We start from the raw sequence: 57,671 nt of genomic DNA on the forward strand, positions 1-57,671 counted from the left end.
GGCGCCGTCGTGTCGCGCAATGAACTGCTCGGTGCACTTCCGGGCAACGGCAGCGACACCCATGCGGTCGAGACCGCAGTCTTGCGTTTGCGAACGGCGTTGGGCGACAAGAACATCGTGTCAACCGTCGTGAAGCGGGGATACCGGTTGGCCGTAGACGAGGAACGCGCTCCGTGAGTTTCGTTCTCGTCGCGCACGGCACCAGGAAGGGCAGTGGTGTGGGGATGGTCGGCGATCTGGCGCGACGCGTGTCGGATCGGCTGGGCAAGCCGGTCCGCGTGGCGTTCGTCGACGTGCTCGGGCCCACCCCCAGCGAGGTGCTTCGCGAGCTGGCTGAGCCTGCCGTCGTCGTGCCCGCCTTCCTTGCCAGCGGCTACCACGTCCGCGTCGACCTGCCGGCTCACATTGCGGCGAGCGGTCATCCCGCGGTGACCGTGACCGCACCCCTCGGCCCGTGTCCGCAGACGGTCCGCGTGGTCGCTGCGCGGCTCATCGAATGCGGCTGGCGGCACGGCGACGCGGTGGTGCTGGCCGCGGCGGGGACGTCTGATCCGCAGGCGCAGTCGGATCTGCGCCAGACCGCGGCGCTGCTGTCCGCGGTCGTCGGCGACCGGGTCGAGCTGGCGTACGCGGCCACCGGCGAGCCGCGCGTACCCGAGGCCGTCGACGCGTTGCGCCGCGCAGGTGCCGACCGGGTAGTGGTCGCGTCATACCTGTTGGCGGACGGACTCTTTCAAGATCGTCTGCGCGACAGCGGAGCCGACGCGGTCGCGGATCCACTGGGCACGCATCCCTCGATGGTGCGGCTGATCGCGAACCGCTTCCGGCGCGTCGGGGTGCCGCTCGCCGCCTGAGTCATTCCGCGAGGTCGCCGATCTCTACCTGCCCGTCGGGGGTGACGCGGGTGCGGTAGACCGGCAGCGCGATGCCGGGATCGTCGAGGCAGACGCCGTCGTCGAGGGCGAACGCCTGCTTCTTGATCGGTGACTGCACTGTCGGCCTGCCGCCGCGGTCGCCGACGATGCCGCGCGACATCACCGCGGCTCCGGAGAACGGGTCGATGTTGCCGACCGCACACAGCGATCCGTCGTCGAGCTTGAACAGCGCGACCTGGGTCCCGTCTGCCAGCAGTACTCCCACCCCGCGGTTGGGGATCAGAAAGTCGTACGCGCACGCGGCGGTCCACACCGCAATGTCGTTGATCAGACTCATCGTTGCGGCACCTTCGGCATCTCGAGCGGGACCTTGCGCCCCGCCCTCTCGGTGAACTCGACGGTGGGGTCGGCGACATCTGGTGCGTTGACGAACGATACGAACCGCGACAGCTTCTCCGGGTCGTCCAGTACGCCCTTCCACTCGCAGGCGTAGCCGGCAACGTGACGTTCGACGGCCGCCTCGAACTCAGCGGCCAGGCCCAGCGAGTCGTCGCACACCACCTCTCGCAGGTGATCGAGACCGCCGTCCATCGCCTCCAGCCACGGCGCAGTGCGTTGCAGGCGGTCGGCGGTGCGGATGTAGAACATCAGAAACCGGTCGATGTAGCGGATCAGCGTCTCGTCGTCGAGGTCGCCGGCCAGCAGTTGCGCGTGTCGCGGGGACATCCCGCCGTTGCCGCACACGTAGAGGTTCCAGCCCTGCTCGGTGGCGATGACGCCCACGTCCTTGCTCTGCGCTTCGGCGCACTCGCGGGCGCATCCGGAGACGGCCATCTTGATCTTGTGCGGTGCGCGCAGGCCCCGGTAGCGGTTCTCGATGGACACCGCCATGTCGACCGAGTCCTGCTGGCCGTACCGGCACCACGTGCTGCCGACGCAACTCTTCACAGTCCGAAGCGCCTTGCCGTAGGCGTGGCCGGACTCCATGCCGCCCTCGACCAGTCGGCGCCAGATTTCTGGCAACTGGTCGACCCGAGCGCCGAACATGTCGATGCGTTGGCCGCCGGTGATCTTGGTGTAGAGATCGAAGTCCCTGGCGATCTCGCCGATCAGGATCAACTGCTCGGGGGTGATCTCGCCGCCGGGTGACCGCGGCACGATCGAGTAGCTGCCGTTCTTCTGGATGTTGGCGAGGAAGTGGTCGTTGGAGTCCTGCAACGAGGCCTGCTCCCCGTCGAGGATGTGCTCGGAGCTGGTCGAGGCGAGGATCGATGCGACCACGGGTTTGCAGATGTCGCAACCCTTTCCGGTCCCGAAGCGCTCGATCAGTGCGGTGAAGGTGCGGACCGATTCCGAGGGGCCTGCGGAGACGATCTCGAACAACTCGGCGCGCGACTGGCTGAAGTGCTCACACAACGCCTTCGACTGTTCGACGCCCTCGGCTTCGAGAAGCTGCTTGAGCAACGGCACACACGAACCGCACGAGGTCCCCGCCAGTGTGCACTTCTTCAGGCTCGCCACGTCGCAGCAGCCACCGGCGATCGCGTCGGTGAGATCACCCTTGGTGACGTTGTTGCACGAGCAGATCTGGGCTGCCGTGGGCAGTGCGCCGACGCCGAGACCCGTTGCTCCGCTTTCGGATCCGGCGGGTGCGATCAGCGCCATCGGGTCGCCCGGCAGCGCCTCACCGACCATCGGCCGAAGGATCCCGTAGGCCGAGGCGTCGCCCACCAGGATGCCGCCGAGCAGCGTCTTGGCGTCGTCGGAGAGCACCAACTTGGCGTAGGTCTGATTGACGGCGTCGTTGACCACCACCTCGAGGCACTTCGGGGTGGAACCCATTGCGTCGCCGAAGCTGGCCACGTCGACACCGAGCAGTTTGAGCTTGGTCGACATGTCGGCCTCACCGAACTCCGCAGCCCCGCCCAGCAGACGGTCGGCCACTACCTCCGCGCTGGTGTAACCCGGACCCACGAGCCCGTAGCAGCGGCCTTCGATCGCGGCCACTTCGCCGATCGCGAAGATGCTTGAATCGCTTGTGGCACAGGCTCGGTCTGTCAGTACGCCCCCGCGTTCGGCAACCTCCAGCTCGCAGGCGCGAGCCAACTCGTCGCGGGGCCGCACACCGGCGGCGAACACCACGAGACCGGCCTCGATGAACGTCCCGTCGCTCAGTGTCACTCGCAACGCATCGTTGTCCGCCGACCGCCGGACGGGCCGATTGCGTTGCGCCGGCCGAATCGATTGGGTGCCGACGCCGGTGTGGATGTCGATCCCGAGATCGCCGATCATCCGGCCGAGCAGCGCTCCACCGGCCTCGTCGAGCTGCTGGGCCATCAGTCGCGGCGCCATCTCCACAACGTGGGCGTGCAAGCCGAATGCCCGCAACGCGTTTGCGGCTTCCAGCCCGAGCAGGCCACCGCCGATCACGACACCCGCCGGCACCTCGCCCTCGGCGATCGCCCGTTCGGCGGCGACGCGGATCGCATCGAGGTCGTCGAGCGTGCGGTAGACGTGGCACGACGGCAGGTCGTGGCCGGGCACCGGTGGCACGAACGCGTAGGAACCGGTGGCCAGCACCAGCGCGTCGTAGTCGACGCGTCGTCCGTCGGCCGTCAGCACCGACTTGGCCGCCCTGTCGATCTCGGTGACCTTGCTGCCCAGTCGCAGTTCGACGAGGTCGTCGCCCACATAGTCGTTGCCCGGCAGGGCGAGCAGGCCGCGATCCCAGTGCTCGGTGTACCCGGTGAGCCCGACGCGGTCATAGGCGGCATCGGCCTCTTCGGCGAGCACCGTCACCCGCCAGGCGCCGTCGGAGTCCCGCGACCTCAGCGCCTCGACGAACCGGTGACCGACCATGCCGTGGCCGACGACCACGACGTTCTTGATTGACCGCATGGCGCCGAGGTTAGGTAGCCGATATTGCCGCAATGTGCCCTTGTGTGAAGCGCCCATCACGGTGTGCTCACCGTCGCTGAAACCCCGCTGTGAGAGGCGGCGCCTACGCGGCTAGGACCAGCGCTGGAGCAGTTCCTTGGCCCGCGCGGACAGCGCCCACTGCAGGAATGGGCCGAAGCTGACGCGGCCCACCCCCAGTGGACCGAACGAGGAGGGATCGGAAGTATCGGGTTGCGCTATCGCATTGATGGGCAGCGGTAGCTCAGATGCCAAGCGCCGCAGGGTGTCCGAGTCATGAAAACCCACGGGGTACAGCACGTCGGCACCGGCGGCGGCGGCTTCGTTCATGCGCGCAATGGCCCGGTCGACACGGTCGGATGCATCGCCGTCTTCGCGGAAGATGACGTCGGTGCGGGCGTTGACCACTACGTGCACGCCCGATTCGTCGGCCGCCTTTCGCAGTGCGCCGACCAGTTCGGCGTGCTCGGCGCCCGAACGCAGCCGTCCCCCCTCCTTGTGCACCGTGTCCTCGATGTTCAGCCCGACGGCGCCGGCATCCAACAGGCCGGTGATGAGCCGCGAGGGTGCCTCGCCGTACCCCGACTCGATGTCGACCGACACCGGCACATCGACCGCGTCGGTGATCTGCTGGACGCGAGTCAGCAGTTCGGCGAACGTCATGCCCTCTCCGTCGGACCGACCAACGGAGTCGGCGACGGGATGACTGCCCACGGTCAATGCGGCAAACCCCGACTCGACCGCCAGCTTGGCCGACCACGCGTCCCATACCGTCGGCAGGATCACGGGGTTGCCCGGCTGGTGCAACGCCAGTAGGGCATCGGCCCGCTGCCGCAGTGTGTCGTCGTACATCTGCCTACCTCCGCTGGTTCGACGTGAGCTGTCTCACTCCGTACTCCATGATGTGGCTAGCATCGGGTGTCGTACTGTGATTCGTGACACCCTTCAGCCCAAGGAGGTCGATTTGTCCAGCACTACCGAGCTCGCCGAGTTGCACGAGCTAATCGGGAGCCTGCGGCGGTGCGTGACGTCTCTGGCGTCGCGATACGGGGACACCCCGGCCACCCGCCGTATCGTCAACGACGCCGAGCGCATCCTCAACGACATCGATCGGCTCGACATCGACGCCGAGGAACTCGAGCTGGCGCGTGGCGTCTCCCGTCACCACCATTCCGGCGAGCGCATCGCCATTCCGGACACTGCGTACGACACCGACTTCTGGCGCGATGTCGACGACGAGGGCCTCGGCGGTACGCGGTAACCGCACCCCACCGACCGCCAAGGGACACATCGACATCGAAAGGCAACAGTGAGCGCACCCACCGCCGACCGTCCAGGTCCCGGCGTCTTCTCCAAGGGCCGTGCCCAGATATCCGAGCGCACCCTGCGGACCGACCGCTGGTGGCAGTCGCCGCTGGTCGTCGATCTCGGCTTCGCGGCGTTCGTCATCTACGCGACGGTGCGCGCCTTCCTGCAAAACAACTACTACGTCGCCGAATACCACTACCTGACGCCGTTCTACTCTCCGTGCATCAGCACGGGATGCGTCCCCGAGGCCAGCCACTTCGGACAGTTCATCCCCGACGTGTGGTGGCTTCCCTACGCGGCGGCATCCCTGCCGTTCCTGTTGTTGTTCCGGCTGACTTGTTACTACTACCGCGGCGCCTACTACCGCTCTGTGTGGCAGTCGCCGACCGCCTGCGGGGTGGCCGAGCCCCGCGCGAATTACACTGGCGAGACGCGCTTTCCGCTGGTCATCCAGAACACCCACCGCTACTTCTTCTACATCGCGATGATCATCTCGTTGATCAACACCTACGACGCGATCATCGCCTTCCATTCGCCGTCCGGCTTCGGATTCGGCTTGGGCAACGTGATTCTCGTCGTCAACGTGGTGATGCTTTGGGTGTACACGGTGTCGTGCCACTCCTGCCGCCACATCGTCGGCGGCCGCCTCAAGCACTTCTCCAAGCACCCCGTCCGTTACTGGTTCTGGACGCAGGTGAGTGCGCTGAACACACGGCACAAGACGTATGCGTGGGTCACTCTCGGAACGTTGATGCTGACCGACTTCTACATCATGCTGGTGGCCAGCGGCACCATTTCCGACCTGAGATTCATTGGCTGACAAGTCTTTTGAGAAAGTAGTGAGGTTCATTCATGGCTGTTGAGGTCGAACGGCATCAGTACGACGTGGTCGTCATCGGTGCCGGCGGCGCGGGTCTGCGTGCGGTCATCGAGGCGCGCGAACGCGGCTTGAAGGTCGCTGTCATCACCAAATCGTTGTTCGGCAAGGCCCACACCGTCATGGCCGAAGGTGGATGCGCGGCGGCGATGGGCAACGCCAACTCGAAAGACAACTGGCAGGTGCACTTCAAGGACACCATGCGCGGCGGCAAGTTCCTCAACAACTGGCGGATGGCCGAGCTGCACGCCAAAGAGGCGCCCGACCGCGTATGGGAGCTCGAGAGCTACGGCGCCCTGTTCGACCGCACCAAGGACGGACGCATCAGCCAGCGCAACTTCGGCGGTCACACCTATCCGCGGTTGGCCCACGTCGGCGACCGCACCGGTCTGGAGATCATCCGCACCCTGCAGCAGAAGATCGTCTCGCTGCAGCAGGAGGACAAGGAAGAACTCGGCGACTACGACGCACGCATCAGGGTGTTCCACGAATGCACGATCACCGACCTGCTCAAGGACGGCGACCGCATCTCCGGGGCGTTCGGGTACTTCCGCGAGACCGGCAAATTCATCGTGTTCGAGACCCCCGCGGTGGTGCTTGCCACCGGCGGAATCGGGAAGTCCTACAAGGTGACGTCGAACTCCTGGGAGTACACCGGCGACGGGCACGCGCTGGCGCTGCGGGCGGGGGCCACCCTGATCAACATGGAGTTCGTCCAGTTCCACCCGACGGGCATGGTCTGGCCGCCCAGCGTCAAGGGCATCCTCGTGACCGAGGGTGTGCGCGGCGACGGCGGAGTGCTGAAGAACTCCGAGGGCAACCGCTTCATGTTCGACTACATCCCGGCGGTGTTCAAAGGCCAGTACGCCGAGAGCGTCGAGGAAGCCGACCAGTGGCTCAAGGACAACGACTCCGCGCGGCGCACCCCTGACCTGCTGCCCCGCGACGAGGTGGCCCGCGCCATCAACTCCGAGGTCAAGGCCGAACGCGGCACCCCACACGGCGGCGTCTACCTCGACATCGCCTCCCGGCTACCCGCCGAGGAGATCAAGCGCCGGCTGCCCTCGATGTATCACCAGTTCATGGAGCTGGCCGAGGTCGACATCACCAAGGAGCCCATGGAGGTCGGGCCGACGTGTCATTACGTGATGGGTGGCATCGAGGTCGACCCGGATACGGCGGCCGCCAAGACACCTGGGTTGTTCGCGGCGGGCGAGTGCGCCGGCGGGATGCACGGGTCAAACCGGCTGGGTGGTAACTCCCTGTCCGACCTGCTGGTGTTCGGCAGGCGCGCGGGGATGGGCGCGGCCGACTACGTTCGCGCGCTGTCGGAGCGGCCCGCCGTCTCCGAGGACGCAGTGTCCGACGCCACCAAGCTGGCGCTGGCGCCACTGGAACGCGCCACCAACGGTGACCGCCCGGAGAACCCGTACACCTTGCAGCTCGATCTGCAGGACACGATGAACGCCCTGGTGGGCATCATCCGCAAGGCCGAAGAAGTGCAGGAGGCGCTGGACAAACTCACCGAGCTGCGCGAGCGCTACAAGCACGTGCAGATCGAGGGTGGCCGGGAGTTCAACCCCGGCTGGCACCTGGCGATCGACCTGCGCAACATGATCCTGGTCAGCGAGTGTGTGGCCAAGGCGGCACTGGAGCGCACCGAGAGCCGCGGCGGGCACACCCGCGACGACTACCCGTCGATGGAGTCGGACTGGCGGAAGACCCTGCTGGTCTGCCGTGCCGAGGGCGACCCAATCGTCCCCGAGATCGCGATCACCAAGCAGGACCAGGTGCCGATGCGCGATGACCTGCTCGAGCTGATCGACATCGAAGAGCTGGAGAAGTACTTCACGCCTGATGAACTCGCCAACCACTCGTCGAGGAGAGACGCATGAGCTACGAGGCAAAGATGCGGGTGTGGCGCGGTGACGACGAGGGCGGCGCGCTGCAGGACTTCTCCGTCGAGGTCAATGAGGGTGAGGTCGTGCTCGACATCATCCACCGGCTGCAGCAGACCCAGGCCGGCGATCTCGCGGTCAGGTGGAACTGCAAGGCCGGCAAGTGCGGCTCCTGCTCGGCGGAGATCAACGGCAGGCCGCGGCTGCTGTGCATGACGCGGATGTCGACGTTCGAAGAGACCGAGACCATCACCGTCACCCCGCTGCGGGCGTTCCCGGTGATCCGCGACCTCGTCACCGACGTGTCGTTCAACTACGAGAAGGCCAGGGAGATCCCCGCTTTCACGCCGCCCAAGGATCTGCAGCCCGGCGAGTACCGGATGGCGCAGGAGGACGTGAACCGGTCCCAGGAGTTCCGCAAGTGCATCGAGTGTTTCCTGTGCCAGAACGTCTGCCACGTGGTGCGCGACCACGAGGAGAACAAGAAGGCGTTCGCCGGTCCGCGCTACCTGATGCGGCAGGCCGAACTCGACATGCATCCGCTCGACGTGCACCAACGGCGCGCCGAGGACGCCCAAGAGGTGCACGGTCTCGGCTACTGCAACATCACCAAGTGCTGCACCGAGGTCTGCCCCGAACACATCAAGATCACTGACAACGCCTTGATTCCGATGAAGGAGCGGGCCGCCGACCGCAAGTACGACCCGGTGGTGTGGCTCGGCGACAAGATCTTCCGGCGGCGCTAGGAGCCCGGGGGTACCCTGCACAGTAGCGGCCAATCAACGACGAAAGGCAGCACTGTGGCTATTCGAGAACCGCACAGCGTCAACGACATTCGCACCGCAATTCGCGAGCTCTCGGCTCGCGCCACATTGGCCCGCAAGGAGGGCCGCACCGCGGACGCCGACGAACTCGAACAGCGGATCACCGGCTACCGGGAAGAGCTCAGCGCTCGTCCCTGACCGCGGATCGTCAGGCGCCGAGCCGCCGGAACGTGCTGCGGTGGAAGACGATCGGCGCGACGTCGGCGTGCACCGTGATGTCGCTGACCCGCAGGACGACGATGGTGTGATCGCCTGCCGGGACGAGTTGCTCGATCGAGCTCTCCAGCCAGACGCTGGTGCCCTCGATGAACACCGCGCCCGACTCAGTGGACACGGTCTGCAGACCGGCGAAGCGGTCACCGGTTTTGGCGGCGAGGGAGCGCGCCGCGTCGTCGTGCAGTTCGCCGAGCACACTGATGCCCAGACACGGCAGGTCCTTGAGCTTCGGCCATGTCGTCGAGGTGTTCTGGACGCAGAACGACACGAGCGGCGGTTCCAGCGACACCGGAACGAATGTGCTCGCCGCAAGGCCGACACGCGCCCCGTCGACCTGCGCCGCGATCGCGATCACGCCGGACGGGAAGTGTCCGAACGCTTCGCGTAGCGTGGTCGGGCTCAGGTTGGTGGCACTCATTGGTTCCATTTTGACACCTTCCGACCATCGAAACTGTCCCCGGCAAGTTTCGATCGGGCTAGCGCAAGGCCGCGCTCGGTAACCTGATGACCCGTCATGTGGATCACGTTGTTGGTAATGGCCGTGGCCGTCAGCCTCGAGCCGTTCCGAGTCGGCATGACGGTCCTGATGATCAACCGCCCCCGGCCGGGCCTGCAACTGCTCGCCTTCCTCGCCGGCGGGTTCGCGATGGGCACCACGGTGGGCGTGACCGTGCTGTTCGTCCTACGGCCAGCACTCGGGTCTGCACACTTCAACCTGCCGAAGGTGCAGATCGTCGTCGGCGCGGTGGTACTGGTCAACGCGGCATTGCTGGCCACGGGGCTGATCGGAGGTCAGCGCGGCAACGGACCAGCTGGCCGAGTGAACCGCATACCGGGTCGGCTCGCGACCCGCATCCGGGCTCTGCGGGGCGGCCGCTCACTGTGGGCGGCGGGCGTCGCGGGTCTCGGCATCGCGCTACCGTCAGTCGACTACGTCGCGGCGCTGGCACTCATCGTCGCGTCCGGGGCCGCGGCCGCCATTCAGTTCGGCGCCTTGATGCTGTTCAACGTAGTGGCGTTCGCGCTGGTGGAGGTCCCGCTGGTGTGCTACCTGCTGGCTCCGGACCGTACCCGCGCAACGCTGTCAGCGCTGCACGACTGGCTGCGGTTCCGAGGCCGCCGCGGGGTCGCCGCGCTGCTGGCCGCTATCGGCTGCGTGTTGCTCGGCGTGGGGTTCGCCGGACTGTAGCGGCCGGACGTTACGGCTTCGGCTGATTGTTCAACACGTACTGGACGCCGGAGAGCAGCTGCGAGAGCGGATCTGCGGCGCCGCCGAAGGCGGCCTGCGTGGCCGGTGCCGTGACGGCCGCGGGGTCATAGCCGTTCACCGGATCCACCGAGATCGGCGCGGTCAGCGGATTGTCGTTGCGCGAATATCCCGCATCCACATAGGGCTGCAGGACGGCGTCGAGCCGCATCAGCGTCTCCTTCGGAACCCCGAGGTACTTGAACGGCAGCACCATCGGAAGGTGCTCCTCGGGAATCAGATAGGTCGTCGTCTTCGCGCCCCTGGAGTTGACGGTCGTTCTGATGTTCTGCGGCGGCACCATGCTCGGGTCGGTGAACGCCACGGCGGTATGACCTGTCGCGAGACCGACAATCGAGTTGGCGACGGCCAGCCAGTTGTCCGTCCTGTCCGGCCAGTCGGCGATGCTGTCGTAGGCAGAGACGAAGTGATGCGTGTCGTACTGGCTTTCGACCGGAGGCGGAATGCGGTAGTCGAGCGAGGGAACCACGCTGCCGACGGGGAACATCTGGGTCAGAAAGCTCTCACCGAAGGCGTGCCGTGCCACGGGGTCGCCGTACATGGCGAAGCTCAACTGGTCCGGTGGCGGAGCGGCCGGGTCGTAGGCAAGCCGTTCCTGCACGGCGTTGAGCACCATCGCGCCCTCGGACAAACCGATCGCGGTGCCGGGACCACCCTCACGGATCGCCCGTACGACATTCGGCGCTCCCACGTCGACCGACTCCCCGACGCTGGGCCCGTCGATGCCCAGTCCGGGGAACGAGTCGTCGAGTCGGCCGATGCCCGGAAACATCCGTTCCAGGGTGTGTCCCTGCACCTGACCGGCGGGGTAATCGACGATCTGCCGATCCAGCCCCGGGAACCAGTCCGCGCCGGTTCGCATGATGTATTCGTCGTACGGAATGCCCAGGACGTGGGCGCCGCCCAGCGCGTACGCCCTGCCCGGGGTCCCGCGCTGCGGCGTCGGGGGTGCGGGCGCGGCCCGCGAATCGTCAGTCGGCGGGACCGGCGGTTCGTCAGCCGCCGCGATGCCAAACCCGAAACCGCCTGCGGTGCAGGCAGTTACGACCGTAGCGGCGAACGCGAGAAGTCGCCTCATGCCCGCTCCCCTCACTCCGCCTGCCCGCTCGGCAACCGTTGCGCGCTCAATCGCGACGGCCACCAGTTCGCTCGCCCCACCAATGTTGCCATGGCGGGCACCGTGATGGTCCGTACCAGGAAGGTGTCCAGCAGGACACCGACACCGATCACGAACCCACCCTGGACGACCGTGCTGATGCTGGAGAACAGGAGACCGCTCATCGACGCGGCGAAAATCAGACCGGCCGCGGTGATCACACCGCCGGTCGATGACAGCGTGCGGATGACGCCGTAACGCATGCCGGTCGGGGACTCGTCGCGCATGCGTGACACGAAGAGCATGTTGTAGTCGGCACCCACCGCCACCAACACCACGAAGGCCAGCGGGGGCACACTCCAGTGCAATTCCTGGCCTAGCGCGTATTGAAATACCAGGACGCTGATGCCGATTGCTGCGAAGTACGACACCACCACCGAGGCAACCAGATACAGCGGGGCGATGATGGCGCGCAGCAGCAACATCAAGGTCAGGAGGACGACGACGAGGGTGACGGCGATGATGAACCGGATGTCTTTCTCGTAGTAGTCGCGGGTGTCCTTGAGCGCAGCGGGAAATCCGCCCATCGATATCGACGCGTCGGCCAGCGCGGTGTTCGGCTGCGCTCCCCGGGCTGTGTCGCTGATCGCCGTGACCTGATCCATCGCCTCGGTACTGAATGGATCGAGTGTGGTCTGCACCAGGTACCGCACCGAGTGCCCATCCGGCGAGATGAACATCTGGGCGGCCTTCTTGAACTCGGCCAGATTCAGCACCTGCGGCGGAACGTTGAATCCCGCCATCGCCGGATCGGAAGCGTCGTTCCTCATCGTCAGGAGAAACGACGATGCCTCGCGCAGTCCGGTCCCCATCAGTTCGATCTGGTCGACGAGTTGGTCCACCCCTGTCGCCACTTGCTGGCTGCCATCGGCGAGACGGTCGGCGCCTTGCCGGATCTCGGCGACACCCCCCTCGAGCCCACCCGGTTGGTCCAGTCCCATGGTTCGCACGGCCTTCTGGAGTTTTCCGAGCGCACTATTCAGTTCGTTCACCGTTGCGGTGAGGGTCTGCCGGTCTTCGAACCCTTGGAGTTGTCGAGCCAGATCGTTGATCTCGCCGAGGCTTCCATTGTTCTGCGCGGTGACGAGTTTCTGGAACTGGACGCGGGTGTCCCTGCACGACGGATTGGCATCGCAGATCGCGTTGCCCTGCAGCGCCATCAGCACCGGCCCCACCCAGGCGAACATGTCCCTGACGGAGGTGAAGTTCACGCCGATCGAGTTGCCCAGCGCGTTGACGCTGTTGACGAGTTTCGCGGCGGTTTCGACATCCCTGACCAACTTGTCCCCGCCGTACTCGCCTCGCATCGAGGAGAAGGCGTCGATCAGGCCCTGGATGCTCGGCGCGATCTGGTTGACCTGGGCGCGTACGTCCTCGAGGCTGTCGGCCAGCGTGCTGGCTCCGGCGGCGAGCCGGTCGAGATCTTCGGTGTTGTCCGTGATCTGAGCGGAACCGGCGGCAAGCCGGTCACCGACGATGCCCGCCTGGTATGTCGCCCTGAACTCTTGCGGAACCACCCCCAATGGTCGGGTGATGCCACTGACGAGCGCGATGTTAGGCAGCTGGCTGACACGCTGCGCCATCTGCTCCAGGTCCGCAAGCGCCCGTGGTGTGCGCAGGTCGCGCGGTGACTGGACGAGGATGTAGGTGGGTATGGCCTGGCTGACGTCGAAATGGCGTTCCAGCGCGGCATATCCCACCGAACTCGGAGCCTCCGGCCCCAGGGCCTTGCGATCGTCGTAGTTGTAGTTCACCAAGCCCGCACAGCCGGCGAGGATCAACAGAACGAGCACGCTGGCCACCAGATGGGCCTTCGGCCGGCGCACGATGCGCACACCCGAACGTCGCCAGAACCGAGCGGTCAGCTCACGCCGCGGCTTGACCCATCCGCGCGGCCCGGCCAGAACAAGAATGGCCGGCAGCAGGGTCAAGGCGGCGAGGAACGCCACCCCGATACCGATAGCCGACGACACGCCGATCGTGGAGAAGACCCCCATGTCGGCGAAACTGATTCCGAGGAAGGTGAGCCCCACCGTCGCGGCGGACGCGGTGATCACCTTGCCGATCGAGATCATCGCCCGTTTCACCGCTTCTTCGACACCGGCCCCGAATCGCAAATAGTCGTGATAGCGGCTGATCAGGAAGACCGCGTAATCCGTTCCCGCACCGGCGATCATGGCGCTCAGGAAGATGACGGACTGGTTGGACACGCCCAATCCGGTGAGGTGGGACAGGGCAGCGACCACGGCTTGGGCGGTGACCAGCGATGTCCCGATCGCCGCCAAGGGAAGCAGCATGGTTATCGGGTTGCGGTACACGATCAGCAGCACTGCGAGCACCAGGACGCCGATTGCGATCTCGATCGGCAGCCGATCCCGTTCGCCCGCGACGGTGAGGTCGGCAACGGTGGCCGCGGGCCCGGTGACGTGCACTGTCAGCGGGGACCCCGCGACACTGCGCTCGACGATGTCGTCGACTCGGTTGTAGGCGTCGTAGGACCGCGGCGTGCCCAACTCGCCGGCGAGACCGACCGGCAGCACCCACGTCGTCTTGTCCTCGCTGGTCAAGAACCCGCGCAATTGCGGTGTGCTGAGGAAATCCTGCAACATCACGACGTCCATCGGGTCGTCGCGCAGCGCGTCCACCAGTTTGCGGTAGGTGGCTTCGTCGTCGCGTGTGAGCCCGTTGTCGTTGATCAGCGCAACGAGCATGAGGCTGTCGGTGCCCGATTCGTCGAACGCCTCGGTCATCTGCCGGGCCGCGACGCTGGACGGGGCATCACTGGGCAGGATCGCGAGCGGATGCCGCTGGGCCATCTCGTTGAGGCTCGGGAACGTCAGCGGCAGCGCGACCGCAATCGCGAGCCAGACCCCGATGACCACCCAGGGCCACCGCACCACGAAGTCGGCTAGGCGTCGCATGTCACCCGGTGAGAGTTCGAAACAGGCACCCGCTCACCATGCCTACGCAACGCGGCCCCAATGTCCGGTATCGGCGACCCGAGTGCACACGGACTTCATCGCCTCCATGTAGCGGGCGACCGATTTATGGGCGACGGGGTTGTCGGGCAGCATGACCTCCATCGCCGTGCCATCCTCGTACCGGAAGATGTAGATGGTCAACTGATAGGAATATCTTCCGTCCGAGTAGATTCCGATGTTCTTCGCATAACCCATTTCGGCTGCGGCGAGCACCGCGTTGAGCGGAGCGGCGCCCCCATGGAAGAAGTTCGACACCGAGAAGTTCGGCCGGGGCTTGTCCAACCACGGCGCCAGTTCCAACACGCGGTCATACGGCACCCTGGCCAAGTTCAGGCCCGAGTCGAATGAGGCCTGTGCCGCCCAGGCGGCGTCACCGAACGACGCGGCGGCGATCGGAACGGTGATCGGAACCAAGCCGGTGAACCAGCCCTGGGTCATGAAGTTGTCCGACGTACGGCGGGTGTCTCTGGGGGTGAGCCCGTAGTAGGTGGCGGCGCCGGTGAACTCGTGTTCGACCTGGGCGAGACAGGCGAACAAGCCACCGATGAACCGGGCGCCGACGGACGTGCAGGCCGCCTCGAATCGCTCTGACTGTTGCGCGTCCATCAGCACTTCCGACACCATGTCACCGACGGTGGGCTCCAGCGGGTTGCCCAGCGGCAACGGGAACTCGGGGAAGCTGCCGTTGTTGTTCTCAGCAAAGTCGACCCACGCGCGGACCTCTGGCGAATCAGCCGTCAAAGCCGACGTGTATTCACGTTCCTGGACGCAGAAGTCGTCAAAACTGCCCGCATCGGGCAACGCCAGCGGCTCGTCATCCTTCGTCAACGCGGAATACATGCCATGGGACTCGAGCATCGTGATCCCGATCAGCGCCGCGTCGCCATGGACGTGGTCGATGCTCGCATAGAACGTGAAGTGATCTTCGCCCTGAACAATGCCGAAGGTGAAGCAACCCCATTCCAGCGGAGTCGGTATGGCCACCACATGACCGTGCAAGTCGTCAATGGTCATTTCGCCATGGGTGATCGGCTCGAATTCGACGTCGGCAGGGTCAATCAAGGTATGTCTGACGACGTCGCCCGCTCCGGTGTATTCAAACCAGCTCCGATATGTGTCATGCCGGCGGAGATAGGCGTTGAGCGCGTGATTCATGGCCGAGATGTCGCACTGGCCAGGCACTTCGCATGTCGCCACGATTTGGCGCGAATAGTCGAGTCCCGAGGCGATCTGATTGCACCAACCGCGAATGTGTTGCGCTTGCATATAGCTGACCGGCACGGAACTGACCGGAGCTCGCCGCGCTTTTTCCACAGCTGCGGGTGTTGCATGCCAGGAGGTCACCACGCCCGGGCTCGGTGTCCAATCGTCGATTGAGCCGACCGTGACTTTTCCGATGCGCAATTTTCCTCCGCGTTCTGGACGGCTGAGGTCCGACGGCACTCGTGGCGTGATCAACATAGCCCTCGAGTCAGCCACCGTCGTCTGCACTGCTGATACGCCTAGCCGCCCCACGGGTTCGAAGGCGTTGTGTTGCAGGGACAGCCCGACCGTGGAACGCTGACCGCCGACCGTAGCGTCGGAACACTCCCTGTAGTTGCCGACGCAAATGCAATACTGGCCGAGAATCGGCCACGGGGCTCGGGTGGAGGAACCTTCCGTGGCCGTCGGGCGACGAGCCTGGGCGCAACAGGTGTCCCTGGGAGTCGAATCTTCACCGGCCGAGGCATGGAGGACCGCATGGAATCTGCCGCGAACCCGGCCGCGACGACATCGACTTCCGGCATGAGTTTCGCGATCGTGGGTTACGCGGCGCGTTTTCCAGGTGCCGCGAATGCAGAAGAGTTCTGGCAGGTGCTGACGCACGGACGGGACACGGTGTCCGAGGTGCCCGCCGACCGCTGGAATGTCGAGGAGTTCTTCGACCCGGATCCCGATGCGCCCGGAAAGATCGCGACGCGCCGGGCAGGCTTCATCGACGACGTCACGGGATTCGACGCGCCGTTCTTCGGGATGTCGACGCGCGAGGTCACGTTGATGGACCCCCAGCATCGGCTGTTGCTCGAGACGGCGTGGCAGGCGGTGGAGCATTCATGCACCGCGCCAACGGCTTTGGCGAACACTCAGACCGGCGTGTTTATCGGTCTGTCCACCCATGACTACCTGACGATGATGTCCGACGAGCTGGGCTACGACGGCATCGATGCCTATCAGGCGATCGGCACGGCGGCTGCCGCGGGCGCGGGCCGGATCAGTTATCGGCTGGGGCTGCAGGGACCCGCAGTCACCGTCGACACGGCGTGCAGCTCGTCGTTGGTGGCCGTCCATCAGGCGTGCCAGGCGCTGCGGTTGGGCGAATGCGACCTCGCGCTGGCCGGCGGCGCGAACGTCCTGATCAGCCCGTCGAGCATGATCGCCTTCTCACGGGCGCACATGCTGTCCCCGGACGGCCGCTGCAAGACCTTCGACGCTTCGGCGAACGGTTATGTGCGTGGAGAGGGCTGCGGCGTCGTCGTCGTCAAGCGGCTCGACGACGCGATCCGCGACGGTGACCGGATCAGGGCCGTGATCCGCGGCAGCGCGATCAATCAGGATGGCGCGTCGGGTGGTTTGACGGTGCCGAATGGCGTTGCCCAGCAACGAGTCATCACCGAGGCGCTGGAGCGCGCCGGTCTTGAACCCCGTGACGTCGGATACCTGGAGGCGCACGGGACCGGGACGTCGCTCGGCGACCCGATCGAAGTGCAGGCGGCCGGCGCGGCGCTGGGCCGGGGTCGCGACGCGGGCGATCCGCTGCTCATCGGTTCGGTGAAGACGAACATCGGGCACTTGGAAGCAGCGGCGGGCATGGCGGGATTGATCAAGATCATTCTGTCGCTCGAGCACGAGACACTGCCCAAGCACCTGCACTTTCAGAATCCGTCCCCGCACATCCCCTGGGACCGGCTCCCGGTGCGGGTCGTCGACGAGGCCACCGCCTGGGAACGCAACGGTCGGCCGCGTGTCGCCGGAGTCAGCTCCTTCGGCTTCAGCGGGACCAACGCGCACGTCATCGTCGCCGAGGCCCCGGAACTCGACCACGTCGGGGTGCGGGCACCGCTGGCCGACGATCGGCGCGCCATGGTGCTTCCGGTGTCGGCACGCACCCCTGCCGCTCTGGTCAAGACCGCCGACCGATACCGCAGCTGGCTGAGCGCGCACCCGGAAGCCGGGTTGGCGGATGTGTGCCTCACCGCCGGTGAGGGACGCTCGCACTTCGAGCACCGGGCCGCTCTGGTGGTCGATTCGGTGCAATCGGCCGGCGAGCTTCTCGGTGCGCTCGCCGACGATCGTCCAGCACCTGGTCTGGTGCGCGGGGTCTGCGCGGACCCGCCGAAAACGGCATGGCTGTTCCCGGGTCAAGGCAGTCAGTACCCCGGCATGGCGCGGGAGTTGTTCGAGACCGAGCCGGTGTTCGCCGAGACCGTGAGCCGCTGCGCGGCTGCCGTCGCCGACCTGCTCGACAAGCCGCTGCTGGACGTCATCTTCTCCGAACCGGACTCCGAGGGCGGCGACGGACACGACACGCTGCGGCAGACCCAATATGCGCAGCCGGCACTGTTCGCGGTCGAGCTGGGTCTGGCTCGGCTCTGGCAGTCCTGGGGTCTGGAACCCGATGTCGTGCTGGGCCACAGCGTCGGCCAGTACTCGGCGGCCTGCGTCGCGGGGGTGTTCAGCCTCGAGGACGGCGCGCTGTTGATGGCTGAGCGCGGCCGGTTGTTCGGCAGCTTGCCGCCAGGCGGGCGGATGGTCGCGGTGTTCGCCGACGCCGAGCGGGTCGAGAGCCTCACCGACGAGTTCCCCCGACTGTCGGTGGCCGCATACAACGGCGCCAACACCGTGCTGTCGGGACCGGTGGCCGACCTGGACCAGGCGGTGGCCGCGCTGAGCGCCGACTCGATTCGGTGTGATGGGCTGGACACCAGCCACGCATTCCATTCGGCCCTGCTGGATCCGGTCCTCGACGCGTTCGAGTCCTACGCGAACCGATTCGACTTCGGCTCGCCCCAGCGGATCCTGGTGTGCAACCGCACCGGTGCCGCCCTCGGGGCGAACGTGAGACTCGACGGCGCCTACTGGCGCCGCCACGCGCGCCAGCCGGTGGAATTCGCGAAAGGTGTTCGGACGCTGTCCGATCTCGGCTGCAAGTTGCTGCTCGAGGTCGGCCCGCAGCCGGTGCTCACCGCCGCTGCCCTGCGGGCGTGGCCTGACCCGGCAACCGCACCGCGGGCCATCGCGTCGTTGCGTAGAAACACCTCTGACCACCGCCAGATCACCGACGCCGTCGCTGACGCATACGTCGCCGGTCATCTTCCTGACTTCAGGGCGCTGCAGCGAGAGCCCGGGCACAAGCTCGACCTGCCGACGTATCCGTTCGAGCATCGAAACTACTGGTTCCGCGACAAGCAGGTTCCGCTCACCCAGACCCCCGACGAGACGCCGGGCGCGCGTACCGAGGCGGTCCGGCTTCTCGACGAAGGCCGTATCGACGAGCTCGCTGCTCTGCTCGGTGGCGAGACCGACGACCATCAGACCGTGGACGTGCTGACAAGGCTCGCCGCGCAGCACAACCAACAGCGTCACACTCAATCCATCACCGACGATCGCTACGAGATCCGTTGGCAGAAGCCCACTTCCGGAGTCTCAGCCCCCGAATCCGGAGCGACCTGGCTTCTGATCGGCGACGATGCCGAAGCGGTCGCGCCGGTGGTGGACGCATTGAGCTCGTTCGGCCACGAGCATCAGATTCTCGGGTTGCCTGCGACCGACGCCGACGAGGAACGCCTCGCTGCCACACTGCGCGCCGCGGCCGACGAATCGGCACTGCGTGTCCTGCTTGTCGCGGGCCCCGGCACCGACACCGCACCCTCGATGCGGTCACTGCTGCGGATACAACACCGGGTCATCGGTGGAACGCGGCGACTCTTCCGCGCCGCGGTCGCAGCGCAGGTGCGCGCGCCCATCTGGATGGTGACGCGCGGCGCCCAACGAGTCGTCGATTCAGACGCGGTGTCGCCGGATCAGAGCTGCCTCTGGGGTTTCGGTCGGGCCGCCTCGCTCGAGCACCCGCAGGTGTGGGGCGGATTGGCGGATCTGAGCGAAGGCCACGCCGACGAGTGGTCGCTGTTGATCGGCCAGATAGCCGCGGCGCCAAGCCGGTCGGCCGTCGGCGAAGACCAGATTGCCCTTCGTGATGGGGCAGTACACGTGCCCCGGCTGGTCCGGCGCGCCGGGCCACCGAGCGCAGCGCCGTTGACGTTGCGTGACGACGTGACATATCTGGTGACCGGAGGGCTCGGTTCGCTGGGCCTCGAAATCGCGGATTATCTGGCCGCGCACGGCGCCCGGCACCTGATGTTGACCAGCCGACGAGCCCCCGGCGAAGCCGCGCAGCGCCGCATCGACGCGGTACGCGAACAGCACGGTTGCGACGTTCGCGTCATCGCGGCCGACGTCGCCAATCCGCATGACGTCGCTCGCCTCTTCGCCGCCGCGGCTGCCGAACTGCCGCCGGTGGCCGGAATCGTCCACGCCGCCGGCGAAATCGGCACCACTCCGCTGCGGACCCTCGACGACGCCGAAGTGGACCGGGTCTTCGCCGGAAAGGTCTGGGGTGCTTGGCATCTGAGCGAGGCCGCGGAAGACCTGCAACTCGACTTCTTCCTCAGCACCTCCTCGATCTCCTCTGTGTGGGGCAGCTACGGCCAGACCGCCTACAGCGCGGCCAACGCGTTCCTCGACGGACTGGCCTGGCGGCTGCGCGAGCGCGGCGTGCCGGCAATGAGCGTCAACTTCGGCCCCTGGTCGGCGGGCATGGCCGACGAGGAGGCCCGCGCGCGACTCGATCAGCGCGGGGTGAAGACGTTGTCGCCCACCGATGCGCTCGCGGGCATGGCCGACGTCATGGTGGCTTCGGCTCAGGGGACGGCGCAGGGTGTCGTGGCCAGAATCGACTGGGCCCGCTTCCTGCCGCTTTACCAGCAAGCCGGACAGCGGTCTTTCCTGGAGGAGGTGGCGGCCGAGGTTCCTGAGACCACGCAGGCGTCGGCGTCTGCGCCGGCCGGCAAGACCCGACTGGTCGAGCGCCTCACCGTTGCGCCGTTGGCCCAGCGCAAGAAAATCGTCGCGGAGTATCTGCGCGACGTGGTGGCGGAGGTGACCAGAATCGACGCCGCGGAGATCCGCGAGGACTCCGGTTTCTTCGACCTCGGCATGGACTCGCTGATGGCGGTCGAACTGCGCCGGCGGGTCGAGCAGGGGGTAGGCAACGAGTTGCCCGCCACCCTGGCGATGGACTACCCACGGCTGTCCGACGTCGTCGACTACCTGCTCGGTGACGTGCTGAGCCTGGATGAACAGTCCGCCGAGCGGCCCGTGGCCCAGCCGACCGTGGCGACCGAAATGGCAAGGGCACACACGAACGAGCCGATCGCGATCGTCTCGGTCGCGTGCCGCTTCCCGGGCGCGCCCGATCCGGACGCCTTCTGGGACGTGCTCTCCGAAGGCGTCGACGCGATCCGGGAAGTTCCCGACGATCGCTTCGACATCGACGAGTTCTACGACCCGGATCCGGAGGCACCGGGCAAGATCTACAGCCGCTACGGCGGATACCTCGAAGGGATAGACGGATTCGACCCGGAGTTCTTCGGAATCTCGCCGCGCGAGGCCGGGTGGATGGATCCCCAGCAGCGGCTCATGCTGGAGATCGCCTGGGAAGGCCTGGAGCGCGCCGGGTATTCACCACAAACGTTGCGCGGCAGCCAAACCGGCATCTTCGTGGGCGTTGCCGCCAACGAGTACTCGCATCTGCTGTCGGCGGACTCGGTTGAGAGCATCGAAGCCCACTTCATCACCGGCAACGCGCTCAACGCGATCTCAGGTCGGGTGGCGTTCGCGCTCGGGCTCGAAGGTCCGGCGGTCGCGGTGGACACCGCGTGCAGTTCGTCGTTGGTGGCCGTCCATCAGGCCTGCCAGGCACTGCGCTCCGGCGATTGCGATCTGGCGTTGGCCGGTGGGGTGAACGTTCTGTTGAGTCCGCTGTCGATCATCGCTGCCTCACGCGCCAGAATGCTCTCCCCCGGCGGTCGGTGCAGAACCTTCGATGCGGCCGCCGACGGCTATGTCCGCAGTGAAGGGTGCGGGATTCTGGTGCTCAAGAGGCTGAGCGACGCGGTGCGCGAGGGCGATCGGATTGCCGCGGTGATCCCGAGCAGCGCCGTCAATCAGGACGGCGCCTCCAGCGGTTTGACCGTGCCCAACGGCGGTGCGCAGCAACGGCTCATCACCTCCGCGCTCAGCCGTGCCGGTATCGCAGGCCGGGATGTCGATTACCTCGAGGCACACGGAACCGGCACCGCGTTGGGTGATCCGATCGAGGTGCAGGCGGCGGGGGCGGTCTACGGTGCCGCTCGCGAAGCGGATCAACCGCTGCTGATCGGGTCGGTGAAGACCAACATCGGCCACCTCGAGTCCGCGGCCGGCGTCGCCGGCCTGATCAAGGTCGTGTTGGCGTTGCAACACGGCGTGCTGCCGCCGAACCTGCACTTCGAGAACCCTTCGCCACACATTCCGTGGGACTCGCTTCGAGTGCAGGTCGTGGACAGGGCGACTCCGTGGCAGCCCAACGGCCGGCCGCGGCGCGCCGGTGTGAGCTCGTTCGGGTTCACCGGTACCAACGCGCACGTGCTGATCGAGGAGGCTCCGCCACAACCAACGCTGCTCGCCGACGGGGGTTCCGACAGCGACGTTGCCGCGGCATCGACGAGCACGACCGCTGAGCCGGTGTGCGTGCTGCCGCTGTCGGCCCGTTCACCGCAAGCTCTCATCACGTTGGCGCAGCGGTATGGGGCCTGGCTGGAAGACCATCCGAACGCCGACATCACCGACGTGTGCTTCACGACCGGGGCCGGGCGTTCGCATTTCGAACACCGCGCCGCGCTGGTGGTGGATTCGGTACGCAGTGCCCGCGAGGGCTTGGCCGACGTGGCCGACAACAAGCAGCGCCCAGGCGTGGTACGTGGCGAGTGCGCTGATCCCCCCACGACGGCGTGGCTGTTCACCGGCCAAGGCAGTCAGTACCCGGGAATGGCGCGAGAGTTGTTCGACGCGGAGCCCGTTTTCGCCGACACGGTCAGAGCCTGCGCCGACGCGGTCGACCCGATGCTCGCGCGCCCACTGCTCGAGGTGATGTTCGCCACGGACAGGACCGGCGTCGAGACCGGGAAAATGTTGCGCCACACGTCATTTGCGCAACCTGCACTCTTCGCCGTCGAAATGGGCCTGGCCCGGCTGTGGCAGTCGTGGGGTATCGAACCCGATGTGGTGCTCGGACACAGCGTTGGCCAGTACGCGGCAGCGTGCGTGGCCGGGGTCTTCAGCCTCACCGACGGGGCACGCCTCATCGCCGAACGCGGCCGACTGTTCGGCAGTCTGCCCGAGGGCGGACGAATGGTCGCGGTGTTCGCCGACGCCAACCACGTCGAGCAGCTCGCCGACGACTATCCACGGGTGTCGGTCGCGGCCTACAACGGGCCCAATACCGTGCTGTCGGGCCCCGGCTCGGATCTGGAACGCATCGTCGCCACGTGTGGGGATGACGGCATTCGATGCACCTGGCTGGACACCAGTCACGCGTTCCATTCGGAGTTACTGGAACCGGTGCTGTCCGAATTCGAGGCGTACGCGGCGGGCATGCAGTTCGCCGTGCCGACGCTACCGCTGGTGTGCAATCGCACCGGCGCCGTGCTCACGTCGGAAACCCCGCTCGATGCTCAGTATTGGCGGCGGCATTCCCGCCAGCCGGTGCAGTTCACCGAAAGCGTGCAGACCGTGGCGGCGCTGGGCTGCTCGGTGCTGATGGAGATCGGACCGCAACCGATCCTGACCGGCGCCGCGATGCAGGTCTGGCCGGAACACCTGGCCGCCCCCCGCGCGATCCCATCCCTTCGCAAGGGTGTCGACGACACGCGTCAGATCGCAGAAGCGCTGGCCGCGACCTACGTGAGCGGCCATCGGCCTGAGTTCGCCGCGCTGGCGCGTCGATCACATCAACGACTCGAACTGCCCACCTATCCGTTCCAGCGGCGCCACTTCTGGCCCAAAGCCTCCGGCGTCGCAGGCGTCGACGCGGGAAGTGGTCCCGTATCCGGAATCTTGGGCAGTGCAAAGGATCTGGCATCCGGCGACACCGTGTACACCAGTCGGCTATCGGTCAAATCGCAGCCGTGGCTGTCCGATCACGTCATCTACGGCACGGTCGTCGTCCCCGGCGCGACGTATGCGGCGATGGCCCTGGCCGCGGTCGGCGCGCCGGCACGGGTGCAAGAGGTGTTCTTCTACGAGCCGATCATCCTGCCGGACAAGGGTTCCCGAGAGGTGCAACTGACCTTGCATCCAATGGAGGACGGCGGCGGCTGGACCTTCAAAGTGCACAGCCGTCCCTACGGCGTCCGAGATGCCGAGTGGTCGTTGAACGCCGACGGCACCGTCGTCAGCGGTGCTGATGACGGTGGCGACCAAACCCCGCCGCAGAACGCGGAAGCCATCGATGTGGCGATCGAGCGTCTGGACCGCACGCGTCCGCAGCAGCTGTTCGACACCTTCACCGACATGGAGTTGGCTTGGGGGCCCACGTGGTCCACGTCGCTGAAATCGCTGTGGGTCGGTGAGGGCGAGGCGATCGGTGATGTCGCCGTCGGGGATGAGCTCGCCGAACAGCTGGGCAGTGAGCCGATCCATCCCGTACTGCTCGACCTGTGCACCGGTGTCGCCTTTCCGGCCTTCCCCGCGCTGCTCGCGGCCACCCAGCAGCAGGGCGTCCTCCCCGATCTGTTCCTGCCGCTGCGGTACGGAAAGGTGACACTGCGGGAGCAGATGCCACGACGGTTCTACTGCCGAGCGAAATGGCAGGCCGGCGGTCACGACAGCGAAACCCAGGTCTTCGACCTCGACTTCGTCGATCGCGACGGCCGCCATCTGGGCGGGATTCGCGAGTTCACCGTGAAACGTGCACCGCGGGAGGCATTGTTGCGCGGGCTCGGTGGCGATGCCACCCGCCTGCTGTACACCCTGGGCTGGCACGAGGTGCCACCCCCGCCGGCGCGCAACGGATCCGGGCCGCACGGCACCTGGCTGATCTCAGGCTTCGACGAACTGGCCGCGGACCTGTCGGGCAGTGTCGCCTTCGACCGGACGTCGGATCACTGGCAGCAGAAGATCGCCGAAGCCGTGCAGGGCGGTACGCCCATCGCCGGCATCGTCTGGCACAGCGCCGAACCGCGCGCCGACGAATCGGGCACTGAAGCGGTCGCGCGGTTGGAGGCCGAGATCGCCGACCTGCTGGACGCTGTGCACGCGTTGCAGGCCGACGACGGGGTGCAGCTCCCAGGCGGACTGTGGATCGTCACCACGCGGGCGGTGGCAACCGAGTCCGGCGAGTCGGTCGACCCTGTGCAGGCGGCCCTGTGGGGACTGGGCCGCAACATCCTCAACGAGGAGCCGGCCCTGCGCTGCAGGCTGGTCGACAGCGACGGATCAGACGAGGCCGTGCGCTCGCTGGCCAACTTGCTCGGCACGCCGGGTGAGGAATTCGAAATCGCGTTGCGCCAAGGAAAGTTCCTGGCCTCCCGACTGCTGCCGTGGGCGCGCAGTGGTCAGCTCGCCGTACCTCGCTCGACCGATTACGTCCTGGCCCCGACCGAACGCGGCGCGATCGACAATCTGCGTCTCGCCGAGACGGAGGTGACGGCACCAGGCGCGGGCCAGGTGCAGGTGCGGGTGGAGGCCGCGGGATTGAACTTCCGTGATGTGCTCAACGTGCTCGGCCTCTACCCGGGAGATCCAGGGCTGATCGGCGGCGACTTCGCCGGCATCGTCACCGAAGTGGCTTCGGACGTATCCGGATTCGAGGTCGGCCAGCGCGTCATGGGCTTTATGCAGGGGGCGTTCGCCAGCCGGGTCAACGTGCCGGCGCAGTTGCTGGCGCCGGTGCCCGACGGGCTGAGCGCGGTCGCGGCGGCGACCATTCCTGCCGCGGCGCTGACGGTTCGGCTCGCCTTCGACTGGGCGCAGCTGCGACCCGGCGACCGGGTACTCGTCCATGCCGCCAGCGGTGGTGTCGGGCTGGCCGCGATTCAGTGGGCGCAGCAGTGCGGCGCCACCGTCTTCGCCACCGCAAGCACGTACAAGCGCGCGATGCTGCGCAAGATGGGTGTGAAGTACGTCTACGACTCGCGCACTACCGATTTCGCCGATCAGATCCTCGCCGACACCGGAGGTGCGGGCGTCGACGTCGTGCTCAACAGCCTGACGAACGAGGGCTTCGTCGCGGCAACCGTTCGGGCCACCGCACAGAACGGCCGGTTCGCCGAGATCGCCAAGCGGGACATCTGGACGCCCGAGCAGATGGCGGCCGAGCGGCCCGACATCGCCTACGGGATCGTCGCGCTCGACGGGACCATCGTGGCCGACCCCGAACACATCCGGCGGCTGCTGGCCGAGGTGTCCGCTGGGTTGGCCGACGGTGTCTGGACGCCCCTGCATGCAGAGATCTACCCGTTGACAGAGGCGAAGACCGCCTTCCGCCGGATGCAGCAGGCGCGGCATATCGGAAAGATCGTGCTGCAGATGCCCAATCCGCTTGCACCGCGCGGTGACCGGACCTATCTGATCACCGGTGGGCTCGGCGCGATCGGCCTGCACACGGCGGCCCATCTGGCTCAGCTCGGGGCCGGGGACCTGGTGCTGACCAGTCGACGCGCGCCCGATGCGGATGCACAGCGGGCAATCGCCGACATCACCGAGCGCTATCGGTGCCGGGTCCACACCTTTGCCGCCGACGTCGGGGAGCAGATCGAGGTCGCTGAGCTGCTGGCGAGGATTCGCGCGGAGCTGCCGCCGCTCGCCGGGGTGGTTCACCTGGCGGGTGTGCTCGACGATGCGCTGCTGCCGCAGCAGAACCTCGAGCGGTTCCGAACCACGTTGGCGCCAAAGGCCTTCGGCGCATTGAGCCTGGACCGGTTGACGGAAGACGACGAGCTCGACTTCTTCATCGTGTCCTCGTCGGTGTCGAGCGTGCTCGGATCTCCCGGCCAGGCCAATTACGCGACCGCCAACGCACTGCTCGACGGGCTCGTGGCACAACGCAAGGCTCGCGGCCTGCCCGCGACCGGCGTCAACTTCGGTCCATGGGCCAACGGCGGCATGGCGAGTTCGCACGCCGCGCGCGCGAATCTCGGTGCGCAAGGCTTGGTTCCGCTGGAACCCACCGCGGCATTGGCCGCGATGGGCGAGATCGTCGCGCACGGAACCGGACAGGCGACCGTGATCAAAGCCAACTGGCAGCGCGCCGCGAAAGCACTCAGCGGGGCTCGCCCGCCGATTCTCGACCACGTGTTGCCGAGTGCCGCGGCGGAGGCAACGGGCGACAGCGCCTTGTTGCGGCAACTTCAGGATGTGCCCGAAGCGCAGCGGGCCGGTTTTCTGACCGAGTTCCTACAACGCGAGGTGCAGGGTTTCCTGCGGCTCGCGCAGCCGCCCGCGGCGACGAGCCGGTTCCTTGACCTGGGAACGGATTCGCTGATGGCGGTCGAACTGCGCAACCGGTTGTACGGCCAGTTCGGCGGCGCGTTCACGATCAGTCCCACCGCGGTATTCGACTATCCGACGATCAGGTCGCTTGCCGAGTACTTGGCCGATCAGATGCCCGCGCTCGACCCGCAGCCGGGCGAAGCCGAGCGGGTCGCAGCGCCTTGAGCCGGTAGCCGAGACGTCACTGCGCCCAGCGTGACGCTTCCGCCTGCGCGGGCAGCGATGTCTGCAGCGGAACGTCGAGGCCGTCGTAGATGCCGGGCTTCTGCTCCGCGAGCCAGTTCAGGGCGCCGAGCAGCCGGTTGGCGGCGGTGGTGTTGCCGCCGTCGGCCCGGGTGCCGCCCGGCACGTCGGCGCGGGTCACGATGGTCAGCTGTGGGTCGCCGTCGATGATCACCCGGTGGTCGCCGACGCCCTCGTCGGGATACGGCCAGTCCGGCGCGCACGACGCGTGGATACGGGTGATGTGGTCGATGACGATGCGTTCGCGGCCCTTCGACTTCCCGATCACCCTGAGCCAGAAGGCCCCCTGCGTGCCCTGTTCGAAGCGGCCCATCACGGTGTCCACGGCCTCCTCGAGCGGCCTGCGCTCGACCTCCTCGGCGATTTCGTCGATTTCGACACCGAGCCGGCGCCCGATCAGCCGGATGTTGCCGCCCCACACCATCGTCGGCATCGACGGCAGCAGCATCATCGGCACCTCGTCCATGGACCCGCCGAAACCGCACGACACCTTCACCGCGAACGGTTGGTCATAGGTCGAGTAATCGAAGATCTCCTGGCAGTGGATGGACCTGATCCGGGTGCACAGACCGGCCGCGATGACCGCGAGTGCATCGTTGCCCCAGCCCGGGTCCACGCCACTGACGAGCAGGGCCGAGCCGCCCTTCTCGGCCGCCTGCGACAGCCGCTGCACCCACTGCGGCGGCGCAGATCGCGGGTCGTACAGCGAGTACAGCGAGGGTGTGACGACGTGCTTACCCGCGGCGAGGCAGCGCTCGATGTCGGCGAGTGCCTCGTCGGGCCGAATGTCGCCGGACGCCATGTAGGCCACCGCGTCGCAGCCGGCCAGCGCCGAGTCGATGTCGGTCGTTGCGGTGACACCGGTCGGCGGGTCGAGCCGCGCGAACAAGGCGGCGTCTCTGCCGTCCTTATCCGGCGACGACGTGATCACCGCCGATAGCTGCAAACCCGGAAATGCCGTCGCCGACCGGATTGCTGTGGCCCCCATGTTCCCTGTTCCCCAGACCGCCACACGAAGCACGCGGACACCCTATCGGGCGGGGAAGTGACGAGTCTCACACGACCGTCAACGCGCAGCTCAGACGGGTGTCAACTGGCGTTTTGGCTGGACGATCAACCACTGGGTTGGTTGCCGGTCCGAAATCGCCCCGCACAGCTTTGTGTTGAAGTTACTGAACGGTATAGTTCGGGTCAGTTACTGGTGGGTAACTTAACCCAAGTACCCAACCGCAGGTGGCGTTCTCGTCGAGGAGGAAAAGTGAGCCACTACAAGAGCAATGTTCGCGACCAGGTATTCAACCTGTTCGAGGTGCTCGGCATCGACCGGGCCCTGGGCGAGGGTGAGTACGCCGACCTCGACGCCGACACCGTCAAGGAAATGCTGGGCGAGATCGCTCGCCTGGCCGAGGGCCCGATCGCCGAGTCGTTCGCCGACGGCGACCGCAACCCCCCGACGTTCGACCCCAAGACCCATTCGGTGACCCTGCCCGAATCGTTCAAGAAGTCGGCGCGTGCCGTCATCGAGGGCGGCTGGGACAAGGTCGGTGTCGAGGAAGAACTCGGCGGTATGCCGATGCCCAAGACTCTGGTGTGGGCGCTGCACGAGCACCTGCTCGGAGCGAACCCCGCGGTCTGGATGTACGGCGGCGGCGCGGGCTTCGCCAGCATCTTCTACAAGCAGGCCACCGAGGAGCAGAAGAAGTGGGCCGTGCTGGCCGCTGAGCGCGGCTGGGGCGCCACCATGGTGCTCACCGAGCCCGACGCCGGCTCCGACGTCGGTGCCGGACGCACCAAGGCCGTCAAGCAGGACGACGGTTCGTGGCACATCGACGGCGTGAAGCGCTTCATCACCTCGGCCGATTCCGATGACCTGTTCGAGAACATCTTCCACCTGGTGCTGGCCCGTCCCGAGGGCGCAGGTCCGGGCACCAAGGGTCTGTCGCTGTTCTTCGTGCCGAAGTTCCTCTTCGACTTCGAAACCGGCGAACCCGGCGAGCGCAACGGTGTTTTCGTCACCAACGTCGAGCACAAGATGGGCCTAAAGGTCTCGGCCACCTGTGAGCTGAGCTTCGGTCAGCATGGCGTGCCGGCCAAGGGCTGGCTCGTCGGCGAGGTGCACAACGGCATCGCCCAGATGTTCGACGTCATCGAGCAGGCGCGAATGATGGTCGGCACCAAGGCCATTGCCACGCTGTCGACCGGTTACCTGAACGCGCTCGAGTACGCCAAGGAACGTGTGCAGGGCGCCGACATGACGCAGATGACCGACAAGACCGCCCCGCGCGTGACCATCACACATCACCCCGATGTGCGCCGGTCACTGATGACGCAGAAGGCGTACGCCGAGGGCCTGCGGGCGTTGTACCTCTACACCAGCACCTATCAGGACGCGCCGGTCGCCAAGGCCCTGCACAGGGTCGACGCCGAGCTGGCGGTCAAGGTCAACGACCTGCTGCTGCCGATCGTCAAGGGTGTCGGTTCGGAGCAGGCGTACGCGAAGCTGACCGAGAGCCTGCAGACGTTCGGCGGTTCGGGCTTCCTGCAGGACTACCCGGTCGAGCAGTACATCCGCGACGCCAAGATCGACTCGCTGTACGAGGGCACCACGGCCATCCAGGCGCAGGACTTCTTCTTCCGCAAGATCGTCCGCGACAAGGGCCAGGCGCTCGCGCACATCGCAGGTCAGATCGAGCAGTTCGTCAAGAACGAGTCGGGCAACGGTCGACTCAAGGCCGAGCGCACCCTGCTCGCGACGGCGCTGCAGGACGTTCAGGGCATGGCGGCCACGCTGACCGGCTACCTGATGGCCGCGCAGGAGAACCCGGCCGAGTTGTACAAGGTCGGCCTGGGTTCGGTGCGCTTCCTGATGAGCGTCGGCGACCTGGTCCTCGGTTGGCTGCTGCAGGAGCAGGCGGCGGTGGCCATCGAGGCGCTCGACGGTGGCGCCACCGGTGAGGACAAGTCCTTCTACGAGGGCAAGGTCGCGGTCGCGTCGTTCTTCGCGAAGAACTTCCTGCCGCTGCTCACCAGCACCCGCAGCGTCATCGACAGCCTCGACAACGATGTGATGGAACTCGACGAGGCGGCCTTCTAAGCCTTCTGCCGCCTTCGACCAAAACGCCCCCGGTCTTTCCCGGGGGCGTTTTGCGTTGCGCCTCAGAAGGGGTCGGTGCTGTTGAGCAGCACCCGCGGTCGCTGACGCCTCTGCGGATCGCGAGACATCGACGGGTCAGGAGTTCAGATACGTGACTACAGCGAGGACGCGACGATGGTGACTCTGCGACGGCGGCAGGTCCAGTTTGGCGAAGATGCTGGACACGTGTTTCTCGACGGCACGCTCGGTGATCGAAAAATGTTGAGCCAATCCGCTGTTGGAGTGTCCCTCGGCATCAGCGCGAGCACTTCGCGTTCCCGCGGCGTCAGGCGGTCGAGAGCTGCAGGCGCGCGCCGGCCGCCGATCAGTTGACGCACCACCTCGGGGTCGAGCGCGGTGCCGCCCGCCGCGACCCGCCGCAGGGCCGCGTCGAACTCGCCGACGTCGGTCACCCGGTCCTTGAGGAGATAGCCGACGCCTTCTGGACGCCCTGCCAGCAGTTCGGTGGCATACCTGGTCTCGACCCACTGCGAGAACACCAGCAGTCCGACGTCGGGGTGCGACCGTCGCAACGACACCGCGGCCACCAGCCCTTCGTCGGTGAGCGTCGGCGGCATGCGGATGTCGATGACCGCGACGTCCGGCTTGTGCATCTGCACGGCGTCCACGAGTTCGTCTGCCGTGCCGACTTTCGCCACGACGTCGTGCCCGCGCTCGACGAGAAGCTGCGCCAGGCCGTCGCGCAGGATCACGCTGTCCTCGGCGATGACCAGGCGGGTCACTGCCCGACTCCGGGAGGCACCACAACGGTGACGATCGTCGGGCCACCGTCCGGGCTGTCGATCTCCAGCCGGCCGTCGAGCATGGCCAGCCGGTCCCGCAAACCCGTCAGCCCTGACCCCTTATCCAGCTGGATGCCGCCGGAACCATTGTCCTGCACAATGATCCGTAGTTCGTCGGCATCGCTGGCGATCCGCACCGTCGCGTGATCCGCGCCGGAGTGCTTCGACACGTTGGTCAACAGTTCGGCCACGCAGAAGTACGCCATCGTCTCGACACCGATCGACGGCCGCAGCTGAAGGTCGACCGTGACCTCGACAGGGAGGGGGTTGCGCGCTGCCAGCGTCTGTATCGCGGGGCCGAGACCGAGATCGAGTGCAGGCGGGCGGATTCCACGCACCAGATCCCGCAGTTCGGTCAGCGTGTCCTTCGTGTTGGCCAGCGCATCGCCCACCAGCGCCCGTGCGCCGGTGACGTCGGCCGACGCCAGATGTTCGTCGGCGCGCGCCAGCGCCATGGCCACCGTGATCAGCCGCGCCTGAGTGCCATCGTGCAGATCGCGCTCCACGCGCTGCAGCGTGGCGGCGGAGTCGTCGACCACGCCCGCCCTGGCACGTTCCAACTGCACCACGCGCCGCTCTCCCTCGGTCGGCCCGAGCATCCCGCGGGCCATCCACACATGCGCACGGCTGAGGCCGATCATCACCCAGCCCAACAGGTATAGGGCCACCACCCCTGTGACGGACGCCAGCAGATAGAGCCCCAGCGAGTCGACCGGCTCACCGAGGGTGATGAACGGCTCGCCCATCGCGAGCCACACCACTGGTGACACCACCAGGGCCGTCGACGCGCAGATACCGACGATGACGAAGTAGCCGATCGGTGTCATCAGCACGGAGTGCAGGGCGAGGAACCCGAGGCTGCGCCAGCCCACCGTGTCGGTCAGCGCGGCGGTGACGGTGTGCAGGCGGCCCGCGGGCCGTGCGAAGGCAGGCGGCGCGTCGATGTCCGCACCCGTCAGCGTGGCAAGGGCCCGGTACAACCGGTTCCACGCCCGCCCGCTCATCACCACCAGTGCGAGCAACGGAATGCCCACCAGCGTGGCGATCAACAGTCCGGACGCCAGGCCCGCGGCGAAGATGTAGGCGACGCCGACGACGGCGAGCACACTGATCAGCACGAAGTGCAGATAGGTCCGCCAGGCCGGGGGCCGCAGTGGCGTGGCCCAATCGGTTTGGGCGAGAACAGAAGTCGGGGGGTGCGGCGCGCTCAATGGTGAAGTAGTCACGCGAACCATCGTGTCTCGGCGCGGCAGCCGCCGGCCATGGTGCTGCCCGGCGGATTCGCGGTGTGGCCAGCCACACCTGCGAGACAAGAAGGGCGGGTTCGGGAGGACACTGGAGGGCGTCGCTTCAATCTCGCGCGACCGGCTTTCACCTCGTGCACCGGCTCTTCGGATCAGTCACTCCCGAACCCGTCGTGTGATCGATCGTACGCCTGTGACCAACGCCACACCAGCGCGAATTTCCGGCCGTCAGGAGTCCTGCGACAGCAGCAGTGCACCGGTCCGGGCCCGCACTTCCGGTGAGGCGTCGAACACCGACGCGGTCATCTCATCGACACCCGCCGCGCGCAGTTCGTCGAGCCGCGCCGAGACCGTCTCCTCGTCACCGATGATCGCGGCGTCCTCCGGTCCCGCATAACCTTCGCGGTCGAGCATCGCGCGGTAGGACGGCAGTGTGCCGTAGATCGCGAACTGCTCCGCGGCCTGTCGGCGCGCGCCGTCGATGTCGTCGGTCACCGACACCGGCAGGGACGCGGCGACTTTGACATCGTTGCGATCGCGTCCTGCCTCCTCGGCCGCGTCGCGCAGCGTCGGGGCGACGTGCTCGGCCAGCGTCTTGGGTCCGGTCATCCACGTCAACGTGCCCGCCGAGCGACGGCCCGCCAGCCGCAGCATCTGCGGACCGAGCGCGGCCAGATACACGTCCGGCGCCGGTGCGTCGGGAATCTGCAGGGCGCCGCGGGTGGTCCAAAAGTCGCCCGTCGCGTCAGCGGGCCGCCCGGCGAGCAGCGGTTGCAGGCAGTCGAGGTACTCGCGCATCTGCCGTACCGGGCGGTCCCACGGCAGACCCCACACACCTTCGACGAACATTTGGTGGCTCATGCCGATGCCGAGCAAGAACCGCCCGCCGCCGATGAGACTGAGCGTCAATGCACGTTGGGCCAACTGCATCGGGTGCTGCACCTGGATCGGGATGACGCCGGAGCCCAGTTCGATGCCGTCGACCTCACGAAGCGCGATGCCCAGCGCGATCGGCAGGTCGGCATCGTAGGGAAGTTGTGCCATCCACACCCGGCGGAAGCCCTCGTTACGAAGTTCGGCAACGGTGCTCACCAGGGCGTCGACGGGCGCGGGGCCGCCGGTGTTCAAGCCGACGATGCTCAAGCTGATTCGCATCGCTCCATCGAATCACGGCCGTGAAACCATGGTCGGCGATGACCACCGAACTGGCGCGGCTCCAGAACTTCGGGCCGAACTGGTTCGCCTCGGTCATGGGCACCGGAATCGTCGCCACGGCTGGAGCCACCCTGCCGGTGCACGTGCCGGGACTACGCGGGTTCGCCCACGTCCTCTGGGTCGCCGCCGCCGCGCTGCTGATCGCGCTCGTCGTCGCCGTCACGGTGCAATGGGCGCGGCATCCGAAGGTGGCGCGCAGCCACGCGCGCAACCCGCAGATGACGCACTTCTACGGCGCCGCGCCGATGGCCTTGATGACCGTCGCCACGGGCGCACTGCTGTCGGGCAAAGACCTCATCGGCGAACGCGCCGCCGTGGACTTGGCTTGGGTGCTGTGGACGGCGGGCACGCTGGGCGGGTTGTTCACCGCCGCGACGATCCCGTTTCTGATGTTCACCCAGCTCAACGTCGAACCGGACGCCGCGTTCGGTGGCTGGCTGATGCCGATCGTCCCGCCGATGGTGTCCGCGGCGACGGGCGCGCTGTTGATCCCGCATATGGCGCCGGGCACTGGGCGCACCACGATGCTCTACGGCTGTTACGCGATGTTCGGGCTGTCGCTCGTCGCGGGAATGATCATCATCACGATGATCTGGAGCAGGCTTGCGCTCTACGGCACGTCGGGCACGACGCGGGTGCCCACCCTCTGGATCGTGCTCGGCCCGCTCGGCCAGGGCATCACCGCGGCCGGCCTACTCGGCGCGAACGCGCACTTGGCCGTGGCACCCGAACTGGCCAGCGGCATGAACGTGTTCGCGGTCCTGTTCGGCGTACCCGTGTGGGGGTTCGCGGTGCTGTGGATCGTGCTGGCCACGGAGCTGACAGTCCGCACCCTGCGGCGCGGCATGCCGTTCGCGCTGACATGGTGGAGCCTGACGTTCCCCGTCGGGACGTTCGTCACCGGCACAACGCAGTTGGCGCACCACACCGATCTGCCGGCGTTCGAGGTGGCCGCGGCCGTCGCCTATGTCGCGTTGCTGGGGACGTGGGGACTGGTGGCCGTGCAGACCGCCCGCGGCAGCCTCGGCGGGAGCCTGTTCGCGCCGCAGCCGGCGGCCGGACCGATCAAGGCCAAGAAGGATCCGCCGCCCAAACCATAAGGGCCAGACGTTAAGAACCCCGTGCTGACGTCGGGTCGGGGGGTCAGACGGCAACACGGGGCTACCCGGTATATCGATCCTCCCTCTGGGGCCGTTACAGCCCCGTCAGAAGAAATCCCGTCAGGCTTCGAGGATCGCCGTGACGCCCTGCCCGCCCGCGGCGCAGATCGAGATCAGGCCGCGAACCGGCTGTCCGGTCTCCTTCTTTTTCTCGGCCAGCTGCTTGGCGAGCTGGGCGACGATGCGTCCACCGGTGGCGGCGAACGGGTGCCCAGCGGCGATCGACGAGCCGTTGACGTTGAGCTTCGATCGGTCGATCGAGCCGAGCGCCGCGTCCAGGCCGAGTCGCTCCTTGCAGTACTCCTCGGATTCCCACGCCTGCAGATGCGCGAGCACCACCGACGCGAATGCCTCGTGGATCTCGTAGAAGTCGAAGTCCTGCAGGCTCAGCCCATTGCGGGCCAGCAGCCGCGGCACCGCGTAGGTGGGCGCCATCAGCAGGCCGTCCTTGCCGTTGACGTAGTCGACGGCCGCGGTCTCGCCATCCACCCAGTAGGCCAGCGGTTCGATGCCGTGCGACTGTGCCCATTCGGGGGTGGCCAGCAGCGACACCGACGCGCCGTCGGTCAGCGGCGTCGAGTTGCCCGCGGTCATGGTCGCGTCGCCGGCCTTCGCGCCGAACACCGGCTTGAGCTTGGCCAGCTTCTCGGCCGACGAGTCGGCTCGCAGGTTGTTGTCGCGGTAGAGGCCCAAGAACGGCGTCACGAGGTCGTCGAAGAACCCGCGGTCGTAGGCGGCCGCCATGTTGCGATGGCTGGCTGCGGCCAGCTCGTCCTGGTCGGTGCGTTTGATGCCCATCTCCTTGGCGGTGACGGCTGCGTGCTCACCCATCGACATCCCGGTGCGCGGCTCGCTGTTCACTGGGATCTCCACACCGAGTGACGCGGGCAGCTTGCCGGCGAGCTTGAGCCGCTCGACGTTGGACTTCGAGCGACGCATCCCGAGCAGCACCCGCCGGAAGTCGTTGCCGAACGCGATGGGCGCGTCCGACGTGGTGTCGACACCACCGGCGGCGGCCACGTCGTAGCGGCCCGCGGCGATGCCGTCGGCCGCGGCGATGGTGGCCTGCAGTCCGGTGCCGCACGCCTGTTGAATGTCGAACGCCGGCGTGTACGACGACAGGGAGCTGCCCAGCACGCACTCGCGCATCAGGTTGAAGTCGCGGCTGTGCTTGAGCACCGCGCCCCCGATCACCGCGCCGAGTGTCTCCCCGGCAAGGTTGTACCGGTCGATCAGCCCCCCGAGTGCGGCGGTGAACATGTCCTGGTTGGAGGCATTTGCATACGCGCCGTCGGAGCGGGCGAATGGAATTCTGTTGCCGCCGAGAATCGCGACCCTCCGCTGGGTATCACTAGCCATGGCCCCATAGTACCCACTCTTCTTACTCTGGAGTAAGTTCGTCCCCATGGCTTCCGATCTGTACTCACAAATCGTCCATTCGGCGCCCGGATCGTTCCTCGCCAAACAGCTCGGCATTCCGCAGCCGGCGACGTTGCGCCGCCACAAGCCCGGTGAACCGCCGCTGGCGGGCTCGCTGCTCATCGGCGGCGAGGGCCGCGTGGTCGAGCCGCTGCGGACCGCGCTGGCCGAGGACTACGAGGTGGTCTCCAACAACATCGGCGGCCGCTGGGCCGACGCGTTCGGCGGCGTGGTCTTCGACGCCACCGGGATCACCGATGCCGCAGGGCTCAAGGAGCTCTACAAGTTCTTCACCCCGCTGCTTCGCAATATCGGACCGTCCGGCCGCATCGTCGTCGTCGGCACCACACCCGAGCAAGCCGGCAGTGAGCACGAGCGCATCGCGCAGCGTGCGCTTGAGGGTTTCACCCGGTCACTGGCGAAGGAGATGCTGCGCGGAGCGACCGTGAACCTGGTCTACCTGTCGGCCGATGCGAAGCCCGCTGCCACCGGGTTGGAGTCGACGATGCGGTTCCTGCTCTCCGGGCGGTCCGCCTACGTCGACGGTCAGGTGTTCCGGGTGGGCGCCGCCGACTCGGCGCCGCCTGCTGACTGGGACCGACCGCTGGAGGGCAAGGTGGCGATCGTGACCGGGGCCGCGCGCGGCATCGGCGCGACGATCGCCGAGGTCTTCGCCCGCGACGGAGCCAAGGTGGTGTGCGTCGACGTCGAGGGTGCGCAGGAAGCGCTCGGGGTGACGGCCACCAAGGTGAGCGGCACCGCGCTGGCCCTCGACGTGACCGCCGCCGACGCCGTCGACCGCATCACTCAGCACGTGCGTGACCACCACGGTGGACGCGTCGACATCCTCGTCAACAACGCGGGCATCACCCGCGACAAGCTGCTCGCGAACATGGACGAGGAGCGGTGGGACGCCGTGGTCGCCGTGAATTTGCTTGCGCCGCTGCAGCTTACCGAGGGTCTGATCGACAACGGCACCATCGGCGAGGGCGGCCGGGTGGTCGGGCTGTCGTCGATGGCCGGCATCTCCGGCAACCGTGGGCAGACGAACTACGCGGCGACGAAGGCAGGCATGATCGGGCTGACCGAGTCGCTGGCGGGCACCTACGCCGACAAGGGCGTCACCGTCAACGCCGTGGCGCCGGGCTTCATCGAGACCAAGATGACCGAAGCGATGCCGCTGGCCACGCGCGAGGTGGGCCGCCGACTGAACTCGCTGTACCAGGGCGGCCAACCGGTCGATGTGGCCGAGACCATCGGATATCTGGCGAGTCCGGCGTCGAATGCCGTCACCGGCAACACCATCCGGGTGTGCGGCCAGGCAATGCTGGGGGCCTAGGGTGACACAACCATCGGGTTTGACGAACATGTTGCGGGCGGTCGCGGGTGCGTTGCCGTTCGTGCCGCGCGGCGACTCGTTGCCCGACCGCACGTTGACCGTCGACGAATTGGCCATCGACCCGGCCAATGTCGCCGGATACGCGGCCGTGACCGGGTTGCAGTTCGGCGACACCGTGCCGCTGACGTATCCGTTCGCGCTGACGTTCCCGACGGTCATGGCGTTAATCACCGGTTTCGATTTCCCGTTCTCCGCAATGGGTTCGGTGCACATCGAGAACCACATCACCCAGCACCGCCCGATCTCGGTGACCGACACCGTGTCGGCCCGGGTGCATGCCGAGAACCTGCGGGAGCACCGGCGCGGTCTGTTGGTCGACGTGGTGACGGACGTGAAGGTCGGCAACGAGACGGCGTGGCATCAGGTGACGACGTTTCTGCACCAGCAGAAGACTTCGCTGTCCGACGAGCCGAAGCCGCCACCGCAGAAGCAGCCGAAGCTCGGTCCGCCGAACGCGGTGCTGCGCATCACGCCGGGACAGATCCGCCATTACGCCTCGGTGGGCGGCGACCACAACCCTATCCACACGAATCCGATCGCCGCGAGGCTGTTCGGCTTCCCGACGGTCATTGCGCACGGAATGTTCAGCGCCGCCGCGGTTCTGGCGAATATCGAGGGTCAGCTGCCCGGCGCGGTGAAGTATTCGGTCAAGTTCGCCAAGCCGGTGGTGCTGCCCGCGCGCGCAGGGCTGTACGTCGACCGCACCTCTGAGGGCTGGGATCTCACGCTGCGCCACCTGACGAAGGGCGACCCGCACCTCAAGGGGACGGTGACGGCGCTCTAGTAGTCGCCGCAGCTCGGCTTGAACTCCTAGCCGTTGACAGCGCGATTGACGCGGCAAGAACGCGAAACGTGTTGGAGTTCTGCGGACAAAGACACGTCCCACGCCACCGGATAGGCAGCATGGGACGGGCCCGTCGATCACGTTACGGCCCAACCAACTCCCGAGAAACCTGACTGATCAATGTCCATGGGCGGGACGCACACCAGGGTCCAGTGATGATTGTTCGGGCAATAGAGCGAGTCGATGTTGGCCCATATGTTGAGCGTGCGGTTCACCCACATGTACATCTGGATGAATCCCCACAATGCGCCGCATTCAGGGCACACCCGGTCGTCGTCCTGCCCGTCGCTGAACCGCTGATGGCCGCCATCGTGAAACAGCGACCAGTTCGGGTCTTTCTTGAACATGTCGAACAGAGCATCGGCAATCGCTGGAACCGCCCACGTCTGCCCTTTGTCTGAGATGAGTCCAGTCATGCTTCCTCCAGATACGAGAAGGCCCCCGGCCGGAGTTAGCCGAGGGCATAAAAATAGGCCGCGAGGTCATACACCTCACAGCCGAAACGAGCGTATCAACCCATGTCAAGGCCTCCTGGCGGTCTGAGTATTAGCCGTCCGCTCCAAGCGCGAACTCACCCCGAGACTGCGCACAAACGCGACTCGGCCCGAGTTCGCGATCGCACCGCAGTTTCGGCGCGCTATGCCGATCGAGCGAACGCGTCGGCGGCGGCCAGGTCGAAATCGCCGTGGTCGCTGCCCAGACCCTGGGCGACCAGCGCCGCAACAGCGTTGCCGAGCACGGCGGAGTCCACCGGCGTGCGCCCGAGCCCACGGGCGAAGACGAAGCCCGCCGAGAAAGCGTCACCACACCCGGTGGTGTCGACGACGTCGACGGTGAACGCCGGGATGTGTTCGGTGCCATCGCGACTCACCACCACAGCGCCGTCCGCCCCGCACGTGACAGCGAGCAGGCCGGCGCCGGCGTCGAGCAGGCGACGGCAGCCGTCGGCCAAGTTCTCGGCACCGGTGAAACCCAGCACCTGATCAGCGTTGGGCAGCAGGTAGTCGGTGTGGCCCAGTGCCGGGGCAATGAGATCGAGGGTGCCCATGCCGCCGGGTGCGATCAGGTCGACCGACGTCGACGTGCCGTTGTCCTTCGCGTACCTCAAGATTCGCGCCGCAAAGTCCGGTCCGAGCATCTCGGTGCCGCCGAGGTGCAGGTGGTCCGCGGCGGCCACCGCGGCGAAATCGACATCGTCGACCGTATAGGCGAGGTTCGCGCCGAGCAGATGCAGGCTGGGACGTTCGCCGTTGGGCCGGATGGGTAGCACCGACATCGACGTGGACACCTCCGGCTTGCGCACCACCAGCGACGTGTCGACACCCGCGCGCTCGAGCAGCGACAGCAGCAGGTCGCCGGCAGGGTCCGTGCCGATGGCTCCCGCGGTACGCACCTCGGCGCCTAGCTTGGCGAACGTCAATGCGGTACCCGCAGCGGTGCCGGCCGCCGTCATCCGGATCTGTTCGACAAGCGCGGTGCCCTGCCCGGGCGGAATGTCCGACACCGGCCGCACCAGCACATCGAGGATGTGCGCACCCATGCAGACGACCTCAGGGATGACCTTCATCGGCCCTCAGTTCCGCGATCTCACCGCAGTCTCGGCGCCGTGCTCGGCGGGCGTGCCCTTCAGGCCGCGCCAGAACAGGTTGATCATCAGTTCGGCGGCCTCGTTCACGTCGGCGTCGCCCGTGCTGACCCGACTGGCCACCGCTTCGCCGGCTCCCACCAGCGCGACCGCCATCATGTCGAAGTCGGTGTCCGGCTCCGGATTACGCGTCCCCGTGCGCAGCAGCCTGCCGACGAGATCGATGATCCGCTCGCGTCCCTCACGCACCGTGTGCGCGAACGCCTGAGAACTGGTCGCCTGGCTGTAGAGCACCATCCATGACGCGCGGTTGGTGTCGATGTAACTCAGGAACGCCAGAACGGCGTTGCGCAGCAGGTCTTTCGGACTCTGCTTGAAATCGATCTCCTTGCGTACCTCTTCGACGAACCGCGCCAGCTCACGATCGAGGCACGCCCCGAACAACTCCTCCTTGGAGCCGTAGTACAGGTACAGCATCGGTTTGGAGATCTGCGCCTCGGCAGCGATGGCGTCCATCGACGTCTCGTGGTAGCCGTTGACCGAGAAGATCTGCACGGCCGCGTCGAGCATCTGCTGCTCGCGCACCGCACGCGGCAACCGCTTCGTTCCACCGGCCATCGCTCAAGAGTAAGCAACAGGTGACGCACAGGCGTCAACACCGGGTGGTGGGCGGGAACTAGCAGCGCGGGTTCGGACCCTTGACCCCTGCCATCCTCAGCACCGACGCGTCCACTCCCGACATCGTGAGTTCACCCGCGGCCAACGCCTGCTCCAACCGGTCCAGCACGGCGGGCACCTCGGCCGTCGTCACCCACAATGCGGTGTCGGCTCCGGCCTGAAGACTGCGCAACGCCGCGTCGGCGACCCCGAATCGGTCGGTGATCGCCCGCATCGACGAGATGTCGTCGGTGAACACCGGGCCGTTGAACGGCGGTCCGCCGTAATCACCCGAGCGCAGCAGCGCGTACGCGGCCGGGCTCAGGCTCGCCGGGTCGTTGCCGGTCAGCCCGGGCACCTGCATGTGCCCGACCATCACACCGACGGGCGGCTGCGTGGTCAGCGTCCGGTACGGCACCAGATCGGCGTTCTGCAGATCGGCGAGCGGCGGTGTGCTGACGGCGCCCGTGTGCGAATCACCGGAGGCCCGCCCATGGCCGGGGAAGTGCTTCAGCACGGGCAGGACTCCCGCATCGCGCAGGCCGCGCGCATACGCGCCGGCGTAGTCGGTGACTGTCGCAGGATCGTCGCCGAACGACCGATCACCGATCGCGGCGCTTTCGCCCGTCACGTCGACCACCGGCGCGAAGTCGATGGTGATGCCGAGTTGTCTCATGGCCTGGCCGCGCTGTCGCGCGATGCCGTACACCTCGTCCGGCGAGGACGACTGCGCGAGCGCCTGCGGCGCCGGTTGCGTGCCGATCAGCGATGCCAGCCGCGACACCCGGCCGCCCTCCTCGTCGACACTGACGGCCAGCGGCAACGGGCCCGCCGAGGCGGCGATGTCGCCCACCGAGCCGTCCGACAGCATCGACAGATCGGTCCAGCTGCCGATCATGATGCCGCCGACGTGGTGGTTATCGACGACTGCGCGCGCGTCGGCGGCGTTCTCGACCCCGACCATCAACAGCTGCGCCAGCTTGTCGCGGGTCGACATCGCCGCCAGCTGGGCCTGCGGATCGCCGCACGCAGGCGCGGCCGGCGCCGCGGGCGCGGGAGCGTTCGGCACGGCCGTCGCGGCCATGGTCGGCTGGGAGACGGACGAGGGTGACGGTGCGGGCTGCGGCGTTGCGGGCGAGCAGGCCACCACGAGCCCGGACATCGCCACCACTGCACAGAAAGCGCGGGGCAGGACCATGGGCCTCGACACTAGTAGCTGCCGAAGCTGTGTTCTATCCCCCGGTCGGTCAGCCAGGTCCGTTCGCCGCGCGCCATGATGTCGTCGACGTGCGCGCACACCAGGTCGACGATGTCCTCTGCTTCGGTCGCGGCGAGTGCCTGTCGTAGGACCGCGAACTGCTCCGGTGCGACGGTGATGACGTATTCGTAGCCGTCGAGATGCGCGCGGTCGTAACCGGTGAATTCCAGTGCGCCGGAGTCGTTGCGCCCGACCCACACCGTGCACGTGTCCGACCGCCAGAACGTGCGTTCAGCTGCGGACATAGGCCGCATGCTACTTTTGCCGCATGGATCGGTTCCTCGTGCCCGCCGCGGCCAGCATCGTCGTCGGCCTGCTGCTGGGCGCGGCCGCCATCTTCGGTGTGACGCTCATGGTTCAGCAGGACAACAAGCCTCCGCTGCAGGCGGGAGATCCGGCGTCTTCGGTGCTCAACAGGGTCGAGTACGGCGACAGAAGTTAACTCGCGGACAGCGGCGCTGTCCTCCGACGCATGTGAGCCGCAGCCTTTGTCTCGGCGCTGGTTGTGGGTGGCCGCCGCGGCGGCGCTGATCCTGACCTTCGCCCAGTCCCCCGGACAGATCTCCCCCGACACCAAGCTCGACCTCACCGCCAATCCGCTGCGGTTCCTGGCGCGCGCCTTCAATCTGTGGAACAGCGAGTTGCCCTTCGGACAAGCGCAGAACCAGGCGTACGGCTACCTGTTCCCGCACGGCACGTTCTTCCTGCTCGGCGACGTGTCCGGACTGCCCGACTGGGTGACGCAGCGACTTTGGTGGGCACTGCTGCTCGTCGTCGGTTTCTGGGGGCTGCTGCGCGTCGCCGAGGCCCTCGGCATCGGCAGCCCGACGTCACGTGTCATCGGCGCGGTGGCGTTCGCGTTGTCACCGCGGGTGCTGACGACCCTCGGCGCCATCTCCTCGGAGACCCTGCCGATGATGCTGGCGCCGTGGGTGCTGCTGCCCGTCATCCTCGCCTTGCGCGGAAACGGCTCGGTGCGGGTACTGGCGGCCCGGTCGGCACTGGCGATCGCCCTGATGGGTGCCGTCAACGCCGTCGCGACCCTGACCGCCTGCCTTGCGGCCGTCATCTGGCTGCTGAGCCACCGGCCCAACCGGCTGTGGTGGCGCTTCACCGCGTGGTGGCTCGCGTGCTCGGCGCTCGCGGTGACGTGGTGGGTCGTCGCGCTGTTCCTGCTGGGCCGGGTCAGCCCGCCGTTCCTCGATTTCATCGAGTCCTCCGGCGTGACCACGCGATGGATGTCGCTGACCGAGATGCTGCGCGGCACCGACGCGTGGACGCCGTTCGTCGCGCCGAACGCGACGGCGGGCGCATCGCTGGTGACGGGGTCGTTGGCGGTGCTGGCGACGACCTTGGTCGCGGCGGCCGGCCTGGCTGGCCTGGCGATGCGCTCGATGCCCGCCCGTGGACGACTGGCCACGATGCTGCTCATCGGCGTGGTGCTGCTGGCCGCCGGATACTCCGGCGGTTTGGGTTCGCCTGTGGCGCAAGCGGTTCAGGCATTTCTTGATGCGGACGGCACGCCGCTGCGCAACCTGCACAAACTCGAGCCGCTGCTGCGGCTGCCGCTCGCCTTGGGGCTGGCGCACCTTCTCGGCCGTGTTCCGCTTCCCGGCAGCGTCCCGCGTCCCGAGTGGACACAGGCGCTCGCCCACCCCGAACAGGACAAGAGGGTCGCGGTCGGAGTGGTGGTGCTTGTGGCGCTGACTGCCGCGACATCGCTGGCCTGGACCGGCAGGCTCACGCCGCCGGGCGCCTTCGATGCGATCCCGCAGTACTGGCACGACACCGCGGCGTGGCTCGACGAGCACAACGACCGCGGCCGCGTGCTGGTCGCGCCGGGCGCGCCGTTCGCCACCCAGGTATGGGGCAACAGCCACGACGAGCCGCTACAGGTGCTCGGTGACAGCGCTTGGGGCGTCCGCGACTCGATTCCGCTGACCCCACCGCAGACGATCCGCGCCCTCGACTCCGTGCAGCGCCTGTTCGCCGCGGGCCGGCCCTCGGCGGGTCTAGCCGATACCCTTGCGCGCCAAGGAATCTCCTACGTGGTGGTGCGAAACGACCTCGATCCGGAGGCGTCGCGATCGGCTCGCCCGCTGTTGGTACACCGCGCGATCGACGGATCACCCGGCCTGACGAGGGTCGCGCAGTTCGGCGACCCGGTCGGTGCGGGAACACTGGAGGGCTTCGTCAGCGACAGCGGCCTGCGCCCACGCTACCCCGCGGTGGAGATCTACCGTGTCGACGCGACCGCGCCCTCGATGCCCGTCGGCCCCTACCTCGTGGACGCGGATGCGATGGCCCGTGTCGACGGCGCACCCGAGGCGCTATTGCGACTCGACGAGCGCCGCCGCCTGCTCGGCCAGCCCCCGCTTGGCCCCATGTTGCTCACCGCCGACGCCCAGCGCGCGGGCCTGCCGACGCCGGTGGTCACCGTCACCGACACTCCTTTGGCACGTGAGACGGACTACGGCCGCGTCGACGATCACTCGTCGGCCATCCGCACCCGCGACGAAACGCGACAGACGTTCAACCGGGTCATCGACTATCCCTCGCCGGGGGCCGACCCGGTCTACGGCCAGTGGAACGGTGGCCGCATCTCGGTGTCCAGTTCGGCGGCCGACTCGACCGCCCTGCCGAACGTGGTGCCGTCGACAGGACCGGCCGCCGCGATCGACGCCGACTCGTCGACGAGTTGGGTGTCCAACAGCCTGCAGTCGGCGATCGGGCAGTGGCTGCAGGTCGATTTCGACCGGCCGGTCACCAACGCCACCATCACCATCACGCCGAGCGCCACAGCCGTCGGGGCGCAGATCCGGCGCCTCGAGGTGTCGACCGTCAACGGCACCAGCACGTTGCGCTTCGACGAGGCGGGCAAGCCGCTGACCGCCGCACTCCCCTACGGGGAGACACCGTGGGTGCGGATCACCGCCATCGCCACCGACGACGGCTCGGCCGGTGTGCAGTTCGGCATCACCGACTTCACGGTGACGCAGTACGACGCCAACGGCTTCGCCCATCCCATCAACCTGCGCCATACCGTGCTTGTCCCCGGCCCTCCCGCCGATTCGGCTGTGGCGCAGTGGGATCTGGGTTCCGAGCTGCTGGGCAGGTCAGGATGCGCCGACAGCCCCACCGGCATCCGGTGCGCGGCGACCATGGCGCTCTCGCCGGAGGAGCCGGTGAACCTGAGCCGGACGCTGACCGTTCCTGAGCCGACGGCGGTGACGCCGACGGTATGGGTGCGAGCGCGTCAGGGACCCAACCTGGCCGACCTCGTCGCGGCGCCGGGAATGGCGCGCGCCACCGGTGACGCGGACCCGATAGACGTACTCGGTTCGGCCTATGCGGCCGCCGACGGCGATCCCGACACGGCATGGACCGCGGCGCAACGGGTCGTACAACACAGGTCGCCGCCAACGCTGACGCTGAAGCTGCCCGCCCGACGTGAGGTCGCAGGCGTGCGCGTCGCGCCGAGTTCGTCGGAGCTGCCGGCACATCCGACTTTGGTGGCCGTCGATCTCGGCGACGGACCGCAGGTACGACCGCTGGCACCCGACGCCGGTGCACAGACCCTGGACCTCAAGCCCCGGGTCACCGACACCGTTCGGCTGTCGATCATGGACTGGGACGACGTCATCGACCGCACCGCGCTGGGGTTCGACCAGCTGAAACCGCCCGGCCTGGCCGAAGTGGCCGCGATCGACGCGCAGGGCGAGCCCATCGCCGCCGCCGACGCCGCCCGAAACCGCGAGCGGACGGTCGAGTTGCCCTGCGGCCGTGGGCCTATCATCGGCGTTGCCGGTCAGTTCGTGCAGACCTCTGTCCGGTCTACTGTCGGTGAGCTGCTCGAGGGTGACCCCGTGCTGGCACGCCCCTGCCAGGACCAGCCGATCACGTTGCCTGCCGGGCAGCAGGAGCTTCTGGTCAGCCCGGGTGCCACATTCGTGGCCGACGGCGTACAACTTCGCGGCCCGCTGGTTCGCGAACTGCGCTCGGCCTCAACAGAATCCGTCGAGACCGGGGAATGGACTGCCGACCAACGCGAGGTCGTCGTCACGTCCTCACCAGCGTCGCGCGTCCTCGTGGTGCCCGAAAGCGTGAACCCCGGCTGGACCGCCAGTGCCGGCGGCGGCGCGGACCTGACGCCGGTGACAGTCAACGGCTGGCAGCAGGGCTGGCTGTTACCGCCTGGCACCGCGGGACCCGTGACGCTCAGTTTCGACCTGAACGTGCCGTACCGCGTGGGGTTGATGGGCGGACTGGCGCTGCTGCCGCTGCTTGTGCTGCTGGCGTTCCTGCCGGTGCGACGTCCGAGACCTCCCGACGCGTCCCCGCATGTCTGGCGGCCGGGAGCGGTGGCCGCGGGCGCCGCCGGTCTCGCCGCGGGCGCCATCATCTCCGGTGTGACCGGCGTCGTGGTGGTCGGCGTCGCGCTGGGCCTGAGCTATCTGATGCGCCACCGCGAAGGCGTCCGCGACGCTGCAACGGTTGGCGCCACCGCAACAGGGCTCATCCTCGCGGGCGCCGTCCTGAGCCAGGATCCGTGGCGGTCGGCGGACGGTTACGTGGGCCACTCCGCGGGCGTGCAGCTGCTGGCCCTGGTTTCCGTCGCGGCCATGGTCGCCTCGCTGGTGGACATCCGCCGAACGTGAAGCCACTGCGAAAAATCCACGCGAGAATCGCACTGGTTTCACATTCGAGACCGAGCCGCCGGTTCTAGCATCGGCCGAGTGCCGCAACTGACCACCGCCCGGGGCGCGATCGAGACCGCGGACCTCGGGGTCACCCTCATGCACGAGCATGTGTTCATCCAGTCTCCCGACATCACTGCCAACTACCCCGAGGTGTGGGGCGACGAGGCCAAGCGGGAGGCCGACGCGATCGCCCGCCTCAACGAACTGAAGTCGCGCGGCGTCGACAGCATCGTCGACCTCACCGTGATCGGAATGGGCCGCTACATTCCCCGCATCGCGCGCATCGCCGCGGAGACCGACATCAACATCGTGGTGGCGACCGGCGTCTACACCTACAACGACGTGCCGATGTTCTTCCACTTCAGCGGTCCCGACACGCCGCTCGGAGAGCCGATGGTCGACATGTTCGTCCGCGACATCGAACAGGGCATCGCAGGCACCGCCGTCAAAGCGGCGATTCTCAAGTGTGCCACCGACGAACCCGGTCTGACACCGGGTGTCGAGCGCGTGCTGCGTGCGGTGGCACAGGCGCACCGGCGCACCGGCGTGCCGATCTCGACCCATACTCACGCCGCGACGAAGCGCGGCCTCGAGCAGCAGCGCGTCTTCGCCGAGGAGGGCGTCGACCTGTCGCGCGTTGTCATCGGGCACTCAGGTGACACCACCGATCTCGGCTATCTCACCGAACTCATCGCGAACGGCTCGTACATCGGCATGGACCGGTTCGGGGTCGACGTGTTCCTGTCGTTCGAAGAACGGGTGGACACCGTCGCGCGGATGTGCGAGCGCGGCCACGCCGACCGGATGGTGCTCTCGCACGATGCATCCTGTTTCATCGACTGGTTGCCTGAAGCCCTTGTGCCGGAGACGATGCCGAACTGGCACTACCTGCACATCCACAACGACGTCATCCCGGCGCTGAAGCAGCGCGGCGTGACCGACGAGCAGATCACCACCATGCTGGTCGACAATCCGCGCAGGATCTTCGAGCAGCAGGGCGGTTACTGACGTGGCCGACGTCGCACCGATCGGCACCCAGGTCTCGCTTCTCGCCGAGCAGGCCCCCGGCGCACCCGCCGTGACCTGCGCCGGTCGCACGCTCACCCGGGCCGAGCTCGACGCCTCCACCAACCGGCTGGCCCGCGCCTACGCCGAACTCGGTGTAGCACAAGGCGATTACGTGACCATCGTGTTGCCCAACTCGATCGAATGGGTGCAGGCCGTGCTGGCCACGTGGAAACTGGGCGCGACGCCGCAGCCGCTGTCGCCGAGCCTGCCGGATTCGGAACTGGCCGGACTTCTCGGCCTGCGGCGCCGCGCGCTCGTGGTGGGCCGAGACGATCCCACCGGCGAGAATAAAAGCGTGCCAGCAGGTTTCGCTCCTGACCACGCGATCTCCGATGGTCCGCTTCCCGAGGCGGTGTCGCCGGTGTTCAAGGCGATGGCGTCGGGCGGCAGCACGGGCAGACCGAAGCTGATCGAGTCCGGCGGCGACAGCAGATTCCCGCCCGCCGCCGGCTATCCCCTCGGCGCCCAGCACGACGACGTCAACCTCATCTCGGTGCCCCTGAGCCACAACACGGGGTTCACCACGTTCACGATCGGCCTGGTTCAGGGGCACCACATCGTGCTGATGCCGCGTTTCGAACCACACGAGTTTCTGCGCCTGGTCACCGAACATCGCGTGACCTTCCTGGCGACGGTGCCGACGATCATGCAACGCCTCCTGCCCGTCTACCGCGCCGACCCCGACGCCTATGACCTCTCGTCGATCCGCCGGTTCTGGCATCTGGCCTCGATGTGCCCGCCCGCGGTCAAGCAGGCCTGGATAGACCTGCTCGGTCCCGACGCGGTCTGGGAACTCTACGGCGGCACCGAACTGCAGGCGCTGACGTTCATTTCCGGTGCGCAGTGGCTGACCCATCCCGGGTCCGTCGGTGTCGTCGTCGCAGGGGAGATGAAGGTGCTCGACGACGACGGCAACGAGTGCCCACCCGGCGTCGTCGGAGAGATCTACATGCGGCCCTCGCCCGGCAGCGCGCCGACGTATCGGTACGTCGGCGCCACCGCCAAGAACCGCGACGGGTGGGACTCGCTCGGCGACCTCGGCTACTTCGACGAGGACGGGTTCCTCTATCTCAACGACCGTCGGGTGGACATGTTCACCGTCGGCGGCCGCAACGTCTACCCTGCCGAGATCGAGTCAGCGCTCTGCGCGCATCCAGACGTGTTGTCGTGCCTCGTCGTCGGCGTTCCCGACCCGAACTCCGGCGACCTCGGCCAGGTGCCGCACGCGATCGTCCAGGCCGACGGACTCGACCAGGCGGACGTCATCGAGTTCCTCAGCGAGCGCATCGAGCGCTACAAGCTTCCCCGCTTCGTCGAGTTCACCGACACCCCGTTGCGCGACGACGCCGGTAAGGCGCGACGCTCAGCGGTGCGCGAGGAGATCATCGCGCGGCAGGCCGCGCGATCCAGCTAGCGCGCGATCGGCTCAGGCGCGCTCGTCACCGAGGAGTCCAACGGCGGCACCGGCCGTTGATTGCGATACTCCCAGCGCCGCAGCGCTTCTCGACACGGCGACTCGACCAACGCGTAACTGACCGCGGCGATCGCGAAGCCGAACACCACGGTCAGCAATAGCACCACCGGCATATGTCCGTTGAACGGAAACTCACCGATCATCGGGAAGACCATCGCCAACGCGGCGAGGTGCCAGACGAACAAGCCGTAGGACCAGCGGCCCAGCGTCACCATTGGTGCGCTTCCCAGGAATCGGTGCGGGGTGTCGGGACGGTCCAACACAAGCGGCGCGAGCAGCGCCGCCGCGACGATCGCGCCCATCGCGGTCTTGATCGTGACCTGGCTGATCGTGCCGAATTGCAACCCCTCACGGCCGGCCAGCGGAGAGGCCGCGACGGCGAACGCGGCCACCGCGAGCAGCGCCATCAGGATCCGGCGCCGAGCCAGCCGGTGGGGCCAACCGACCGGCATGACCGTCAGTTCGGCCAGCACCATGCCCGCGGCGAACCAGGAGAAGAAGGCGGGCGGCCAGTTCCACAGGTTGTGGCCGGAGTCCGGGTCGAACGGAATGTTCACCCAGAACAGGCTCGCCACCGCGGCGGCCATGATGACTGCAATCCTGGCCCGCACCGGAACCCGTCGCACCAGCAGCGCCAGCAGTGGTAGCGCCAGGTAGAACGTCACCTCGACCGACAGGCTCCACATCTGGGTGAGGCCCGCGGTCAGGGTCAGCGGCACGTAGATCTGGGTCAGCGTCAGGTTAGCCAGCCACACCGTGAAGTCGGCTCTGGCCTCGGGCAACAGCGTCAGGATCACCACGACGGCCACCAGATAGCCGGGCATGATGCGCACGATCCGTGAGCGCAGGTAGTGGCCGGTCGGCGGAATCGGGCGAAGACCGCGTGCCGCGGCGGCGTGACCGCGCCACAGCAGGAACCCCGACAGCGCGAAGAACACTGCGACCGCGAGGTCGAAGCGGCCGAAGACGCGGCCCATGACACCGCTCGAGTGACCGGTCTGGAAAGCGACGTGGGTGACGACGACCCCGATGGCTGCGCATGCGCGCATTCCCTCGACGGCGGGCAGGAAGGAGCGGGTACCTCCTACTGCCGCTTCCTGCGCCATGGCGACCAGTGTGCCCGGCTGGTGAAATGGGTCCGAAAACGGGTAGTCAGGCGGGCACCGCCGATGCAGCCGGAGTAAGCATCGACCTTAAATTGTGCTGTTAGGGTCAGACGGGTTTTGCCCCAAGAGACGAGGAGACACGGCTTGAACCGCGCAGTGGCGCTGCGTATCGCAGCGTGCGGGCTCATGGGGCTGGGAGCTGCCCTTCTGATCGCCGCGCTCTTGCTGTCCACGTATACCGAAGGCAAGATCGCCAAGATCCCGCTGAACGTCGACGCCACGCTGGTGAGCGAGGGCACCGGAACGGCGTTCGACCCGGACTCGCTGAACAGGGACAGGTTCGTGGTGGACCGCGATGTTCCCTTGGCGCTGCAGGAGCAGATGACTGTGGAGGCGCCGTCGAACGCCGACGTCGTCACTCTGCAGGTCGGCAGCACTCTGCGGCGCACCGACCGGCAGCAGGACGACGGGCTGCTGCTCGCCCTTGTCGACACCGTCACGGTCAACCGCAGCACCGCCGAGGCCGTGTCCAGCGAGAGCAACCCCGGCGGTGCGGTGCAGAAGCCACGCGCCATCGAGGACGACCAGCCGCCGACCAACATCGCGCTGCCGCACGAAGGCCTGGCCTACCGCTTCCCGTTCGACACTGAGAAGAAGAGTTACTCGGTCTTCGACCCGATCGCGCAGAAGGCGTTCGACGCCAACTACGACGGCGAGGAAGACATCAACGGACTGACCACCTACAAGTTCAGCCAGAACGTCGGGTATGACGCCGACGGCAAGCTGGTCGAGCCGGTCAAGTACGCCTCGTTGTTCGATGACGACGCCGACAGCCAGGTCACCGCGCGCGCCTCGATGTGGGGTGTGCCGGGCAATCCCGAAGAGCCGATCACGATGACGCGCTATTACGCGGCTCAGCGGTCGTTCTGGGTGGACCCGGTATCGGGCACCGTCGTCAAGAAGGACGAACACGCCTACCACTACTACGCCCGCGAGCCGCTCGAGCCCGAGGTGACGTTCGTCGACTACAAGGTCACCTTCGACGAGGAGACGGTCGAATCGCAGGTCGCCAGCGCCAGCGACGAGCGGGACCGGGTGGCGCTGTGGGGCCGCGTCCTGCCGATCACCTTCACCGCGTTGGGTCTGGTGACGCTCGTCGGCGGTGCGCTGCTCGGGTCGTTCTCGCTGCGGGCCGAGTCCGCGCTCATCGACCCCGGCCTCGACGAGGCCGACCACGGCTTCTTCGACACGCAAGGCTTTCAAGTGCCAGGCGCCGAAGCCAAGACCGAGAAGATACCCGCGCCACGACCGTCGGATCTACCGCCGGACAGACCGGTCTGATCCCGCGTTTCGCCGCGCCCGGGTGGGCGCCGTCGGTGGCGCCGGGGTACGCGCTGGTGCTGTCCCTGATCGTGACGGCGCCGCTGTTGGCGCCGGGCTATCTGCTCTTGCGCGACGCGGTGTCGACCCCGCGGTCGCACCTGTCCGACGCGGCGCTCGGGTTGTCGGAGGCCGCGCCGCGGGCGCTGCCTCAGGACTTCGCGGTGGCGCTGGCGTCCACGGTGATCGACGGTGGGGTGGTCGTCAAGTCCCTCCTGATCGTCGGGTTGTGGCTCGCCGGGTGGGGTGCGGCCCGATTGGTTACGGTCGTGCTGCCGCAGGCCGGGCTGGCCGGCCAAAGCGTCGCGGTCACGCTCACCATTTGGAATCCCTATGTCGCAGAACGACTTCTGCAGGGCCACTGGAGCCTGCTGGTCGGCTACGGATGTTTGCCCTGGGTCGCTGCGACCGTGTGCCGGCTGCGAACGAGCACACCCGGCTGGCCGGAGGTCTTCGCGCTCGGGTTCTGGATCGCCCTGGCCGGTCTGACGCCGACCGGCCTGATGCTGGCCGCGACGGTCGCGGCTACGACCGCGTTCATGCCCGGCAACGGGCGGCCGCGGTGGTGGTGCCTGTCGGTGAGCCTGGTCGCAGCCGCGGTCGCCGCGCTGCCGTGGCTGACCGCTGCTGCCGTCGCTCAGACGCTCTCGTCGTCGCAGGCCGACGGAGTCGCGGCGTTCGCGGCGCGCGCCGAACCGGGTCTCGGCGTACTCGGCAGTCTCGCGGGCCTCGGCGGAATCTGGAACGGCGACGCTGTACCCGCCACGCGTACAACGGCTTTCGCGACAATCGCCACAATCGTACTGCTGGGCATTGTGGCGCTCGGGTCGACGGTACTGCTGCGCAACCGGGCCGCGGTGCCGCTGCTCGTGCTCGCCGCTTTCGCGGTGGTGGTGCCCTCGGCGATGGCGACCGGCCCAGGGATCATGCTTGTGGAGAACATGATTCGCGCACTGCCCGGGCTAGGCGTGGTTCGTGACGCGCAGAAGTGGGTCGCGCTCGCGGTGCCCGGTTACGCTTTGGCAGCCGCGGCCGCGGTCGTGGTGCTGCGGCGATGGTTACCCGCCGCAGTCACGGCGCTGATCTGCTGCGCCGCGCTGCTGGCAGCGCTGCCCGACCTCGCGTGGGGCGTCGGCGGCAAGGTTGCGCCGGTCGTCTACCCGCTGGACTGGCCGGCCGTCACCGCGATGATCAACGCCGACCCGCGACCGGTGGCCGTGTTACCGCCCGACAGCCTGCGGCGGTTCGCGTGGGCGGGTGAGGCACCGGTGCTCGATCCGCTGCCCCGCTGGGTACGCGCCGACGTGCTGACGACGGGCGACCTGTCCATCGGCGGGCACACCGTGTCCGGGGAAGGTGAGCACGCCCGCCGAGTACAGCGGTTGCTGCTCGACGGCGCCGACCGCGACGCATTGGTCGACGCCGGCGTCGGCTGGGTCGTCGTCGAATCACCCGGCGAGGTAGAGGTTTTGACGCTGCCAGTGGCCTACCGGGGACGGGATCTCACGCTGTACCGGGTCGGCGGCGAGGGTCAGCAGGCGTCGGGCCGGGGACTCGTGCTCGCTGCGCACTGGGCGTGGCTCAGCCTGCTGTTCGCTGGACTCGCAGGCGCGGCATCCGCGTCGTGGCGGGCCCGGCGGGCTGCCCACCACACGCCTCAAGCGTCCGCTAACAAGGGATGGGAATGCCCGTGAACATGTCCCTGCCGGTGCACTCGGCCGCCGCTCCAGGCGGCATGTTTGGGCCGTCCCAAAGATCACTACCCTCGAGTTCGATCTTCGACTCCGTAAACCGATAGGTGACAGGGTCTAACGGTCCGACCCAAACCTTGCGTGCGACGTTGCCCATTCCTGGCTTGACGCGCTGCCACGTGTGACACACGTTCATGTCCCAGACGTACATGGCCCCAGGCCCGGGCGGATTGTGCATGGACATGCCGGGGCACCATTGATGTGGCTGCGACGGGATGGCCTGCGCGGCGCCCGTTCCCAAGCTCAAGCCTGCCGCCACGAGACCGACCGACGTCAAAGCCCCGGCGAGTATCCGTGTGGTCTGCATATCGATACCCTTCCTGCCTGCCGCGGCGTCGTCCCACGAAGTACACCTGCGCGCGGCGACTACCGATCCCAAGAAGTAGGCCGTGCCTAACCGGCATTGCCGCCAACTGCATTGCGAGCATTCGCTAGCAGGGGATGGGCAGGCCGGTGAACATATCCCGGCCACACTCAACGCGGACAGAACCCGCCGGTGGGTTCGGACCGTCCCAGAGATTGCTATGTTCCACGCTGAAAGTGCCGTCGAGAGATCTGTATGGCACATTGCCCATCCCGGGGCTGACGCGGTACCACGTGTGGCACACATTCATGTCCCACGCGCCGGGGCTGATACCCGGTCCAGGAGGAGAAGCCAACGACATTCCCGGGCACCATGTGTGTGCGCCCGGTGGATTGGCCGCCGCGGTGCCCGTGGCCAGGCTCAGGCCGGCCGCCGCGAGACTGGCCATCGTCAGCGCTCCGGCGAGTGTCCGTTTGCTGTGCATGTTGATATCCCTTCATGTGTGCGCCGCTTCGTTGAGCTGGGTGTACGACAACTCCGCTCACAGCATTGTGGGCTGCCGACAGGGCGAGCACATGCGGCGTTTACCCCATTTTTGGCGGCCGCCGAGCGATCAGACGACGCCGCTGACTCTCCGTCCGGCGTGAACCGACTCCAGAACCGTGCGCATCGCGTCGGCGCTCTGCCGCCAGGAGAACTCGCCGCTGCGGATCTGCGCCTTGGTGCCGAGTTGATCCCGCAGCACGGGGTCGGATAGCAACCGCTCGAGGCCGTCGACGAGTTCGCGTTCGTCGTCGACCAGCAGGCCGGTGACCCCGTCGACGATCGAGTCGGTCAGCCCGCCCGAGGACCGGTAGCCGATGGTGGGCACCGCATGCTGCGCAGCCTCGGTCACCGCCAGTGCCCAACCCTCCTTGCGCGACGGCAGCACGTGCACCCAACACCTTTGCAGCACTTGGTGTTTGGTGTCGTCGTCGACATGTCCGTGGAAGGTGACGGCGTCGGAGATGCCGAGCAGCGCGGCGTGGTCGACGAGCCGCTGCTGCCACCAGCCGCCGCCGACGATGTCCAGATGCAGGTCGGGTGTGCGCCTGCGCAGTTCCGCGACGGCTTCCAGCGCATCCTCGATCTGTTTGTGCGGCACCAGCCGCGACAGCACGGCGACGCGCGGGGTGGCCGATCGCGGCGCGGTCAGCGTATGCGAAGGCGCCTCGTCGAGGCCGTTGCGCACGACCGCGATCTGGCTGGGATTGACGCCGAGGCAGGTCAGGTCACGCGCTGAGGGCAGCGACACGGTGATGTACTGATTGCGGCGGTGCAGCGACGGCGACAACTTCGACTCGACGAACCAGCCGACCCTGCCCATCACCGGACCGGCGACGGGCCACAGCTCCCGGTGGCAGTGGTGCACCAACACCGCCACGCGTCGGCCGAAGGCCAGGCGAGCCAGGAACGGCAGCCCGTTCTGGGTGTCGATCACCACGTCGGGGCGCGCCTTGCGCAGCGGACCCAGTCCGATTCGGGCCGCCACCATCGCCAGGCCCGCCCAGATGTAGACCGAGTACGGCCCGCCCGCCCGGCTGATCGCCAAGCCGTCGATCACCTCGCGCCGCGGCGCCCCCGGATACCGGGCGGTGCGCAGCGTCACCCTCATCCCCGACTCGGCGAGCTGTGCACCGATGCGCTGCAGATACGCCTCGCTCCCGCCGCCCTGCGGGTGGCCCGTGTCGCGCCAGCACAGAAGCAGCACGGAGCGGGGCCCATTGCTGCTCCTCGCGTGCGCGCCATTCATCGCTGCTCACCCTAGCCGCTGGCTACTGTTCCCCTGATGGCTGTCACGGACCTGTTCGCCCGCCGGGCGACGCTCACGCGGTCGCTGCGCCTGCTCGGGGAGTTCCGCTTCGAGCAGCGCGATCCGGCCCGCTTCTACGGCGCCCTGGCCAATGACACCGCCGCGATGGTCGCCGACCTCTGGCGCGCGGCCACCGGCCACTCACCCGTCGGACAAACGCTGCTCGACGTGGGCGGCGGCCCCGGCTACTTCTCCGCCGCCTTCGCCGACGCCGGCGTCCACTACATCGGCGTCGAACCCGACCCGGCCGAAATGCATGCGGGGCCCGCCGGATCCGGCGGCGCGGCCACCTATGTCCGGGCGTCCGGGACGGCGCTCCCGTTCGCCGACGGCAGCGTCGACATCTGCCTGTCGTCGAACGTCGCCGAGCACGTCGCAGACCCGTGGCGGCTGGGCCGCGAGATGGTGCGCGTCACCAGGCCCGGCGGGCTGGTGGTGCTGTCGTACACGGTGTGGCTCGGGCCGTTCGGCGGGCACGAGACCGGGATGTGGCACTACTTGGGCGGCACCCGCGCAGCGGCCAGGTACACCCGCAGGCACGGCCATCGACCCAAGAATGACTACGGCTCGTCACTGTTCGCGGTGTCGGCCGCCGACGGGCTCGAGTGGGCACGCAGCACCGGCGCGCTAGTGGCCGCTTTCCCTCGCTACCACCCACGATGGGCGTGGAGGCTGACAAGCGCGCCCGTCTTTCGCGAATTCGGGGTGAGCAATCTGGTGCTGGTCCTCCGCCCGTCCTGATCCGCATACTGCAACAGGTTCTCGTTTTGGTTCGGGATGGGTAGTGTGACGCTCAAGACACCGCGCACGCGAGGAGCAAGATGACACAGAGCACCGCCTTCAAGACCGAGTGGGACAAGCTGTTCATCGGCGGTAAGTGGGTCGAGCCGGCCACCTCGGACGTGATCGAGGTGCACTCCCCTGCGACGGGAGAGTTGGTCGGCAAGGTTCCGCTGGCTTCCGCCGACGACGTCGCCGCCGCATGTGCGGCCGCCCGCAAGGCGTTCGACGAGGGTCCGTGGCCGCACTTGTCGCCGCAGGAGCGCGCGGCCGTGATCGGTGCCGCGGTCAAGCTCATGGAGGAGCGCGGCGATGAGCTGAAGTTCCTTCTGGCGGCCGAGACCGGTCAGCCGCAGACGATCGTCGACATGATGCAGTACGGCGCGGCGATGTCGGCGTTCCAGTACTACGCCGGTGCCGCCGACAAGTTCGCGTGGAAGGAGATCCGCGACGGCATCTACGGCCAGACGCTGGTCGTTCGCGAGCCGATCGGTGTCGTCGGCGCCGTCACCGCGTGGAATGTGCCCTTCTTCCTGGCCGCCAACAAGCTCGGTCCCGCGCTGCTGGCCGGCTGCACCGTGGTGCTCAAGCCGGCCGCCGAGACTCCGCTGTCGGTGTTCGCGATGGCCGACATCTTCGCCGAGGCGGGCCTTCCCGAGGGTGTGCTGTCCATCGTGCCGGGCGGCGCGGAGACCGGTCGCGCGCTGACCGCCAACCCGGAGATCGACAAGTACACGTTCACCGGCAGCTCGGCGGTCGGCAAAGAGGTCGCCAAGATCGCCGCCGAGCGGCTCAAGCCGTGCACGCTGGAGCTGGGCGGCAAGTCCGCGGCGATCATCCTCGAGGACGCCGATCTGGACGCCACGCTGCCCATGCTCGGCTTCTCCGGCGTGATGAACAGCGGACAGGCGTGCGTCGCGCAGACCCGGATCCTCGCGCCGCGGTCCCGCTACGACGAGGTCGTCGAGAAGGTCGCGAACTTCATCTCCGCGATGCCGGTCGGGCTGCCCGACGACCCGAATGCCGCGATCGGTCCACTGATCTCGGAGAAGCAGCGTGAGCGCGTCGAGGGCTACATCAAGAAGGGCGTCGAAGAGGGCGCCCGACTGGTCACCGGCGGCGGGCGGCCCGAAGGCCTCGACAGCGGCTGGTTCGTGCAGCCGACGGTGTTCGCCGACGTCGACAACTCGATGACCATCGCGCAGGAGGAGATCTTCGGGCCGGTGCTGGCGGTGATCCCCTACGACACCGAAGAGGACGCGATCCGCATCGCCAACGACTCGGTCTACGGCCTTGCCGGCAGCGTGTGGACGACCGACAACAAGAAGGCGATGGAGGTCGCGTCGAAGAT

The 57,671-nt window shown here is 67.4% G+C and carries 39 protein-coding genes and 1 pseudogene (2 of these 40 cut by a window edge); 21 read left to right on the plus strand and 19 right to left on the minus strand.

Going from position 1 to position 57,671, the window contains the following annotated elements:
• Positions 1–177, plus strand: partial view of a uroporphyrinogen-III synthase gene (locus N4S67_RS10360; RefSeq protein ID WP_260992854.1) — the 3' end only. It extends 966 nt beyond the left edge of the window; 177 of the gene's 1,143 nt are visible here — the last part of the coding sequence; its start codon lies beyond the left edge, outside the window; it ends in the stop codon at positions 175–177.
• Positions 174–854 carry a sirohydrochlorin chelatase gene (locus tag N4S67_RS10365; RefSeq protein ID WP_260992855.1) on the plus strand — a complete coding sequence of 227 codons (681 nt, stop codon included), beginning with the start codon at positions 174–176 and terminating at the stop codon, positions 852–854. Before N4S67_RS10360 ends, N4S67_RS10365 begins: the two co-directional genes overlap by 4 nt.
• 1 nt (position 855) lies before the next feature.
• Here N4S67_RS10365 and nirD read toward each other — a convergent pair whose 3' ends face one another.
• The 3 genes from nirD to N4S67_RS10380 form a co-directional block, all read right to left on the minus strand.
• Entirely contained in the window at positions 856–1,212 is a 357-nt protein-coding gene (gene nirD, locus N4S67_RS10370) for a nitrite reductase small subunit NirD (protein ID WP_260992856.1), read from the minus strand.
• Complete coding sequence (nirB, locus tag N4S67_RS10375; RefSeq protein ID WP_260992857.1) at positions 1,209–3,773, minus strand: nitrite reductase large subunit NirB; 2,565 nt, start codon at positions 3,771–3,773, stop codon at positions 1,209–1,211. The genes nirD and nirB overlap by 4 nt, the downstream gene beginning before the upstream one ends.
• 111 nt (positions 3,774–3,884) lie before the next feature.
• On the minus strand, positions 3,885–4,643 hold the full coding sequence (locus tag N4S67_RS10380) for an isocitrate lyase/PEP mutase family protein (RefSeq protein WP_260992858.1): 759 nt from the start codon (positions 4,641–4,643) through the stop codon (positions 3,885–3,887).
• Between the two features lie 112 nt (positions 4,644–4,755).
• Between N4S67_RS10380 and N4S67_RS10385 the strand changes: the two genes are divergently transcribed.
• Genes N4S67_RS10385 through N4S67_RS10405 form a run of 5 tightly spaced genes read left to right on the plus strand, consistent with a single transcriptional unit; the run spans position 4,756 to position 8,836 of the window.
• The gene (locus N4S67_RS10385; RefSeq protein ID WP_260992859.1) at positions 4,756–5,052 is read left to right on the plus strand and encodes a hypothetical protein; all 297 of its coding nucleotides are present in this window, start codon (positions 4,756–4,758) and stop codon (positions 5,050–5,052) included.
• A gap of 48 nt (positions 5,053–5,100) precedes the next feature.
• A complete protein-coding gene (locus N4S67_RS10390; RefSeq protein WP_260992860.1) occupies positions 5,101–5,919 on the plus strand; it encodes a hypothetical protein in 819 nt (272 codons plus the stop codon).
• Between the two features lie 32 nt (positions 5,920–5,951).
• Positions 5,952–7,871 carry a fumarate reductase/succinate dehydrogenase flavoprotein subunit gene (locus N4S67_RS10395; protein WP_260992861.1) on the plus strand — a complete coding sequence of 640 codons (1,920 nt, stop codon included), beginning with the start codon at positions 5,952–5,954 and terminating at the stop codon, positions 7,869–7,871.
• Positions 7,868–8,620 carry a succinate dehydrogenase/fumarate reductase iron-sulfur subunit gene (locus N4S67_RS10400; RefSeq protein ID WP_260992862.1) on the plus strand — a complete coding sequence of 251 codons (753 nt, stop codon included), beginning with the start codon at positions 7,868–7,870 and terminating at the stop codon, positions 8,618–8,620. Before N4S67_RS10395 ends, N4S67_RS10400 begins: the two co-directional genes overlap by 4 nt.
• A 54-nt stretch (positions 8,621–8,674) precedes the next feature.
• On the plus strand, positions 8,675–8,836 hold the full coding sequence (locus N4S67_RS10405; protein WP_260992863.1) for a hypothetical protein: 162 nt from the start codon (positions 8,675–8,677) through the stop codon (positions 8,834–8,836).
• Positions 8,837–8,846: 10 nt separating this feature from the next.
• Here the strand turns inward: N4S67_RS10405 and N4S67_RS10410 are convergent, their stop codons facing one another.
• Positions 8,847–9,332 carry a flavin reductase family protein gene (locus N4S67_RS10410; RefSeq protein ID WP_260992864.1) on the minus strand — a complete coding sequence of 162 codons (486 nt, stop codon included), beginning with the start codon at positions 9,330–9,332 and terminating at the stop codon, positions 8,847–8,849.
• Positions 9,333–9,428: 96 nt separating this feature from the next.
• On the opposite strand from N4S67_RS10410, the gene N4S67_RS10415 reads away from it, so the two are divergent.
• Positions 9,429–10,103 carry a GAP family protein gene (locus N4S67_RS10415; protein WP_260992865.1) on the plus strand — a complete coding sequence of 225 codons (675 nt, stop codon included), beginning with the start codon at positions 9,429–9,431 and terminating at the stop codon, positions 10,101–10,103.
• A 10-nt stretch (positions 10,104–10,113) separates the two neighbouring features.
• Here the strand turns inward: N4S67_RS10415 and pe are convergent, their stop codons facing one another.
• Genes pe through N4S67_RS10430 form a run of 3 tightly spaced genes read right to left on the minus strand, consistent with a single transcriptional unit; the run spans position 10,114 to position 15,722 of the window.
• Entirely contained in the window at positions 10,114–11,259 is a 1,146-nt protein-coding gene (gene pe, locus N4S67_RS10420) for an acyltransferase PE (RefSeq protein WP_260992866.1), read from the minus strand.
• A gap of 11 nt (positions 11,260–11,270) precedes the next feature.
• Positions 11,271–14,258 (minus strand): MMPL/RND family transporter, encoded by a 2,988-nt coding sequence (locus tag N4S67_RS10425; RefSeq protein WP_260992867.1) that lies wholly within the window; start codon positions 14,256–14,258, stop codon positions 11,271–11,273.
• A 42-nt stretch (positions 14,259–14,300) separates the two neighbouring features.
• Entirely contained in the window at positions 14,301–15,722 is a 1,422-nt protein-coding gene (locus N4S67_RS10430; protein ID WP_260993075.1) for a condensation domain-containing protein, read from the minus strand.
• A gap of 381 nt (positions 15,723–16,103) precedes the next feature.
• Here N4S67_RS10430 and N4S67_RS10435 point away from each other — a divergent pair, with 381 nt between their 5' ends.
• Positions 16,104–27,110: a type I polyketide synthase gene (locus N4S67_RS10435; protein WP_260992868.1), complete on the plus strand. Its 11,007-nt coding sequence runs from the start codon at positions 16,104–16,106 to the stop codon at positions 27,108–27,110.
• Between the two features lie 16 nt (positions 27,111–27,126).
• Here N4S67_RS10435 and N4S67_RS10440 read toward each other — a convergent pair whose 3' ends face one another.
• Positions 27,127–28,209 (minus strand): NAD(P)H-dependent amine dehydrogenase family protein, encoded by a 1,083-nt coding sequence (locus N4S67_RS10440; protein WP_260992869.1) that lies wholly within the window; start codon positions 28,207–28,209, stop codon positions 27,127–27,129.
• A 237-nt stretch (positions 28,210–28,446) separates the two neighbouring features.
• Between N4S67_RS10440 and N4S67_RS10445 the strand changes: the two genes are divergently transcribed.
• A complete protein-coding gene (locus tag N4S67_RS10445; RefSeq protein ID WP_260992870.1) occupies positions 28,447–30,282 on the plus strand; it encodes an acyl-CoA dehydrogenase in 1,836 nt (611 codons plus the stop codon).
• A gap of 135 nt (positions 30,283–30,417) precedes the next feature.
• Here N4S67_RS10445 and N4S67_RS10450 read toward each other — a convergent pair.
• The 3 genes and pseudogenes from N4S67_RS10450 to N4S67_RS10460 form a co-directional block, all read right to left on the minus strand.
• Positions 30,418–31,064 (minus strand): annotated as a pseudogene (locus N4S67_RS10450) (response regulator transcription factor).
• Positions 31,061–32,359 (minus strand): sensor histidine kinase, encoded by a 1,299-nt coding sequence (locus N4S67_RS10455; RefSeq protein ID WP_390893305.1) that lies wholly within the window; start codon positions 32,357–32,359, stop codon positions 31,061–31,063. The pseudogene N4S67_RS10450 and the gene N4S67_RS10455 overlap by 4 nt, the downstream one beginning before the upstream one ends.
• 237 nt (positions 32,360–32,596) lie before the next feature.
• Positions 32,597–33,523 carry a TIGR03564 family F420-dependent LLM class oxidoreductase gene (locus N4S67_RS10460; protein WP_260992872.1) on the minus strand — a complete coding sequence of 309 codons (927 nt, stop codon included), beginning with the start codon at positions 33,521–33,523 and terminating at the stop codon, positions 32,597–32,599.
• A gap of 38 nt (positions 33,524–33,561) precedes the next feature.
• Here N4S67_RS10460 and N4S67_RS10465 point away from each other — a divergent pair, with 38 nt between their 5' ends.
• Entirely contained in the window at positions 33,562–34,683 is a 1,122-nt protein-coding gene (locus N4S67_RS10465) for a TDT family transporter (protein WP_260992873.1), read from the plus strand.
• A 120-nt stretch (positions 34,684–34,803) separates the two neighbouring features.
• Here the strand turns inward: N4S67_RS10465 and N4S67_RS10470 are convergent, their stop codons facing one another.
• Positions 34,804–36,102: an acetyl-CoA C-acetyltransferase gene (locus N4S67_RS10470; protein WP_260992874.1), complete on the minus strand. Its 1,299-nt coding sequence runs from the start codon at positions 36,100–36,102 to the stop codon at positions 34,804–34,806.
• Positions 36,103–36,148: 46 nt separating this feature from the next.
• On the opposite strand from N4S67_RS10470, the gene N4S67_RS10475 reads away from it, so the two are divergent.
• Together N4S67_RS10475 and N4S67_RS10480 are read left to right on the plus strand one after the other, a co-directional pair.
• A complete protein-coding gene (locus N4S67_RS10475; RefSeq protein ID WP_260992875.1) occupies positions 36,149–37,501 on the plus strand; it encodes a 3-oxoacyl-ACP reductase in 1,353 nt (450 codons plus the stop codon).
• 1 nt (position 37,502) lies between these two features.
• Positions 37,503–38,345 carry a MaoC/PaaZ C-terminal domain-containing protein gene (locus N4S67_RS10480; RefSeq protein WP_260992876.1) on the plus strand — a complete coding sequence of 281 codons (843 nt, stop codon included), beginning with the start codon at positions 37,503–37,505 and terminating at the stop codon, positions 38,343–38,345.
• A gap of 137 nt (positions 38,346–38,482) precedes the next feature.
• Here N4S67_RS10480 and N4S67_RS10485 read toward each other — a convergent pair whose 3' ends face one another.
• From N4S67_RS10485 to N4S67_RS10505, 5 genes are all read right to left on the minus strand, one after another.
• Positions 38,483–38,821, minus strand: coding sequence for a hypothetical protein (locus N4S67_RS10485; RefSeq protein ID WP_260992877.1), 339 nt, complete (start codon positions 38,819–38,821; stop codon positions 38,483–38,485).
• A gap of 221 nt (positions 38,822–39,042) precedes the next feature.
• Positions 39,043–39,972, minus strand: coding sequence for a carbohydrate kinase family protein (locus tag N4S67_RS10490; protein ID WP_260992878.1), 930 nt, complete (start codon positions 39,970–39,972; stop codon positions 39,043–39,045).
• 6 nt (positions 39,973–39,978) lie between these two features.
• Complete coding sequence (locus tag N4S67_RS10495; RefSeq protein WP_260992879.1) at positions 39,979–40,608, minus strand: TetR/AcrR family transcriptional regulator; 630 nt, start codon at positions 40,606–40,608, stop codon at positions 39,979–39,981.
• Between the two features lie 58 nt (positions 40,609–40,666).
• A complete protein-coding gene (locus N4S67_RS10500; protein WP_260992880.1) occupies positions 40,667–41,845 on the minus strand; it encodes a glycoside hydrolase family 3 N-terminal domain-containing protein in 1,179 nt (392 codons plus the stop codon).
• An 11-nt stretch (positions 41,846–41,856) separates the two neighbouring features.
• Complete coding sequence (locus N4S67_RS10505) at positions 41,857–42,150, minus strand: hypothetical protein (protein WP_260992881.1); 294 nt, start codon at positions 42,148–42,150, stop codon at positions 41,857–41,859.
• Between the two features lie 23 nt (positions 42,151–42,173).
• On the opposite strand from N4S67_RS10505, the gene N4S67_RS10510 reads away from it, so the two are divergent.
• The 4 genes from N4S67_RS10510 to N4S67_RS10525 all read left to right on the plus strand — a co-directional run bounded on the left by N4S67_RS10510 (position 42,174) and on the right by N4S67_RS10525 (position 49,087).
• A complete protein-coding gene (locus N4S67_RS10510; RefSeq protein ID WP_260992882.1) occupies positions 42,174–42,347 on the plus strand; it encodes a DUF2613 domain-containing protein in 174 nt (57 codons plus the stop codon).
• A gap of 46 nt (positions 42,348–42,393) precedes the next feature.
• Positions 42,394–46,563, plus strand: coding sequence for an alpha-(1->3)-arabinofuranosyltransferase (locus tag N4S67_RS10515; RefSeq protein ID WP_260992883.1), 4,170 nt, complete (start codon positions 42,394–42,396; stop codon positions 46,561–46,563).
• Between the two features lie 78 nt (positions 46,564–46,641).
• Positions 46,642–47,613 carry a phosphotriesterase family protein gene (locus N4S67_RS10520; protein ID WP_260992884.1) on the plus strand — a complete coding sequence of 324 codons (972 nt, stop codon included), beginning with the start codon at positions 46,642–46,644 and terminating at the stop codon, positions 47,611–47,613.
• A 1-nt stretch (position 47,614) separates the two neighbouring features.
• Positions 47,615–49,087, plus strand: coding sequence for an AMP-binding protein (locus N4S67_RS10525; protein WP_260992885.1), 1,473 nt, complete (start codon positions 47,615–47,617; stop codon positions 49,085–49,087).
• On the opposite strand, the gene N4S67_RS10530 is transcribed toward N4S67_RS10525, so the two are convergent.
• Positions 49,084–50,253, minus strand: a complete 1,170-nt coding sequence (locus N4S67_RS10530; protein WP_260992886.1) for an acyltransferase family protein — start codon at positions 50,251–50,253, stop codon at positions 49,084–49,086. The two genes, N4S67_RS10525 and N4S67_RS10530, sit on opposite strands and share 4 nt — an antisense overlap.
• Before the next feature lie 144 nt (positions 50,254–50,397).
• Here N4S67_RS10530 and N4S67_RS10535 point away from each other — a divergent pair, with 144 nt between their 5' ends.
• Both N4S67_RS10535 and N4S67_RS10540 read left to right on the plus strand, forming a co-directional pair.
• Positions 50,398–51,594, plus strand: a complete 1,197-nt coding sequence (locus N4S67_RS10535; RefSeq protein ID WP_260992887.1) for a DUF3068 domain-containing protein — start codon at positions 50,398–50,400, stop codon at positions 51,592–51,594.
• A gap of 35 nt (positions 51,595–51,629) precedes the next feature.
• Positions 51,630–53,327: a hypothetical protein gene (locus tag N4S67_RS10540; protein ID WP_260992888.1), complete on the plus strand. Its 1,698-nt coding sequence runs from the start codon at positions 51,630–51,632 to the stop codon at positions 53,325–53,327.
• A gap of 974 nt (positions 53,328–54,301) precedes the next feature.
• Here N4S67_RS10540 and N4S67_RS10545 read toward each other — a convergent pair.
• A complete protein-coding gene (locus N4S67_RS10545; RefSeq protein WP_260992889.1) occupies positions 54,302–55,480 on the minus strand; it encodes a glycosyltransferase family 4 protein in 1,179 nt (392 codons plus the stop codon).
• Positions 55,481–55,516: 36 nt separating this feature from the next.
• Between N4S67_RS10545 and N4S67_RS10550 the strand changes: the two genes are divergently transcribed.
• Positions 55,517–56,281 (plus strand): class I SAM-dependent methyltransferase, encoded by a 765-nt coding sequence (locus N4S67_RS10550; protein WP_260992890.1) that lies wholly within the window; start codon positions 55,517–55,519, stop codon positions 56,279–56,281.
• 80 nt (positions 56,282–56,361) lie between these two features.
• Positions 56,362–57,671 carry the 5' portion of an aldehyde dehydrogenase gene (locus N4S67_RS10555; RefSeq protein WP_260992891.1) on the plus strand. 166 nt of this gene lie beyond the right edge of the window, so 1,310 of the gene's 1,476 nt are visible here — the first part of the coding sequence; it begins with the start codon at positions 56,362–56,364; its stop codon lies beyond the right edge, outside the window.

Source organism: Mycobacterium deserti, assembly GCF_025345615.1.
GTDB lineage: Bacteria > Actinomycetota > Actinomycetes > Mycobacteriales > Mycobacteriaceae > Mycobacterium > Mycobacterium deserti.

What these genes read in the sequence shown, in the direction of transcription:
- N4S67_RS10545 (WP_260992889.1), bottom strand. Translation starts at nt 55,480, where the DNA reads ATGAATGGCGCGCACGCGAGGAGCAGCAATGGGCCCCGCTCCGTGCTG.
- N4S67_RS10490 (WP_260992878.1), bottom strand. Translation starts at nt 39,972, where the DNA reads ATGAAGGTCATCCCTGAGGTCGTCTGCATGGGTGCGCACATCCTCGAT.
- N4S67_RS10465 (WP_260992873.1), top strand. Translation starts at nt 33,562, where the DNA reads ATGACCACCGAACTGGCGCGGCTCCAGAACTTCGGGCCGAACTGGTTC.
- N4S67_RS10455 (WP_390893305.1), bottom strand. Translation starts at nt 32,359, where the DNA reads ATGGTTCGCGTGACTACTTCACCATTGAGCGCGCCGCACCCCCCGACT.
- N4S67_RS10460 (WP_260992872.1), bottom strand. Translation starts at nt 33,523, where the DNA reads ATGCGAATCAGCTTGAGCATCGTCGGCTTGAACACCGGCGGCCCCGCG.
- N4S67_RS10530 (WP_260992886.1), bottom strand. Translation starts at nt 50,253, where the DNA reads ATGGCGCAGGAAGCGGCAGTAGGAGGTACCCGCTCCTTCCTGCCCGCC.
- N4S67_RS10435 (WP_260992868.1), top strand. Translation starts at nt 16,104, where the DNA reads ATGAGTTTCGCGATCGTGGGTTACGCGGCGCGTTTTCCAGGTGCCGCG.
- nirB (WP_260992857.1), bottom strand. Translation starts at nt 3,773, where the DNA reads ATGCGGTCAATCAAGAACGTCGTGGTCGTCGGCCACGGCATGGTCGGT.
- nirD (WP_260992856.1), bottom strand. Translation starts at nt 1,212, where the DNA reads ATGAGTCTGATCAACGACATTGCGGTGTGGACCGCCGCGTGCGCGTAC.
- N4S67_RS10550 (WP_260992890.1), top strand. Translation starts at nt 55,517, where the DNA reads ATGGCTGTCACGGACCTGTTCGCCCGCCGGGCGACGCTCACGCGGTCG.
- N4S67_RS10500 (WP_260992880.1), bottom strand. Translation starts at nt 41,845, where the DNA reads ATGGTCCTGCCCCGCGCTTTCTGTGCAGTGGTGGCGATGTCCGGGCTC.
- N4S67_RS10425 (WP_260992867.1), bottom strand. Translation starts at nt 14,258, where the DNA reads ATGCGACGCCTAGCCGACTTCGTGGTGCGGTGGCCCTGGGTGGTCATC.
- N4S67_RS10400 (WP_260992862.1), top strand. Translation starts at nt 7,868, where the DNA reads ATGAGCTACGAGGCAAAGATGCGGGTGTGGCGCGGTGACGACGAGGGC.
- pe (WP_260992866.1), bottom strand. Translation starts at nt 11,259, where the DNA reads ATGAGGCGACTTCTCGCGTTCGCCGCTACGGTCGTAACTGCCTGCACC.
- N4S67_RS10415 (WP_260992865.1), top strand. Translation starts at nt 9,429, where the DNA reads ATGTGGATCACGTTGTTGGTAATGGCCGTGGCCGTCAGCCTCGAGCCG.
- N4S67_RS10410 (WP_260992864.1), bottom strand. Translation starts at nt 9,332, where the DNA reads ATGAGTGCCACCAACCTGAGCCCGACCACGCTACGCGAAGCGTTCGGA.
- N4S67_RS10510 (WP_260992882.1), top strand. Translation starts at nt 42,174, where the DNA reads ATGGATCGGTTCCTCGTGCCCGCCGCGGCCAGCATCGTCGTCGGCCTG.
- N4S67_RS10380 (WP_260992858.1), bottom strand. Translation starts at nt 4,643, where the DNA reads ATGTACGACGACACACTGCGGCAGCGGGCCGATGCCCTACTGGCGTTG.
- N4S67_RS10470 (WP_260992874.1), bottom strand. Translation starts at nt 36,102, where the DNA reads ATGGCTAGTGATACCCAGCGGAGGGTCGCGATTCTCGGCGGCAACAGA.
- N4S67_RS10395 (WP_260992861.1), top strand. Translation starts at nt 5,952, where the DNA reads ATGGCTGTTGAGGTCGAACGGCATCAGTACGACGTGGTCGTCATCGGT.
- N4S67_RS10485 (WP_260992877.1), bottom strand. Translation starts at nt 38,821, where the DNA reads ATGACTGGACTCATCTCAGACAAAGGGCAGACGTGGGCGGTTCCAGCG.
- N4S67_RS10505 (WP_260992881.1), bottom strand. Translation starts at nt 42,150, where the DNA reads ATGTCCGCAGCTGAACGCACGTTCTGGCGGTCGGACACGTGCACGGTG.
- N4S67_RS10495 (WP_260992879.1), bottom strand. Translation starts at nt 40,608, where the DNA reads ATGGCCGGTGGAACGAAGCGGTTGCCGCGTGCGGTGCGCGAGCAGCAG.
- N4S67_RS10475 (WP_260992875.1), top strand. Translation starts at nt 36,149, where the DNA reads ATGGCTTCCGATCTGTACTCACAAATCGTCCATTCGGCGCCCGGATCG.